General features: G+C 64.3%; 40 protein-coding genes and 1 pseudogene (1 of these 41 only partly in view). 20 read left to right on the plus strand and 21 right to left on the minus strand.

The annotated features are described in order from the left end of the window. The 4 genes from IFT44_RS20060 to IFT44_RS20075 form a co-directional block, all read left to right on the plus strand. Positions 1-211, plus strand: partial view of a TatD family hydrolase gene (locus IFT44_RS20060; protein ID WP_192102478.1) — the final stretch only. Its footprint begins 581 nt before the window's first position; 211 of the gene's 792 nt are visible here — the last part of the coding sequence; its start codon lies off the left edge, out of view; its stop codon occupies positions 209-211. A gap of 334 nt (positions 212-545) precedes the next feature. Next, on the plus strand, positions 546-1193 hold the full coding sequence (locus IFT44_RS20065) for a TetR/AcrR family transcriptional regulator (RefSeq protein ID WP_192102477.1): 648 nt from the start codon (positions 546-548) through the stop codon (positions 1191-1193). Between the two features lie 90 nt (positions 1194-1283). Then, positions 1284-1886 carry a DUF4823 domain-containing protein gene (locus IFT44_RS20070; protein WP_192102476.1) on the plus strand — a complete coding sequence of 201 codons (603 nt, stop codon included), beginning with the start codon at positions 1284-1286 and terminating at the stop codon, positions 1884-1886. A gap of 10 nt (positions 1887-1896) precedes the next feature. Continuing rightward, complete coding sequence (locus IFT44_RS20075; RefSeq protein ID WP_122476477.1) at positions 1897-2448, plus strand: DUF1285 domain-containing protein; 552 nt, start codon at positions 1897-1899, stop codon at positions 2446-2448. A gap of 60 nt (positions 2449-2508) precedes the next feature. Here IFT44_RS20075 and IFT44_RS20080 read toward each other — a convergent pair whose 3' ends face one another. The 3 genes from IFT44_RS20080 to IFT44_RS20090 all read right to left on the minus strand — a co-directional run bounded on the left by IFT44_RS20080 (position 2509) and on the right by IFT44_RS20090 (position 5935). Continuing rightward, positions 2509-4968: a penicillin acylase family protein gene (locus IFT44_RS20080; RefSeq protein WP_192176460.1), complete on the minus strand. Its 2460-nt coding sequence runs from the start codon at positions 4966-4968 to the stop codon at positions 2509-2511. Positions 4969-5152: 184 nt separating this feature from the next. Next, positions 5153-5362 (minus strand): SEC-C metal-binding domain-containing protein, encoded by a 210-nt coding sequence (locus tag IFT44_RS20085; RefSeq protein WP_122476473.1) that lies wholly within the window; start codon positions 5360-5362, stop codon positions 5153-5155. Positions 5363-5449: 87 nt separating this feature from the next. Further along, complete coding sequence (locus IFT44_RS20090) at positions 5450-5935, minus strand: LEA type 2 family protein (RefSeq protein WP_122476471.1); 486 nt, start codon at positions 5933-5935, stop codon at positions 5450-5452. A gap of 168 nt (positions 5936-6103) precedes the next feature. Between IFT44_RS20090 and IFT44_RS20095 the strand changes: the two genes are divergently transcribed. Beyond that, positions 6104-6646 (plus strand): hypothetical protein, encoded by a 543-nt coding sequence (locus IFT44_RS20095; protein WP_122476469.1) that lies wholly within the window; start codon positions 6104-6106, stop codon positions 6644-6646. Here IFT44_RS20095 and IFT44_RS20100 read toward each other — a convergent pair. Together IFT44_RS20100 and IFT44_RS20105 are read right to left on the minus strand one after the other, a co-directional pair. After that, complete coding sequence (locus tag IFT44_RS20100; RefSeq protein WP_192176461.1) at positions 6636-7112, minus strand: YchJ family protein; 477 nt, start codon at positions 7110-7112, stop codon at positions 6636-6638. The two genes, IFT44_RS20095 and IFT44_RS20100, sit on opposite strands and share 11 nt — an antisense overlap. A gap of 1 nt (position 7113) precedes the next feature. Next, positions 7114-7611, minus strand: a complete 498-nt coding sequence (locus tag IFT44_RS20105) for a DUF6231 family protein (protein WP_122476465.1) — start codon at positions 7609-7611, stop codon at positions 7114-7116. A 162-nt stretch (positions 7612-7773) separates the two neighbouring features. Between IFT44_RS20105 and IFT44_RS20110 the strand changes: the two genes are divergently transcribed. From IFT44_RS20110 to IFT44_RS20125, 4 genes are all read left to right on the plus strand, one after another. After that, positions 7774-8484 (plus strand): OmpA family protein, encoded by a 711-nt coding sequence (locus IFT44_RS20110; RefSeq protein WP_192176462.1) that lies wholly within the window; start codon positions 7774-7776, stop codon positions 8482-8484. A gap of 101 nt (positions 8485-8585) precedes the next feature. Next, on the plus strand, positions 8586-9314 hold the full coding sequence (locus IFT44_RS20115) for an OmpA family protein (RefSeq protein ID WP_122476780.1): 729 nt from the start codon (positions 8586-8588) through the stop codon (positions 9312-9314). 92 nt (positions 9315-9406) lie between these two features. Beyond that, the gene (locus IFT44_RS20120) at positions 9407-9685 is read left to right on the plus strand and encodes a DUF1145 domain-containing protein (protein WP_122476462.1); all 279 of its coding nucleotides are present in this window, start codon (positions 9407-9409) and stop codon (positions 9683-9685) included. Then, positions 9678-10436, plus strand: a complete 759-nt coding sequence (locus IFT44_RS20125; RefSeq protein WP_192052890.1) for a collagen-like protein — start codon at positions 9678-9680, stop codon at positions 10434-10436. The genes IFT44_RS20120 and IFT44_RS20125 overlap by 8 nt, the downstream gene beginning before the upstream one ends. A gap of 10 nt (positions 10437-10446) precedes the next feature. On the opposite strand, the gene IFT44_RS20130 is transcribed toward IFT44_RS20125, so the two are convergent. Further along, positions 10447-10908, minus strand: a complete 462-nt coding sequence (locus tag IFT44_RS20130; RefSeq protein ID WP_122476458.1) for a DUF2269 family protein — start codon at positions 10906-10908, stop codon at positions 10447-10449. Between the two features lie 97 nt (positions 10909-11005). Here IFT44_RS20130 and dinG point away from each other — a divergent pair, with 97 nt between their 5' ends. The 5 genes from dinG (at position 11006) to IFT44_RS20155 (ending at position 16817) form a co-directional block, all read left to right on the plus strand. Further along, a complete protein-coding gene (gene dinG / locus IFT44_RS20135; protein ID WP_122476457.1) occupies positions 11006-13150 on the plus strand; it encodes an ATP-dependent DNA helicase DinG in 2145 nt (714 codons plus the stop codon). A gap of 111 nt (positions 13151-13261) precedes the next feature. Then, complete coding sequence (locus tag IFT44_RS20140) at positions 13262-14407, plus strand: serine hydrolase (protein WP_192176463.1); 1146 nt, start codon at positions 13262-13264, stop codon at positions 14405-14407. Positions 14408-14531: 124 nt separating this feature from the next. Further along, positions 14532-15512 (plus strand): OmpA family protein, encoded by a 981-nt coding sequence (locus IFT44_RS20145; RefSeq protein ID WP_192176464.1) that lies wholly within the window; start codon positions 14532-14534, stop codon positions 15510-15512. Between the two features lie 16 nt (positions 15513-15528). Beyond that, the gene (pdxH, locus tag IFT44_RS20150) at positions 15529-16176 is read left to right on the plus strand and encodes a pyridoxamine 5'-phosphate oxidase (RefSeq protein ID WP_192176465.1); all 648 of its coding nucleotides are present in this window, start codon (positions 15529-15531) and stop codon (positions 16174-16176) included. A 176-nt stretch (positions 16177-16352) separates the two neighbouring features. Beyond that, on the plus strand, positions 16353-16817 hold the full coding sequence (locus tag IFT44_RS20155) for a glycine zipper 2TM domain-containing protein (RefSeq protein ID WP_043185261.1): 465 nt from the start codon (positions 16353-16355) through the stop codon (positions 16815-16817). A gap of 106 nt (positions 16818-16923) precedes the next feature. Here IFT44_RS20155 and IFT44_RS20160 read toward each other — a convergent pair whose 3' ends face one another. The 7 genes and pseudogenes from IFT44_RS20160 to IFT44_RS20190 all read right to left on the minus strand — a co-directional run bounded on the left by IFT44_RS20160 (position 16924) and on the right by IFT44_RS20190 (position 24427). Continuing rightward, positions 16924-18534: an NAD(P)/FAD-dependent oxidoreductase gene (locus IFT44_RS20160; RefSeq protein WP_192052898.1), complete on the minus strand. Its 1611-nt coding sequence runs from the start codon at positions 18532-18534 to the stop codon at positions 16924-16926. A 104-nt stretch (positions 18535-18638) separates the two neighbouring features. Next, positions 18639-19316, minus strand: coding sequence for a hypothetical protein (locus IFT44_RS20165; RefSeq protein WP_122476450.1), 678 nt, complete (start codon positions 19314-19316; stop codon positions 18639-18641). Between the two features lie 208 nt (positions 19317-19524). Further along, a pseudogene (locus IFT44_RS20170) lies at positions 19525-20164 on the minus strand (ABC transporter ATP-binding protein); the annotation flags it as partial. Next, positions 20165-20932, minus strand: a complete 768-nt coding sequence (gene livG / locus IFT44_RS20175; RefSeq protein ID WP_122476447.1) for a high-affinity branched-chain amino acid ABC transporter ATP-binding protein LivG — start codon at positions 20930-20932, stop codon at positions 20165-20167. Further along, the gene (locus IFT44_RS20180) at positions 20929-22182 is read right to left on the minus strand and encodes a high-affinity branched-chain amino acid ABC transporter permease LivM (RefSeq protein WP_122476445.1); all 1254 of its coding nucleotides are present in this window, start codon (positions 22180-22182) and stop codon (positions 20929-20931) included. Before IFT44_RS20180 ends, livG begins: the two co-directional genes overlap by 4 nt. Continuing rightward, the gene (gene livH / locus IFT44_RS20185; protein ID WP_122476443.1) at positions 22179-23102 is read right to left on the minus strand and encodes a high-affinity branched-chain amino acid ABC transporter permease LivH; all 924 of its coding nucleotides are present in this window, start codon (positions 23100-23102) and stop codon (positions 22179-22181) included. The genes IFT44_RS20180 and livH overlap by 4 nt, the downstream gene beginning before the upstream one ends. Positions 23103-23311: 209 nt before the next feature. Further along, positions 23312-24427 (minus strand): branched-chain amino acid ABC transporter substrate-binding protein, encoded by a 1116-nt coding sequence (locus IFT44_RS20190; RefSeq protein ID WP_122476442.1) that lies wholly within the window; start codon positions 24425-24427, stop codon positions 23312-23314. A gap of 369 nt (positions 24428-24796) precedes the next feature. Here IFT44_RS20190 and IFT44_RS20195 point away from each other — a divergent pair, with 369 nt between their 5' ends. After that, the gene (locus IFT44_RS20195; protein ID WP_192176466.1) at positions 24797-25102 is read left to right on the plus strand and encodes a DUF2288 domain-containing protein; all 306 of its coding nucleotides are present in this window, start codon (positions 24797-24799) and stop codon (positions 25100-25102) included. A gap of 177 nt (positions 25103-25279) precedes the next feature. Here IFT44_RS20195 and rapA read toward each other — a convergent pair whose 3' ends face one another. Beyond that, positions 25280-28126, minus strand: coding sequence for an RNA polymerase-associated protein RapA (gene rapA, locus IFT44_RS20200; RefSeq protein ID WP_122476438.1), 2847 nt, complete (start codon positions 28124-28126; stop codon positions 25280-25282). A 201-nt stretch (positions 28127-28327) separates the two neighbouring features. Here rapA and apbC point away from each other — a divergent pair, with 201 nt between their 5' ends. Next, on the plus strand, positions 28328-29422 hold the full coding sequence (gene apbC, locus IFT44_RS20205) for an iron-sulfur cluster carrier protein ApbC (RefSeq protein WP_122476437.1): 1095 nt from the start codon (positions 28328-28330) through the stop codon (positions 29420-29422). Between the two features lie 128 nt (positions 29423-29550). Here apbC and IFT44_RS20210 read toward each other — a convergent pair whose 3' ends face one another. Continuing rightward, complete coding sequence (locus tag IFT44_RS20210) at positions 29551-29760, minus strand: cold-shock protein (protein ID WP_049862192.1); 210 nt, start codon at positions 29758-29760, stop codon at positions 29551-29553. A gap of 324 nt (positions 29761-30084) precedes the next feature. Here IFT44_RS20210 and dcd point away from each other — a divergent pair, with 324 nt between their 5' ends. Together dcd and IFT44_RS20220 are read left to right on the plus strand one after the other, a co-directional pair. Continuing rightward, complete coding sequence (gene dcd / locus IFT44_RS20215; RefSeq protein WP_122476435.1) at positions 30085-30651, plus strand: dCTP deaminase; 567 nt, start codon at positions 30085-30087, stop codon at positions 30649-30651. A gap of 113 nt (positions 30652-30764) precedes the next feature. Beyond that, positions 30765-30968 carry a hypothetical protein gene (locus IFT44_RS20220; RefSeq protein ID WP_192057877.1) on the plus strand — a complete coding sequence of 68 codons (204 nt, stop codon included), beginning with the start codon at positions 30765-30767 and terminating at the stop codon, positions 30966-30968. Positions 30969-30971: 3 nt separating this feature from the next. Here IFT44_RS20220 and pdeM read toward each other — a convergent pair whose 3' ends face one another. The 6 genes from pdeM to mnmC form a co-directional block, all read right to left on the minus strand. Continuing rightward, positions 30972-31628 (minus strand): ligase-associated DNA damage response endonuclease PdeM, encoded by a 657-nt coding sequence (gene pdeM, locus IFT44_RS20225; protein ID WP_192176467.1) that lies wholly within the window; start codon positions 31626-31628, stop codon positions 30972-30974. Continuing rightward, positions 31625-34096: a ligase-associated DNA damage response DEXH box helicase gene (locus IFT44_RS20230; protein ID WP_192176468.1), complete on the minus strand. Its 2472-nt coding sequence runs from the start codon at positions 34094-34096 to the stop codon at positions 31625-31627. Before IFT44_RS20230 ends, pdeM begins: the two co-directional genes overlap by 4 nt. An 86-nt stretch (positions 34097-34182) precedes the next feature. Further along, positions 34183-35247, minus strand: a complete 1065-nt coding sequence (locus IFT44_RS20235; RefSeq protein WP_446730966.1) for a lipocalin-like domain-containing protein — start codon at positions 35245-35247, stop codon at positions 34183-34185. A gap of 4 nt (positions 35248-35251) precedes the next feature. Next, entirely contained in the window at positions 35252-37723 is a 2472-nt protein-coding gene (locus tag IFT44_RS20240) for an FtsX-like permease family protein (RefSeq protein WP_192176470.1), read from the minus strand. 1 nt (position 37724) lies between these two features. Next, complete coding sequence (locus IFT44_RS20245) at positions 37725-38393, minus strand: ABC transporter ATP-binding protein (protein ID WP_185794559.1); 669 nt, start codon at positions 38391-38393, stop codon at positions 37725-37727. An 84-nt stretch (positions 38394-38477) separates the two neighbouring features. Continuing rightward, positions 38478-40451 carry a bifunctional tRNA (5-methylaminomethyl-2-thiouridine)(34)-methyltransferase MnmD/FAD-dependent 5-carboxymethylaminomethyl-2-thiouridine(34) oxidoreductase MnmC gene (gene mnmC / locus IFT44_RS20250; protein ID WP_192176471.1) on the minus strand — a complete coding sequence of 658 codons (1974 nt, stop codon included), beginning with the start codon at positions 40449-40451 and terminating at the stop codon, positions 38478-38480. Positions 40452-40631: 180 nt separating this feature from the next. On the opposite strand from mnmC, the gene IFT44_RS20255 reads away from it, so the two are divergent. Further along, positions 40632-44927 carry an NEL-type E3 ubiquitin ligase domain-containing protein gene (locus IFT44_RS20255; protein ID WP_192176472.1) on the plus strand — a complete coding sequence of 1432 codons (4296 nt, stop codon included), beginning with the start codon at positions 40632-40634 and terminating at the stop codon, positions 44925-44927. 21 nt (positions 44928-44948) lie between these two features. Continuing rightward, positions 44949-46442 (plus strand): polyphosphate:AMP phosphotransferase, encoded by a 1494-nt coding sequence (gene pap / locus IFT44_RS20260; RefSeq protein WP_192176473.1) that lies wholly within the window; start codon positions 44949-44951, stop codon positions 46440-46442. Positions 46443-46506: the final 64 nt, after the last annotated feature.

The following is a 46506-nucleotide window of genomic DNA, read 5'->3' on the forward strand; positions in this document are numbered from 1 at the left end:
GGTGCCGGCCGATCGCTTGCTGGTCGAAACCGACTCGCCCTATCTGGCGCCCATTCCCTACCGTGGCAAGTCCAATCTGCCGCAGTACGTCCGCGAAGTGGCACAGTGCATCGCCACGGTCCGCGGCGAGACGTTCGAAAGCCTGGCCGAGCGCACCACCGACAATTTCTGCCGGCTGTTCCCCCTGGCGCGTGTTCGTCGCCAGGCTTGAGCCTGCACGGGCAAAAAAAACCCGGGCTCTGGGGGGAGAATCCCGGGTCAAGACCATTAGGAGTCACAACAGGCGCGTGGTCCATCGACGCCTTGCCGCCGCATCACTTGGGGGAGTATGGCGCGACGACAGTTCAAGTATTGTCGAATGGGTCAGGGGCGCCAGTGCCTGGCAGGGTTTTCTTAAACGTATTTGGAATACGCCCGCTGCTGCTCAGTACAGATTGCAGGGGTGCGTGGCATATGCGCCATAAAGCCAGAGATTTGGGATGATCCGTGCATTTTGACCTCATACAGGCATAATGACTGCCTCCGCTTTCGATCCAGTCCTTCCTATGCAAAAAGAACCTCGTAAGGTCCGTGAATTTCGCCGCCGCGAGCAGGAAATCCTCGACACCGCGCTGGCGCTGTTTCTCGAGCAAGGCGAAGACAGCGTTACAGTCGAGCTGATTGCCGACACCGTGGGTATCGGCAAAGGCACCATCTACAAACACTTCAAGTCCAAGGCCGAGATCTACCTGCGCCTGATGCTCGACTACGAGCGCGACCTGAACTCGCTGCTGCATTCGGCCGACATCGATCGAGACAAGGAAGCCCTGTCCCGCGCCTACTTCGAGTTCCGCATGCGCGATCCGCAGCGCTATCGGCTGTTCGACCGGCTGGAAGAGAAGGTGGTCAAGGGCAACCAGGTGCCCGAGCTCGTCGAGCAGCTGCACAAGATCCGCGCGTCGAATTTCGAACGCCTGACGTTCCTCATCGAGGGGCGAATCAGCGAGGGCAAGCTGGAAGACGTTCCGCCGTACTTCCACTATTGCGCTGCCTGGGCGCTGGTACACGGCGCGGTGGCGCTGTACCACTCGCCGTTCTGGAGCAACGTACTGGAAGATCAGGAAGGTTTTTTCCAGTTCCTCATGGACATCGGCGTGCGCATGGGCAACAAGCGCAAACGCGATCCGGAAATACCCGGCCCCAAAGAAGCCTGACCCTCAAGCCATCCCGAGCCCTGCAAACTGGCGCAGAAGCTGCATCATGTGGCTGATCGCCGGGATCTTGTCGCCGGCTCTGGAGGATGCATGCGTAACCTGGTCGTGCTGCTGGCGCTGTTGGCGTTGGGCGGTTGCATGAAGGTCAGTGATCTGGGCGAAGGCGCTCGCTATCACCTGAGCGATGCGGGTGTGTTGAATCACAGTGAAACTCGCCGGTTCAACAACTTGCGCGTGCAGCCTGATTCGTTCATCTACATTGGTCAGGGCGCGTTCGTGCCTCCCGGCGGCGCCTACCCGCGGCCCAACGTTGTGGCTGAACAGGCGTTCGAAGCGTTCGTCGAGTACTTTCCCCTGGTACGCCGCGCCCCGGCACCGCTGGGCCTGGAACAGGCCTTGGGCGAGGCGCGCAATGCCGGCGCGCATTACCTGCTCTACACCCGTTTTGCACGCGCCGACGACCGCATCGGCAATGCTGACGAATGGGCCGACCAGGAAGCTCTGGACCGGCTCGGCGTCGACAGCAGCGTGATTCAGATCATGCTCATCGAAACCAGCACCCGCTATCTCATCGACACCGCGACCATCCGCAGCCGTGGCGGGCTGTTGACGATGCGCAACAACAAACCGGAAGATTTGCTTGGCCCACCCCTTGAGGACTACGCTCGCAGCTTGTTGGGCGTAAGCCGCTGAGGAGACGAGCATGACGGGCAAGGCCGACGATTTGCTGGCGCACATTCCCACTGCCAAGAAGGGCTTGCCGCCCGTGCATCTGTGGAATCCCGATTTCTGCGGGCACATCGACATGCGTATTGCCCGCGACGGTGCCTGGTTCTACCAGGGCACGCCGATCGGCCGACCGGCGATGGTCAAGTTGTTCGCCGGGATCCTGCGCCGCGATGGCGACGAGTACGTATTGGTGACGCCGGTGGAAAAAGTCGGCATCGTCGTCGATGACGCACCGTTCGTGGCCATCGACATGCAGGTGTCGGGGGAAGGCGAGCAGCAGTCGCTGCGCTTCACCAGCAATGTCGAGGACTGCGTCGACGCCGACGCGCAGCACCCGCTGCGGGTCGACATCGACCCCTGTACCCAGGAGCCTTCACCCTATGTGCTGGTGCGCAACAACCTGGAAGCACGCATTCACCGCAACGTGTTCTATCGGCTGGTCGAGCTGGCCGTGGTGCGTGACGGTTGGCTGGGGGTGTGGAGTGGCGGGGTGTTCTTCCCGATAGGGCAGGATCCAGCGCAGTGATCAAGCCCCCGTTTCGAGTAACGGGGGCTCTCTTGCGTTTTCAGCGGCGAATTCACACGGTCATTTCTGCGGCGTCAACGTCAGTCGCTTGGTCCCGTAGGCCTTGTCGAAATGCTGCGGCTGCATCGGGAAGCTGACGTATTGACCCTTGAGCCACGCGTCGATGCCGTCGGTGTAGTTGGCACTGGCCGGATTACCCGACTGCCCGCTGCTGCCAAGGCCGATCATCGGCTCGGCCTGGGCGAAGTCGACGACGATGCGCAGCGCCGGTATCGACGCGGTGTCGAAGCTGTCGCCCCAGCGGTAGGGCGCAGCGTTCAAGGTGGTGTGATCGCCACCGGTGGCAACCGGGCCGCGTAGCACGGGTGCGCCGGCACCGGGCCCGCCCGTGTCGGTCCAGGTGGTGCGATGCAGACGCCCCCACTGCCAAGTGCTTCGATCACTGCCCAGCTGCGCCTCGCCGGCGCTGACCGCGGCGGCCAGGCTGCGCGCCAGGATGGCCGGCTTGTCCTCCTTCTGCGCGGTGCTCAGATCGTCCCAGAACGGGCTGTCGTCACGCCCCAGCAGATGATCGGCCTGGGCCGAGTAGGAAGTCATGCCCTGGGCCACGAAGGCCTTCCAGCTGGCGCTGTCGAGCGGACCCAGCTCGTCGAGGAAGGTCCGCTGCGCGCTTTGCTGCAGGAACAGTTCGTACAGCGCGGCATCGGCGGATTGCGCGGCAAGGCGGCCATCGAAGGCCATGAGGCGAGTGTACGCTTCGCGGGCCTTGGTTCGATCGCCCTCGGGCAGCGCATCGATGGCACTTTTCAGCGGTTGTGCCATGCCGGGCGCAAGAAACATCTTTTTCAGTTTGGCGGCGAAGGGGGTGGTCTGATCGGACTGCATGGCAATCATGCTGCGTGTGTCGTGCTTGCCGGCACCGGCCAGCTCGGCCAGGCGCTCGCTGCGCTCCGGGTAGTACCAGGCGTTGGACAGCTGGATGCCATAGCCGGGCGGGACGATGCGCTGGTTGGCGGTACCCAGCCAACCCTGCGGCGGGTCCTGGTCGTAGGGGTGAAGCATGGGGTCGGCGAGGCCGTCCCAGTCATGTCGACCGTCCCAGCCGGGCGAGGGCAGCATGCCCTTGCCTTCGAGACGGTTGGGAAAGCGGCCGGTGACCTGCCAGCCAATGCTGCTGGCATCGGCAAACAGCAGATTGGTCGCCACCGCGCGTATCTGCCGGCTGGCATCCGAAGCCTTCTCGACATTGCTGGCGCGCGACAGATCGAACAGCGCATCCAGGCTCTTGTCGTCGGTCAAGTCCGGCAGTTGCAGGGCCAGGCCGTAGCCGCCGCTTGCCGGCATGCCGCTGACGTCGTTGAGCAGCGGGCCGTGACCGGTTTCGTAGACGGCTTCGCGCAGCGGACGCTGCCCCTTGGCCAGGTAGGTCTCCTGACGCACGCGGGCCGGCTGCCATTTGCCGTTGGACTGATACACCACGCGGCCGCCTTCGCTGCGGACCTTCTCCAGAAAAACATCCTGATTGTCGCCCATCACTGCCGCCATGCCCCAGGCGACTTGACCATTGAAGCCGGCCAGCACGCCCGGCAAACCGGCCAGGGCGACACCTGCCGCCTGAAAGCGCGGCGCGCGCAGCTGCACGAAGCTCCACGCCGACGGAACGCTCGTCGATGCGTGGGTATCGTTGGCGAACAGGCTTTTTCCGGCCCGCGTGCGTTGCGGGGCGATGGCCCAGTTGCTGGAGCTTGGCGCGCCAAGTCGCGCGAGTTCGCGATTCATCGTGGCCAGGCCCGCCGGGCTGGTCAGCGAGTTGCCCAGCGACACGCCCTTGAGCTTGTCGGCCTCGCTGAAAGGCAGGCTCTCATCCGGATAGACCGGCAGCAGCCAGGCCAGTCTGTCGGTGCCCACTTTCTGCGCCAGTACCAGCGAACCCAACTCTTCCTGCAGGTTGAGCGATTGGCTGAACGACCACAACGCGAACATCAGCGCCGAGTCTTCGGCCTTCCAGTATTCGGGGGTGTAGCCTGCCAATTGCGCGGGCAGCTTGCCGCGGTAGCGAAACAGGTAGGCGTTGACGCCCCGTGCATAGACATCGAAGAAACGCTTCAATCGGGGTGAGGCCGCGGCATACAACTGGTCGGCGTTCTTCTTGAGGTTGATCCTGCGCAGCAGGCGGTCGCCGTCCAGCGCTTCGACGCCGTCCAGTTCGGCCAGGCGTCCCTGGGCCAGCAGCCGCAGACGGACCATCTGGGTGATGCGGTCGCTGGCGGCCACGTAGCCTTGGGCAAACAGAGCATCGTGGAAGGTATTGCTTTCGATAAGCGGCATGCCCAGCCCGTTACGTCTGACCGAGACATTCTGCGCCAGGCCCTTGAGCGGCTGTACACCCACGCTTGGCGGCAGGTTTTGCTCGGCGGAGCCGCCCAGCCATTGTTGGCAGCCGGTCAGGGTGAGCATGCCGGTGACCACGGCGGCGCAGCCAAACGTGGGCGTGAAGAAGAAACGGGCGGGCGAGGCCATGGCGAAGCTCCTGCGGGGGCTGGCGTAAAAGGCGCTACGTTAGAGAGGGCGGGGGCGACGCGCAAGCGTCAGGCGGGGGATATTTTCTTCGTGCCCGGGCCGCTCGCGGGCACAGCGCATAGCGGTGGGATTGGGGTCAAGGGAGGGGCTGCCAGCACGCAGCACCCTCGGGCATCGTTTCGGCTCAGGCGCCGTGGCACTTCTTGAATTTCTTGTCGCTGCCGCAGGGGCAGGGATCGTTGCGGCCTACATCTTTGAGGGCATTGCGCACCGGTTCCTGTGGGGCGTGGTTGCAGTGCGGGCCATGCACGTGACCGTGGTCGTGCTCATGAGCGTGATCGTGGTCATGGTCGTGATTGCAGTCGGGGCCGTGCACATGGGGTTGCTGGGACATCGAGAATACTCCGCAGGTGAAATTGGCCGGAATTATCTCACCCTGGGTTAGGAATAGCAGCGCTGCGGGAAAAATCTTTGTGACATCTCAGCGACCGGACAAGCCGCGCGCGTCGATTACCCCGGTGTGGTTGAGCACCACGTCGTGGCCGAACAGCACCCCGGTGCGCAATTCGCCGCGCAGCTCGTAGCGGATCGCTCGCTCGGGGTGCTTGAGCAGGCGTGACAGCTCGCGCGCGTGTTGCCAGAGATTGGTGCGCACCGGCAGCTCGTAGTATTCGCCACTGTTGGCGGCCACGCTGAACCAGTCGCTGGCGTCGCCTTCGGTCAGCAGCATGTCTTCCAGGCGCACGCTGTAGCTCATGCCGCGCACTGGCAGGCTGCGGCCGTTGGGGTTGTCGATGCGGAAACGCAGGATCAGGCGCTGTTGCAGCATGTTGGCCTTGACCACCTCGACCTTGACCAAGTGCACCTGAGGATCCTGGTAGTTGCCGGTGAACCAGGTGGCGCAGCCCGTGAGTCCCAGCAGTGACAGCAAGCCGATGCTGCGCAGAACGAGAGTGCAAGCGGACATGGCAGGGACCTCCGGATTTGCCTTGAGTCTAACAAGGCGCGCGGGCATGACAAGGGCGAGCTTGTTGCGCCGAAACATCGTGGTCCATAATCACTGCTACGGTGCTGGCTTTTCGGCATCTGTGCGGACGCCCAGCGCCCGCAACGGTGCCATGCCAGGAGAGTTGCCATGCGTTTCTACGAGATCGTCTTCAGCGGCCAATGCGTGCCCGGCGCGGCGCTGGACCAGGTCAAGAGCAACCTGGCAAAACTGTTCCAGGCCGACGCCCAGCGAATCGAGCTGCTGTTTTCCGGACGCCGATTGGTCCTCAAGAACAACCTCGACGCCCAAGCGGCGGAAAAATACCGCGCGGCGCTGGCACGCGCAGGGGCCGTGGCCAGCATCGACGAAATGGCTCAGGACATCGAAGAAATCATCATGACCGCGCCGGCGGCGGCAGGCGACTTCGGCCAGAAACCCATGGCGGTGGCCCGCCGCGCCGAGGTCGTGCCGCGTGATGCGTACATGGCAGCGTTCGTGGCTGTGGATGCGCCGGACTTCGCCATCGCCGAGGTGGGCGCCGATCTGCAGGATGAAAGGCCCGCACAGCGCTCGGCGCAGCTGAACCTGCAGCAGTTCAGCCTGGCGCCTGCCGGCAGCGACATGGGCCAGTTGCGGCACGAGGAAACCGTCCAGGTGCCGGACACTTCTCATCTGAAAATCATTGGCTGATGTAGCCCGCGCAACACTTCTTGAACTTCAACCCGCTGGCACAGGGGCAGCTGTCGTTGCGGCTGGCCTTGAGCGGGACGGTCGGGTCGATGAAATACCAGCGGCCGTCGTGCTGCACGAACGCCGACCGCTCGCGGTGGCAGTGCTCGCCGGTGCTGTCGTGCCAGCGCGCAGTGAAGGTCACGAACGCGTGTTCCGGCTGGCCGCCGAAGACTTCCGCCGCCACCACCTCCAGGCCCAGCCAGGTGCTCTGCGAACTCCACTGGGCAATGGCCTGGCGGTCCAGGCCGGCCTGCTGGGCGTGCAGGGTGGTGTTCACCAGATAGTCCACCAGGCCCAGCACGTAGGCACTGTAGCGCGAGCGCATCAGGCTCTGCGCATCGGGCGCCGGCTGGCCCTCGTGATAGCGACCACAACAGGCCGGCAGCAGATTGCCACTTGCGCACGGACAGATCGAAACGCTCATATCACCACCAATACTTGCCGAAGTTTTCCGGGTTGGCCCAGAACTTGGCGTTGAGCCAGTCCGGGACTTGTTTGTATTCGCGCACATCATAGGTGTACAGCTTGAGCACCTGCTGGTCGCGGGCGAAGCGTTCGCTGGCCTGCAGGGCCAGGGCGTAGAAGTCGGTGTCGCTCCAGCCGCTGGCGACCGGGTCGGCCAGCACGGCGATGCAGCTCGCGTTGAGGTTGCGGATGCCGGCCAGCAGACGCGTGCCTTCGGCCTTGTTCAGATGCTCCAGGCAATCCACCGCCAGCGCCAGGTCGAAACGCTGGCCGGCCAGGTCTGCGGGCAGGGGGCCGGGCGCGGCTCTGGATATACGGGTTTCGGGGTGCGCTGCCTCGAACGCGGCCAGGGCGGGGAATGCACTCGCGCCGATCAGCAGCAGGCGCTGCGGCGCGTGACGTTCGAGCAAGGCCGCCAGAGCCTGTTGCGGGGTACGGGAAGATACTGCGTCGGTCATTGAAGCTCCTCGGTCGTGGCCACCACATTATAGGGCCCCGACCCGATGGCCCAGCATTGATTGGATGGCGCGCCCTATGGCTTATTGCTGGCGCATATGCCAACCACGGTCTTTACTCCCAGAACGTCGGCCCCTGCTGCCGATTCCCTGAGGAGAAACTAGATGAGCATAGTTCGGACGGCATTACCCTTGATATTGGTCGGCAGCGTGTTGACGGGTTGCGCAGGCTTGCAGAAAACCGACTGGCCGATGTGCGCGGCCGTGGGCGGGGTGACCGGTGCGGCGTTGGGCGCCATCGAAAGCGGGTCGCTGGCAGCCGGTGTTGGCGCGGCGGCTGCCGGTGTCGGCGCAGCCTATTGCTGGGTGCATGGCGATGGCGACGAAGACGGTGATGGCGTACCGGACAGCCGCGACAAGTGCCCCGGCACTCCCAAGGGCACGCCGGTAGACGCCAATGGTTGCCCGCCGCCTGCCCCGGCGCCGATGCCGATGCCAGTCGCTGCCGAGCCGGCACCGATGCCCAAGGAGGAGACGATCGTCATCCGCAACGTGCATTTCGAATTCGACAAGGCCACCCTCACTGCCGCCGACCGGGCGCAGCTCGATACCGTCGCCACCCGCCTGAAGACCGAAGCGACCACGGCGCGCTTGAGCGTCAGCGGTCATACCGACAGTGTCGGCAAGGACGCCTACAATCAACGGTTGTCCGAGCAGCGCGCCAAGGCAGTGACTGACTACCTGGTCAGCAGCGGCGTACCGCGGGCCAGCGTGGTATCGGTCAGGGGCGTGGGCGAGGCCCAGCCGGTTGCCGACAACAACACGGCCGACGGTCGCGCCATGAACCGTCGTACCGAGATTCTCATCCAGCGTTGAACCTTTAGCACCCCCCGCCGGTCCCCTTGTACAACGACCGGCGGCACGCTTTACTTCTCAGTTGCCGGCGCCCGCCGGCGACTCAGGAGCCTTGAATGAAGCTGAAAGATCTATCGCGGACCGTACTTCCCGCTCTGCTGGTCGCCGGTGTGCTGAGCGGCTGTACCACCTCCCCTGAAGGGGCGTCCCCACTCAACTCGCGTACCTGGCCTGTCTGCAGCGTGCTGGGTGGCCTCGCCGGTGGCGGGCTGGGTGCCATTGAAAGTGGTGCGTGGGCCGCTGGCGGTGGCTTGGCCGGCGCGGTGGTGAGCGGTCTGGTCTGCTATGCCCAGGATGGCGACAAGGACGAAGACGGCGTATTCGATCGACGCGATCGTTGCCCCGATACCCCGGCCAATACGCCAGTCAAGCACAACGGCTGCCCATTGCCGGTATACCCCGCCGTGACCAAGGCGCCCGAGCCGCCAGTGGCCGATATCCCCGAAGTGGTCACCTTGAGCGATGCGGGCGACGTACCGTTCGAATTCGGCAGCGCCGAACTGACCTCAAGTGCCCGTACCGAACTGACATCGCTGGCAGCGCGGATGAAGACGGCCCAGGTGGCCATGGTCAAGATCGTCGGTCATACCGACAGCGTCGGCAGCGATGCCTTCAATCAGAAGCTGTCCGAGCAACGTGCCGCCAGTGTCGTCTCGTTTCTTCTGGGCCAAGACGTTGCGGCAGACAAGCTGAGCAGCGAGGGTCGCGGTGAAAGCGAGCCTGTCGACAGCAACGACACCGACGCCGGACGCGCCAAGAACCGTCGCGTGGAAATCCATCTGAGCCATTGATCGATGTGGGTCGGCAGGTTTTTCCTGCCGGCCTCTGGTCACCGCCACCTCCCAGCCGTTAATGTGCGCCTAGCCAATGCCGTGGGGGGCACATGAAAGGATTTCTGATTCTGGGTAAATGTCTGACCTTGCTGTTCTGGTGGGTGGTACTGCTCAACCTGTTCATGCCGATGGTCAAACCGTTTCATGCACTGATCAACCTGGCCGGCGGCACGTTGCTGTTCCTGCACCTGATCGAAGCGATCGCCTTCAACAAGCGCCTGCGCGGGCGCAGCCATCCGTGGCTTGACCGAGTCCAGATCCTGCTGGCCGGGATCTTTCACATCCAATCCATTCCCGCACCGTCCGATACCGAGGCTAGCCATGCGTAAGCTGGGTTTGTTGGCAGTACTGTTTGCGCCGCTGGCATTGGCCGAGTCGGTCAGTGTCGAACCTCATTCGCTGTTGCGCCTGCCGGCCAGCTCCAGCGTGCTGCAGTTGCAGCGCCTGGAGGTAGCGGATTACGGCACGTTGCTGATTCCCGCCAACCTGACCGAACTCAGTGTCGAGCAATTGCGCCTGGGGCATGAGGCGCGGATTGCGATAGTGCCGGGCGAGCAGGAGTTGCGCCTGCGCGCGCAGCATGCAGAGCTTGGCAGCGGCAGCCAGATCCTCGCCCGTGGCGCGCCCGGTACCCATCAGAAGGCGGCTCGCGCAGGGCGCAATCTTGACGTGCAGTTGCAATCGCTGGACGCCCTGGAGGTGAACATCGACGCGCGCGGCGGCGCGGGTGCCGATGGCTATGCGGGTCTGGACGGTGGCAATGGCCAGGCGCCTGGTTGTACCTGGGGCTCGGCGGGACGCGGTGGCAACGGTGACAATGGCGGCGACGGCCTGCCTGGTGCGCCTGGCGCCAATGTCCGCCTGCGCCTGCCGGCGACCTTCGCCAGCGAAGCGATCCAGGTGCGCACCGACGGCGGCCAGGGCGGCGCTGCCGGTGTTCCCGGACGTCCGGGCGCCGGAGGCAAATCCAGGGGCTGCGTGGTGTACCGCGCCGAAGGCGGCAAGTCGGGTCGCGAGGGCTTGCCGGGGAGAGCAGGCGAGGCGGGCACCGAAGGCACGTTGAGCATCCAGCGCTTCTGACCAGGTTGGTTCAGAACTGCCTGGCCATACCCAGCACCACGGTCGCCAGGCCCAGCAGCAGGCCACCCACCGCCAGGCGACGCAGCTGCTTCACGGCGATCGCGCCGTCCGCCCACGCCTGGGCCGCCACGGCCTTGCGCAGCGCGGGCAGTTGCAGGCCCTGCATGCGCAGGAACAAGGCCACCATGACCACGTACAGGCCCATCATGATCTGTACGTCGCGTGGCGCCGTCTCGAAGCCGGTGAAGCGCAGGCGCAGCAGGGCGACGCCGCTGATCGGAAGAATCAGCACGGCGGCCCAGACCCCGCCGAACAGCCGTGGGAAAATATCCACCAGACGCTGCAGGCGCTGAACCCGCGAAGGCACTGCCAGCCCGGCCGGGCGCAGGATCGTCCACGTCGCCAGCATGCCGCCCAGCCACATCAGCACAGCGAGCCCATGCAGGGTTTGAAACACGCTGTCGGCGCTCATGGGTATCTCCAGCCAGCACATCGAAGTCGAGCAGGGTATGATAGCGACCCGATGAGAACCACTGAAAATATATCCAGCCTTTCGCCATGACCAGCCGATGATCAGTAACGAACTCAAAACCACGATCCAGGGCGCCTACACGCGTTTTCTCGAAGCCAAGAGCCTCAAGCCGCGCTATGGCCAGCGCCTGATGATCGCCGAAATCGCCAAGGTATTGGGCGACATCGCGTGCGATGACGAAGGCCGGCGTACGGGCGATCCGGCGGTGGTGGCGGTGGAAGCGGGCACCGGCACCGGCAAGACGGTTGCCTACAGCCTGGCCGCGATTCCGGTGGCCAAGGCGGCCGGCAAGCGCCTGGTGATTGCCACGGCCACGGTCGCGCTGCAGGAACAGATCGTGTTCAAGGATCTGCCCGACCTGATGCGCAACAGCGGGCTGAACTTCACCTTCTCGCTGGCCAAGGGCCGCGGACGCTACCTGTGCCTGTCCAAACTCGACGTGCTGCTGCAGGAAGGACACGCGCAGAGCGCGACCGCGCAGCTGTTCGAAGAGGAAGGTTTCAAGATCGAGGTCGACGAGGCGAGCCAGAAACTGTTCACCAGCATGATCGAGAAACTGGCCGGCAACAAATGGGACGGTGACCGCGACAGCTGGCCGGTGGCCCTGGAAGATCAGCAATGGTCGCGCCTGACCACCGACCACAGCCAGTGCACCGGCCGCCATTGCCCTAACTTTGCCCAGTGCACCTTCTACAAGGCACGCGAAGGCATGGGCAAGGTCGATGTGATCGTCACCAACCATGACATGGTACTGGCCGACCTGGCGTTGGGCGGCGGGGCAGTGCTGCCCGACCCGCGCGACACGTTGTACGTATTCGATGAAGGCCATCACCTGCCTGACAAGGCGATCGGTCATTTCGCGCACTACAGCCGATTGCGCTCCACAGCCGACTGGCTGGAAACCACGGCCAAGAACCTGACCAAGCTGCTCGCCCAGCACCCGCTGCCGGGTGACCTGGGGCGCTTGATCGAGCAGGTGCCGGAGCTGGCCCGTGAGATCAAGACCCAGCAGCAGTTCATGTTCAGCGCCTGCGAGCAACTGGCGGACTTCAAGCCCGGCGAAGACATGGAAGGCCGTGAGCGCCCACGCCATCGCTTCGTCGGCGGGGTGGTGCCCGAGCATATGCGGGAAATGGGCATCGAGCTGAAGAAGGGCTTTTCCAAACTGACCGACCTGTTCACCCGCTTGAGCGAGTTGCTCAAGGAAGGCATGGACGGCGAAAAGAACGTGGGCATTGCCAGCCATCAGGCCGAGGAATGGTACCCGCTGTTCGGCAGCCTGCTGGCTCGCGCCCAGGGCAGTTGGGAATTGTGGACGGCCTTCACCGCCGAAGACCCCGAAGACAGTCCGCCCATGGCGCGCTGGCTGACCCTGGCCGATGGCGGTGCGCTGTACGATATCGAAGTCAATGCCAGCCCGATCCTGGCGGCTGAGATGCTGCGCCGCAACCTGTGGAACGTCGCCTACGGTGCCTTGGTGACATCGGCTACCCTGACCGCATTGGGCAAGTTCGACCGTTTCCGCATGCGCGCCGGGATTCCCAAGGCCTCGGTGACCGCCATCGTGCCCAGCCCCTTTCACCATGAACAGGCCGGGGTGCTGCGCGTCCCTGACCTGCGAGCCGACCCCCGCGATGCGGCGGCGCATACCGCTGCGATCATCCGCGACCTGCCGGACCTGGTCGAAGGCTATCGTGGAACCCTGGTGCTGTTCTCCTCGCGCAAACAGATGCAGGACGTGTTCGACGGCCTGGACCGCGACTGGCGCAAGCAGGTGTTCATCCAGGGCAACCTGTCCAAGCAGGAAACCTTGAACAAGCACAAGGCGCGTGTCGATGGCGGGGACTCCAGCGTGCTGTTCGGTCTCGCCAGCTTCGCCGAAGGCGTCGACTTGCCCGGTGCCTATTGCGAGCATGTGATCATCGCCAAGATCCCCTTCGCAGTGCCTGACGATCCGGTGGAGGCGGCACTGGCCGAATGGATCGAGGCCCGCGGTGGCAACCCGTTCATGGAAATCGCCGTGCCCGATGCTTCGCTGCGCCTGATCCAGGCCTGCGGGCGATTGCTGCGTACCGAGCAGGATCGCGGCACCATCACGCTGCTCGATCGACGCCTGGTCACCCAGCGCTACGGCAAGGCCATCCTCAACGCATTGCCACCGTTCCGTCGGGAGATTTCCTGACGGCCCGCACGGCCCTGGTGCGACGATAATCGAGGGCAGGGCGGTTCACAAAGCGCTGAATCGCTGAAACAATGCGCTTCATTTTTCGCGGCGTGGTCGATGGGAGTCAGGGTGCAGATACAAGGTCACTTCGAGTTGCAGTTCGAAGCCGTGCGTGAAGCGTTCGCGGCACTGTTCGACAACCCTCAGGAGCGCGGCGCCGCGCTGTGCATCCAGGTGGGTGGCGAGACGGTCGTCGATCTCTGGGCCGGTACTGCCGACAAGGACGGTACCCAGGCCTGGCACAGCGACACCATCCTCAACCTGTTCTCCTGCACCAAGACCTTCACCGCCGTGACTGCCCTGCAGTTGGTGGCCGAGGGCAAGCTGGCGCTGGACGCTCCGGTGGCCCGCTACTGGCCGGAATTCGCCGCCGCCGGCAAACAGTCGATCACCTTGCGCCATCTGCTCTGCCATCAGGCCGGCCTGCCGGCCTTGCGTGACATGCTGCCGCCCGAGGCGCTCTACGACTGGCCACGGATGACTGCCGCGCTGGCGGCGGAAACGCCATGGTGGCAACCGGGTGCTGGGCATGGCTATGCGGCCATCACCTACGGCTGGCTGGTCGGCGAACTGCTGCGGCGGGCCGATAACCGCGGGCCGGGCGAGTCCATCGTGGCGCGGGTGGCCAAACCCCTGGGGCTGGATTTCCACGTCGGGCTGGCGGATGAGGAGTTCCACCGCGTCGCGCACATCGCCCGCGGCAAGGGCAATGTCGGCGACGAAGCGGCCCAGCGTCTGTTGCAGGTGACCATGCGCGAACCCGCGGCCATGGCCACGCGCGCCTTCACCAATCCGCCATCGGTGCTGACCAGTACCAACAAGCCAGAGTGGCGACGCATGCAACAGCCTGCGGCGAACGGCCATGGCAATGCCCGCAGCCTGGCCGGTTTCTACGCCGGTTTGCTCGACGGCAGCCTGCTCGAATCCGACATGCTTGCCGAGCTTACCCGGGAGCACAGCCTGGGCCTGGACAAGACGCTCATGACGCCCACGCGATTCGGCCTGGGCTGCATGCTCGACCAGCCACAAGTGGCCAACGCCACCTTCGGCCTGGGTGCGGGCGCCTTCGGTCACCCCGGGGCAGGGGGGTCGGTCGGCTTCGCCGATCCGGAACATGATGTTGCCTTTGGTTTTGCCGTGAACACACTGGGCCCCTATATACTGATGGACCCACGAGCACAGCACCTGGTGCGCGTTCTGCGCAGTTGTCTCTGAAGCGATTGATCACAAATCGACCAGCGGTCGCCCATTGGGCTATGACTGCTCTACTCTATCAATCAATAATTTAGGCCGGTTTGTTAAACCGGTTTGTATTTACCAACACCTTGTGGAATGCACCATGTCACCGAATAAATCCATCGCGTTTGCCTTGTGCCTGGCCGCTACCGGTTGTGCTCAAACTCCCCAGGATTCCTCGGCCCAGGGCGGGCATGCCTGGTGGCCATTTGGCCGTGACGCAGTCGCCAGCAAGGCGGCTGACAAGGAAGTCGAGCAGGCCATCACCGACAAGGTGGCCAAGGCCGATTCCAAGTCCGACAGCGAAAGCCGTTGGTGGTGGCCGTTCGGCGCCAGCAGCACCCCTGCCCAGGCCAAGGTTGCCGACGTGCCGAAGGTCGACCCCAAGGTCACCCAGGCCTGGCTCGACGCCTACGAGCCGAAGCTGCGCGAAGCCATCAAGGACAGCAAGTTCGAACTCGAGCGTCGCGAAGACCTGCTGGTGATCACCGCACCGGTCGACTCCTCGTTCAACCCGGACCGGCCTTCGATGCTGCTGCCGATCAGCCTCGGCCCGATCACCCGCGTGGCCAAGGCCATCGACGCCGATCACAAGACAGCTGTGCTGGTCCTGGGCCATGCCGACACCAGCGGCCCCGGGCCGTTGAACCAGAAACTGAGCCAGGAGCGTGCGCAGTCGATCGCCTCGATCTTCCGCCTCAGCGGTCTGCAGCGTGACCGCCTGATGCTGCGTGGCATGGGTTCGGTCATGCCCCGTGCCGCCAACGACAGTGTCGAAGGTCGTTCGCTCAATCGTCGCGTGGAAATTCTCCTGACCCCGCAGAACACCATGCTGGCCCTGCTGGCCAAGTACAACCAGCCGACCTTCACTGCCGCTGAAATGCTTGCCACCCAGGACGTCAAGGCCGTGCCTGCACCGGTTGCCAAACCTGCCGCCAAGGCGCCGGCCAAGGCTGCAACCGCGAAGAAAACCGCAGCCAAGCCAGCCGTGGCCAAGAAAGCCGCCCCGGCTGCCAAGAAAACCGAGGCCAAGAAAGCCGTCGCCAAGCAAGCCGTGAGCAACGACCAGGCCAAGGCGCACTGATGCAAGGATTGCTGCCATGACGCAAGCCCTGGCCGACATGCGCCGTAGTTACACCCGTGATGGGCTGGACGAGGCACAGGCACCGTCCGAGCCCTTCGCGCTGTTTCGCCAGTGGTTCGGCGAGGCAGTCCAGACCGAGCAGGCGCCGGTGGAAGCCAACGCGATGACGCTGGCCACCGTCGATGCCGAAGGTCGTCCCCATTGTCGCGTGTTGCTGCTCAAGGGCCTGGATGATCAGGGTTTCACCTTCTTCAGCAACTACGACAGTGCCAAGGGCCAGCAGCTGGCAGATCGGCCGTTTGCGGCCATGACCTTCTTCTGGCCTACCCTCGAGCGACAAGTGCGAATAGAAGGGCGGGTGAGCAAGGTCAGCGCGGCCGAGTCCGATGCCTACTATCGGGTCCGTCCCCTTGGCAGTCGCCTCGGTGCCTGGGCCTCGCCGCAAAGCCAGGTCATTGCCGATCGCAGCGAGCTGCAAGCGCTGCTGCAGGCAACCGAGCAGCGCTTCAGCGCTGTCGAGCCCGAGTGCCCCGCGCACTGGGGTGGTTATCGCCTGGTGGCTGATCGAATCGAGTTCTGGCAGGGGCGTCCCAGTCGCCTGCACGACCGCCTCAACTATCGCTTGCAAGCCGGTTCGTGGGTTCGCGAACGTCTGGCTCCGTGACCCTGCCTTGACCTTTTGCCACTGCCCGTTGTCCAGACGTTCAGTGGCTCGTCGAGCATCCAGGCCCGCGTCTGCGCCCTTTGACGCACCTTTGACGTAAATTTTTATAGACCGTGTCGTGACAGCCGTTGGCCTGCGGCGTCTAATGCACACATGCCCCATGGAGTCCTGCCAAAATGCGCAAGTCAGTTCTGCTAGTTGCCTGCTTCACCACGATGTCCCTGCTGCTGGGCGGATGTGCCTCCAACCTGTCGGGCGACTCCTACTCGCGCGACGAGGCGCGCCGTGTGCAAACCGTGCGCATGGGCACCATCGAGTCGCTGCGTCCGGTCAAGATCGAAGGCACCAAGACACCGATCGGCGGTGGCGCGGGTGCCGTGGTCGGTGGTGTTGCCGGCAGTGCAGTCGGTGGCGGTCGCGGCAGCATCGTCGCTGCCGTGATCGGCGCCGTGGCTGGCGGTCTGCTGGGCTCGGCCACCGAAGAAGGATTCACCCGCACCCAGGGCGTGGAAATCACCGTGCGTGAGGACGACGGCAGCATGCGTGCCTACGTTCAGGCCGTACAGGAGAACGAAGTGTTCCGTGTCGGCGAGCGTGTACGCATCATGACGGTAGACGGCACCAGCCGCGTTTCGCACTAAGCGAACTCGTCGACGAAAAAACCGGCCTAGGCCGGTTTTTTTGCGCCCGCTTGAGGCGTGAGCGGCATGCGTTTTCCAGGCAATGCCAATACGCAGTGGCGAAGGGTCAGTGCAGACCCAGAATATCCCTCGCTACGGCTTCGGCGATACGTACGCCGTCCACGCCGGCGGAGAGGATCCCGCCCGCATAGCCAGCACCTTCACCGGCCGGGAACAGACCCTTGAGGTTCAGGCTCTGGTAGTCGGCACCACGGGTGATGCGCAGGGGCGAGGACGTGCGTGTCTCGATGCCGGTCAGCACGGCGTCATGCATCGAGAAGCCTTTGATCTGGCGTTCGAATGCCGGCAGGGCCTCGCGGATCGCTTCGATGGCGAAAGCCGGCAGCGACAGTGCCAGGTCGCCCAGCGTGACCCCCGGTTTGTACGAAGGCTCGACGCTGCCCAGTGCTGTGGAGGGCTTGCCGGCAACGAAGTCGCCCAGCAATTGCGCCGGCGCCTGATAGTTGCTGCCACCCAGCAGGTAAGCCGTGGACTCGAGCTGTTCCTGCAGTTCGATGCCGGCCAGCGGGCCGCCGGGATAGTCCTGTTCCGGGGTAATGCCGACGACGATGCCTGAGTTGGCATTGCGCTCGTTGCGCGAATACTGGCTCATGCCGTTGGTGACCACGCGACCCGGTTCGGACGTGGCCGCGACCACGGTACCGCCGGGGCACATGCAGAAGCTGTACACCGAGCGGCCATTCTTGGCGTGGTGGACCAGTTTGTAGTCAGCGGCACCCAGCTTCGGGTGGCCGGCGTACTTGCCCAGCCGGGCGCGGTCGATGATGCCCTGCGGGTGCTCCACGCGAAAACCGATGGAGAAGGGCTTGGCTTCCATGAACACATTGCGCGCGTGCAGCATGCGAAAGGTATCCCGGGCGCTATGTCCCAGGGCCATGACCACATGGTTGGAGAGCAACTGCTCGCCGCTTTCCAGAACCACTCCCTGCAGCCGCTCGCCATCGACCAGCAGGTCGGTGACTTTCTGCTCGAAGCGGATCTCGCCGCCCAGCGCGATGATCTGCTGGCGCATGTTCTCGACCATGCCGGTCAGGCGGAACGTGCCGATGTGTGGCTTGCTGACGTAGAGGATTTCCTCGGGCGCTCCAGCCTTGACGAACTCGTGCAGAACCTTGCGCCCATGGTGCTGTGGGTCCTTGATCTGGCTGTAGAGCTTGCCATCGGAAAAGGTGCCGGCACCGCCCTCGCCGAATTGCACGTTGGACTCGGCGTTCAGCACGTTCTTGCGCCACAGGCCCCAGGTGTCCTTGGTGCGCTGGCGCACCTCCTTGCCACGCTCGAGCACGATGGGCTTGAAGCCCATCTGCGCCAGCAGCAGGGCGGCGAAGATCCCGCAGGGGCCGAAACCCACGACCAGAGGGCGCTGGGCATAGTCCCCTGGCGCATGCCCGACTACCTTGTAGCTGACATCCGGGGCCACGTTGACGTTGTGGTCATCGGCGAAACGCTCGAGCACCGCGGCTTCGTCGCGCACTTGCAGATCGACGGTGTAGATGAACTGCAGTTCGCTGTTCTTCTTGCGCGCATCGTAGCTGCGTTTGAATAGAGTGAAGTCCAGCAGGTCGGCGTCGGCGATGCCCAGGCGCTGCACGATGGCAGGTTGCAGGGCGTCGTCGGAGTGGTCCAGGGGCAACTTGAGTTCGGTGATTCGTAGCATGACAGGTCCAAAAATCCGGGCGCGCCCCGGGGGCATAACAGAACCCGGCATTATAAACGCGATGCGCTGCCCGTCGTCAGGTAAAAAACGCTGGACGGTGCAGCTTACTGATTGCGTGCGCCGCCGAAGGTCGCGCAGCCACGCTGCACGTCGCCGTTGACGCGCAGTTCGGCAGCGAGGAATTGCACACCCTGATTGCGCGTATCGACGCAGCGTTGCGGTGCCACCCACAGCTCGATGCGCTGGCCGTTGGCCTCGGTGGACAGGTTGAAGCGGCCATCGCCGACCTGTTCCTCGACATAGGGCAAGGCCAGGGGAGCCTGACCTTCGCGATCCACGATCATGCCCTGGCCGGTCACCCTGACCTGCCAGCGCGGGGACTCGCCAGCGGCGCTCAGGCTGGACAGCTTGAAGTCCGGGTCCTTGCACGCGGCCAGCGAGCGATCGAGTCGATAGAGCTGCTGCAGGCGCAGTTGGCCATCGGTGCTGCCGTTGGTGCTGGCGTCGAAACGTCCGCGCAGGTCGGCATACACCACAGGGCGATTGCCGGCCAGTTGCGAGGCCTCCTGCAACACCCCGGTGCCATTGCTGTCGGTTACCGCATAGCGGCGCGGGTCACCACAGGGCTGAAAGAACAGCCGGCCGTTGTCGCCCTGCAGGGCGCCTTGCATGCGGGTCAGGCCTGCAGTGGAAGGGGCATCCGCAGCGCGGTTGAAGATGGACTGGCAGCTGGCGAGCAGTGGCAGCAGGGCGAGCATGGCGAGGGAGCGGGGCAGGTGCATCGTGGGTCTCCTGAACGATGAGGAGCACGGTAGCACAGGGCCCGTGAAAAGCGTGTTCGCAGGGACGACGGGACTACGTCGTCCGCTCCGCCTCACGGTCTGCCGTAGGAGCGGGCCGCGGCCGCGAAGGACTTACCGCGGTCTGTCAGTCGAGCCGCGGTAAGTCCTTCGCGGCCGCGGACCGCTCCTACAGGTAGCGGGGCGCACNGCATGACCACCCGGCCGTTTTCCAGCACGTAGGCACGGTCGGCGATCTTCAGGGCCTGGTTGGCGTTCTGTTCGACCAGGAACACCGTGACCCCATCACGGCGCAACTGCTCGATGATGTCGAAGATCTGCTGGATGATGATCGGTGCCAGCCCCAGGGAGGGTTCATCGAGCAACAGCAGCTTGGGCTTGCTCATCAGCGCGCGGCCGATGGCGAGCATCTGCTGTTCACCGCCCGACATGGTGCCCCCGCGCTGGCTGAAGCGTTCCTTGAGCCGCGGGAACAAGGCCAGGACCTTGTCCATCTGCTCCTCGTAGTCGCCCTTGTCGGTGAAGAACCCACCCATGGCCAGGTTTTCCTCGACGGTCAGGCGCGCGAACACCCGGCGACCTTCGGGCACCACGGCAATGCTCTTGCGCATGATCTCCGCTGACTCCTTGCCCACCAGTTCCTCGCCCATGTAGCGAATGCTCCCCGAGTGCGCCCGCGGCGCGCCGCACAGGGTCATCAGCAGGGTTGACTTGCCCGCGCCGTTGGCCCCGATCAGGGTGACGATCTCGCCCTGGCGAACCTCCACATTGACCCCGTGCAGCGCCTGGATCTTGCCGTAGAAGGTAGAAACGTTTTCGAACTGCAGCATTTACGCTTCCCCCAGGTAGGCTTTGATGACGTCAGGATTGTCGCGGATCTGTTCCGGCGTGCCATCGGCCAAGGGTGTGCCCTGATTGATCACAACGATGTGGTCGGAAATGCTCATGACCAGTTTCATGTCGTGTTCGATCAGCAGCACGGTTGCGTTGTGCTCTTCACGCAGCAACCCGATCAGCGCCTTGAGGTCGTCGGTTTCGCGCGGGTTGAGGCCGGCCGCCGGTTCGTCGAGCATCAGCATGCGCGGCCGGGTCATCATGCAGCGGGCAATCTCCAGGCGGCGCTGCTGCCCGTAGGCGAGCGTCCCTGCGGTGCGATTGGCGAACTCCTTGAGGTTGACCTTTTCCAGCCAGTACTCGGCGTACTCCATGGCATCCCTTTCGCTCTTGCGAAAGTTGGGCGTCTTGAACAGGCCGGCGAAAAAATTGGTGTTCAAGTGCCGATGCTGGGCGATCAGCAGGTTTTCCAGTGCGGTCATTTCCTTGAACAGCCGCACGTTCTGGAAGGTGCGCACCACGCCCTTGCGAGCGATCTGATGGCCAGGCAGGCCCTGGATCGGCTGGCCATCGAGCAGGATGGTCCCGCCGCTGGGCTTGTAGAAGCCGGTCAGGCAGTTGAACACCGTGGTCTTGCCGGCGCCGTTGGGGCCGATGAGGGCCACCACCTGCTTTTCCTTCACGCTCAGGGCCACGCCGTTGACCGCCAGCAGGCCGCCGAAGCGCATGCTCAGGTCGGTGACTTGCAGAATGTTCTGGCTCATTTGCGCAGCTCCAGGTGGGGACGCTGCATCGGAAGCAAGCCTTGCGGACGCCAGATCATCATCAGCACCATCAGGGCGCCGAACATCAACATGCGGTAGTCACTGAACTCACGCATCAATTCAGGCAGCAGGATCATCACGATGGCGGCGAGGATCACCCCCAGTTGCGAGCCCATGCCCCCCAGCACAACGATGGCAAGAATGATCGCCGACTCGATGAAGGTGAACGATTCCGGGGTGACCAGGCCTTGCCGTGCTGCGAAGAAACTCCCTGCGAAGCCTGCGAATGCCGCGCCCAGGGTGAACGCGGAGAGCTTGATCACGGTCGGGTTGAGGCCCAGCGCGCGGCAGGCAATCTCGTCCTCACGCAGCGCTTCCCAGGCTCGTCCGATGGGCATGCGCAGCAAGCGGTTGATGACGAACAGCGCCGCCAGGGCCATCAGCAGGGCGATCAGGTAGAGAAAGATGACCTTGCCGATCGGGCTGTATTCCAGGCCGAAGAACTGGTAGAAGGTCTGGCTGCCTTCGGCGGCGCGGCGCTCGAACGAGAGGCCGAAGAACGTCGGCTTTTCGATGTTGCTGATGCCGTTCGGGCCGCCGGTGATGTCGGTGAGGTTGCGCAGGAATATCCGGATGATTTCCCCGAAGCCCAGGGTCACGATGGCCAGGTAATCACCACGCAGGCGCAGCACCGGGAAGCCCAGGAGGAAACCGAAGGTTGCCGCCAGCAGACCGGCCAGTGGCAGGCACTCCCAGAAACTCAGGCCGAAATAATGCGAGAGCAGGGCATAGCCGTAGGCGCCGACCGCATAGAAACCCACGTAACCCAGGTCGAGCAGGCCAGCCAGGCCGACCACGATGTTCAGGCCCAGGCCGAGCATGACGTAGATCAGGATCAGGGTTGCGATGTCGACCGCGCCACGCGAACCGAAGAACGGCCAGATGAACGCCAGCACCACCAGGGCCAGGATGAACCAGCGCTGAGTGCTGGGCAGGGTGAGGAAGTTCGAGGCCTTGGCCGGTATCAGCGGCCTGCTCGAATCGCGGCGCAGGCCACCGATGCGCTCGGCGAACAGCACCCGCAGGAACATCAGCAGCGAACAGCCGGCAATGGTCAGCAGGGTGCCGGTGCTGGCGTTCTGCACAACCAGGGTAACGCCGGAGAAGGCCAGTTTCAGGCCCAGTACCGGATAGGCCACGGCCCATACCAATGCCGCGCTGAAAAGCGCGGATCTAAGAGACTTGCTCATACTTTCTCAACCTCCGGACGGCCCAGGATGCCGGTCGGACGGAACAATAGAACCAGGACCAGCAGGCCGAACGACACGACATCCTTGTACTGGTCACCAAAGATATCCGCGCCGAACGCTTCGGCTACGCCCAGCACCAGGCCGCCCAGCATGGCTCCTGGGATGCTGCCGATACCGCCCAGCACCGCTGCGGTGAAGGCCTTGAGCCCGACCAGGAAGCCGGCGCTGGGGTTGATCACGCCATACTGCATGCTCAACAGCACGGCCGCGACTGCGGCCAGTGCCGCGCCTATCACGAAGGTGAGGGCGATGATCGCGTTGGTGTTGATGCCCAGCAGGTTGGCCATTTTCATGTCCTCGGCGCAGGCGCGGCAGGCACGCCCCATGCGCGAGCGGGAAATGAACAGGGTCAGGCCGTACATCGCTCCCAGCGTGACCAGGAATACCAGAATCTGCATGTAGGAAATCTGTACTTCCTCGGCACCACCGGGGCCGAAGGTCAGGCTGCCGGGGAGCAGATTGGGAATGGCGAAGTTGCCGGAACCCTGGGACAGCTGCACCGAATTCTGCAGGAAGATCGACATGCCGATCGCCGAGATCAACGGGATCAACCGGTTGCTGTTGCGCAGCGGTCGATAGGCGACACGTTCGATGCTGTAGCCATAGGCACTGGTGACCAGGATGGCGGCGGCGAAGCCGGCGATCATCAGTACCGGAAGACTGTGGATGCCCAGCATGGCCAGGCCAGCCAGAACGATGAAGGTGACATACGAACCGATCATGTACACCTCGCCATGGGCGAAGTTGATCATGCCGATGATGCCGTACACCATCGTGTAGCCGATGGCGATCAATGCATAGGTGCTGCCGATGGTCAGGCCATTCACCAACTGCTGCATGTAATGGAATAATTCAGGCATTTACCGCGCTCCTAAAAACCTGTTCGCATTTCTCCGGCCATGTCCCGAGCGCTCTCCTTGGCGCAGTGTTGCCGGGCAGGGCAGGTGAACCGCTGGTCACGGTTTCAAGATTTTCAGGGGGCCGGCCGGTGGTTCGCACCGGCCGTACCCGTCACTCGTAAAACAAAGCCCACTGCGATGCAGTGGGCTTTGTGGGGGTGTTGCCAGGCTTACTGGGCGGCTTCGGTCTTGGGTTTGCCGAAATGCCACTCGTAGACCACGAACTGGAAGTTCTTCAGGTCGCCCTTGGCGTCATAGCTCAGATCGCCCATGGGCGTCTTGAAGGTACCGGCGTGGATGGCCTCGGCCACTTTGTCGGTGTCTTCGCTCTTGGCGGCGGTGATGCCGTCGGCAATCACTTGCACGGCCGAGTACGACGGGTAAACGAACGGACCGCTCGGGTCTTGCTTCTTGTCCTGGAATGCCTTGGTCAGCGCGATGTTTTCAGGATCCTTGTCGAAAGACTTGGGCAAGGTCACCAGCAGGCCTTCGGAGGCTTCGCCTGCGATCTGCGAGATGGAATCGTTGCCCACGCCTTCAGGGCCCATGAACTTGGCGTTCAGGCCTTTCTCCTTGGACTGGCGCAGGATCTGGCCCAGCTCGGGGTGGTAGCCGCCGTAGTAGACGAAGTCGACGTTGGCCTGCTTGAGCTTGGCGATCAGCGATGAAAAATCCTTGTCGCCGGCGTTGATGCCTTCGAACACGGCAACTTTCACGCCCTTGCCTTCAAGCGTGGTCTTGACCGCCGTGGCAATACCTTCGCCGTACTGCTGCTTGTCGTGGACGACGGCAACGATCTTGGGTTTGACCACATCGGCGATGTAGTTGCCGGCGGCAGGGCCCTGGGCGCTGTCCAGGCCGATGGTACGGAATACCAGCTTCTTGCCCTTGGCGGTAATGTCGGGGCTGGTGGCCGCCGGGGTCACCATGATGATGCCTTCGTCTTCGTAGACATCGGATGCCGGCTGGGCGGAACTGGAGCACAGGTGACCAACGACGAACTTGACGCCGTCATTGACCACCTTGTTGGCCACCGCAACGGCCTGCTTGGGATCGCAGGCATCATCGTATTCGACGGCTACGAGCTGCTTGCCGTCGACGCCGCCCTTGGCGTTGATCTGCTCGATGGCCATCTTCGCGCCGTTGAACTGCATGACGCCGTATTCGGCAACCGGGCCGGTCTTGGGCCCGGCGATGCCGATCTTGATGGTGTCGGCTGCCATCGAGTGGCTGGCGACGCCGGCCAGAACCAGAGCGGCAAACAGTTTGGAAATCTGCTTATTCATTAGTGCTCCATTTTTGCGTTGTAGTTTTTATAGTCCTGGCCGAACAGGCGGCGGACCGAATCTTGGCCACACTCACCGCTTTACCCCTTCGGCGAGCCATGGCAGACGACATCCGAATCTGCACCCGACAACTGTACCGGTACAGTGTAGAGCGCCGGTTTGCCGGTTGGAAAGCTGGCGTTTGCAGCGAAAGCGATCGGTTGTCGCTAAATCGACATAAAGTTATAGATTCAAGTACATGCCGGCGTCCGGCCAGACGAATAAAGCCGGTTTGTCGGGGCAAAACTCGAACCTATATATTGCAACCGGGTTTTTCCAGACAACTCGGACCGCTATCATGGCGCCGATTTTTTCCTGACGGTGAAACCCATGACTGAAGACGCTAGCACCCTCTATGCCAAATTGCTTGGCGAGACCGCAATTATCGAATGGCAGGCATTGCAGCCCTTCTTTGCCAGGGGTGCCCTGTTGTGGGTCGAGCCTGGCCTGGATTTGATCACCGTAGGGCAGGCGTTGGCCGAAGACAAGCACGCTGAGGTCGCCCAATGGCTGGCCGATGGAAAGGTCGAGAAGCTGTCTGCGCCGCGGGCCTTGGATTTTTGCGAACGCGATCCGGTGCTGTGGGCGGTGGTGGTGTCACCGTGGGTGGTGATCCAGGAAAGGGCAGGGGAATAATACATGCACCACGACGGTGCGTGGTCGAGGTCAAACGCGCCGGTCTTCGCAACTGCTGATCGTGCACATCGGCAACCACCCGCGTGCCAGCGAACGCTGGCGACACGGCCAGTAACAGTCGGGGTGATTCCGTAACGCCTTCCCGCGCAGGCTCACGCCCGCGCGGGAAGGCAGCGGTCAGCCGGCTACCAGCACGCGAATGGCTTCCAGGCGCAGGGCAGCCTTGTCGAGCATGGCCAGGCCGTCTTCACGCTGTTTGCGCAGGGCAACCAGTTCGCTGTCCCGGACGGTCGGATTGACCGCCTGCAACGCCGTCAAGCGTGCCAGTTCCTCTTCCGTTTCGGCAGCCAGGCGGTGCTGCGCCTGTGCGACGCGTTCGGCATGCCGCGGCGCGATCTTGCTTTCGCCGGCGGTGATGCGCGGTGCGAGCACATCGCGCTGCGCCTGGATGAACTTGTTGGCGCTGGCCTTGGGGACGCTTTCGAGCTGATCGTTGAGGGTTTCGAACGACACTCGCGATGCCAGGTCGTTGCCATTGGTGTCGAGCAGGCAGCGCAGCGCCGCAGGCGGCAAGTAGCGGCCCAGCTGCAGCGAGCGCGGCGCGACCACTTCGCTGACGTAAAGCAGTTCCAGCAGCACGGTGCCTGGCTTGAGCGCCTTGTTCTTGATCAGCGCCACGGCGGTGTTGCCCATCGAGCCCGCCAGTACCAGGTCCATGCCGCCCTGCACCATGGGGTGCTCCCAGGTGATGAACTGCATGTCCTCGCGCGACAACGCCTGCTCGCGGTCGTAGGTGATGGTCACGCCTTCGTCGTCGCCGAGCGGAAAGCTGGCATCGAGCATCTTCTCGCTGGGGCGCAGGATCAACGCGTTGTCGGAATGGTCTTCGCTGTCGATGCCGAAGGCATCGAAGAGGGTTTCCATGTAGATCGGCAGGGCGAATTGATCGTCCTGCTCTTCGATGGCAGCCACCAGAGCCTGGCCTTCGCCGTCGCCGCCGGAGTTGAGCTCCAGCAGTCGGTCGCGCCCGGTGTGCAGCTCGCTTTCCAGCGACTCACGACGGCTGCGCGCCTCGTCGATCAGCGCTTGCCATTCGCCGTCGTCGGCGTTTTCCAGCATCGGCAGCAGGCGCGGACCGAACTGGTGCTGCAGCGCGTTACCCGTAGGACAGGTGTTGAGAAAGGCGTTGAGCGCGCTGTGGTACCACTGGAACAGGCGTTCCTGCGGGCTGTTTTCCAGGTACGGCACATGCAGCTCGATGATGTGTTTCTGGCCGATTCGGTCGAGACGGCCGATGCGCTGCTCGAGCAGGTCGGGGTGCGCAGGCAGGTCGAACAGCACCAGATGGTGGGCGAACTGGAAGTTGCGGCCCTCGCTGCCGATTTCCGAACAGATCAGCACCTGCGCGCCAAATTCTTCATCGGCGAAGTAGGCCGCGGCGCGGTCCCGCTCCAGAATGCTCATGCCTTCGTGGAACACCGTGGCCAGGGTGCCGGAGCGCACGCGCAGGGCGTCTTCCAGGTCCATCGCGGTTTCGGCGTGAGCGCAGATGACCAGCACCTTGGTGCGCTTGAGCATCTTGAGCGTATCGATCAGCCATTCCACCCGCGGATCGAAGCGCCACCAGCGTTCGGCGTCGCTGTCCTCGGCCTGGGCCTGGAAGCCGACTTCCGGGTACAGCTCGGCGTGTTCGCCCAGCGGCAGCTCCAGGTAGGCGTCCGGGCACGGCAGTGGGTAGGGGTGCAGCTTGCGTTCGGGGAAGCCCTGCACGGCGGCGCGGGTGTTGCGGAACAATACGCGCCCGGTGCCGTGGCGATCGAGCAGCTCGCGGATCAGCCGTGGGCCGGCTTCCTCGTCGCCCGCATTGACCGCGGCGACCAGTGTGTCGCCCTGGGCGCCAAGCAGCCCATGGATGGTCTGTTGCGCGGTGCTCGACAAGCTGCCCTTGTCGAGCAGTTCCTGCACGGCTTCGGCGACCGGACGATAGTTTTCGCTTTCGGCACGAAAGGCCGCCAGGTCATGGAAGCGGTTCGGATCGAGCAGGCGCAGGCGTGCGAAGTGGCTGTCCTGGCCCAGTTGCTCCGGGGTGGCGGTGAGCAGCAGAACGCCGGGGATGACTTCGGCCAGTTGCTCGACCAGCGAGTACTGCGGGCTGGCCTTTTCCTCGTGCCAGACCAGGTGATGGGCCTCGTCGACCACCAGCAGGTCCCAGCCGGCGGCGAACAACGCATCCTGGGCCTTTTCATCTTCGGTCAGCCATTCCAGCGAGACCAGCGCCAGTTGCGCGTCCTCGAAGGGGTTGCTGGCATCGCTTTCGATGAAGCGCTCGGCATCGAACAGGGCCACCTGCAGGTTGAAGCGCCGGCGCATTTCCACCAGCCATTGGTGCTGCAGGTTTTCCGGGACCAGGATCAGCACGCGGCTGGCTCGCCCGGACAGCAGCTGGCGATGAATCACCAGGCCGGCTTCGATGGTCTTGCCGAGGCCCACTTCGTCGGCCAGCAATACGCGCGGGGCGATGCGGTCGGCGACTTCGCGGGCAATGTGCAACTGGTGCGCGATGGGTTGCGCACGCACGCCGCCCAGGCCCCAGAGCGAGGACTGCAACTGCTTGCTGGTGTGTTCCAGGGTGTTGTAGCGCAGCGAAAACCACGGCAGTGGGTCGATCTGGCCGGCGAACAGGCGGTCGCTGGCCAGGCGGAACTGGATGAAATTGGACAGCTGGGTTTCAGGCAGCGTGCGTTGCTCGTTCTGCGCATTGAGGCCGTGGTAGACCAACAGGCCGTCGGCATCGTCGACCTCGCGGACGGTCAGTTTCCAGCCTTCGAAGTGGGTGATCACATCGCCCGGAGAAAAGCGCACGCGCGTCAACGGAGCATTGCGCAATGCGTACTGGCGGGTTTCGCCGGTGGCCGGGTAGAGCACGGTGAGCAAGCGACCGTCCTGGGCCAGGACGGTGCCCAGGCCGAGTTCCGCTTCGCTGTCGCTGATCCAGCGTTGCCCCGGTTGATACTGCTGCGCCATGCTGCCTGTCTCCCGCTTTTGAAAAGGCGCTGATTCTAACGGATTGGGGGGCGCAGGGCCAAAGGTATGCTGAATAATCTGGGCGCCGCGCGCCGATGCCGCAGACCGGCCCCGGCGGGCGCGCAAATCCAATCTGCCGGTGTCCGGGCAGACGCGTTAGGATAGCCGCCTGTTTTGCTCAGTCTTTGATCGGGAGTAGCCATGAGCACCGTGAATCGCGCAGCGGTGGAAGCCGTCCTTCGCCAGTACACCGACCCCTATATGAACCAGGACCCGGTCAGTGCCGGGTGCGTGCAGGCCATCGATATCGATGGCGCGCAGGTGCAGGTGCGCTTGCAGCTGGGGTATGCCGCCGGCCTGTTCAAGAATGGCTGGGCCCAGGTACTGCAGACGGCCATCGAAAACCTGGACGGGGTCGACCGCGCTCGCGTGCAGATCGATTGCGTGGTGCAGGCGCACAAGGCGCAGGCGCAGATTCCCGGGCTGGCCAACGTCAAGAACGTGGTGGCCGTGGCATCGGGCAAGGGTGGAGTCGGCAAGTCGACCACGGCCGCCAACCTGGCCCTGGCCCTGGCCCGCGAAGGCGCCCGGGTGGGCATTCTCGATGCCGACATCTATGGCCCCAGCCAAGGCGTGATGTTCGGCATCGCCGAGGGCACTCGGCCCAAGGTCAAGGACCAGAAATGGTTCGTGCCCATCCAGGCGCATGGCGTGGAGGTGATGTCGATGGCCTTCCTCACCGACGACAACACCCCGATGGTCTGGCGTGGTCCGATGGTGTCGGGCGCGCTGTTGCAATTGGTCACCCAGACTGCCTGGGACGACCTCGACTACCTGGTCATCGACATGCCGCCGGGTACTGGCGACATTCAGCTGACCCTGGCGCAGAAGGTGCCGGTGGCGGGTGCGGTGATCGTCACCACGCCTCAGGACCTGGCGCTGCTGGACGCCCGCAAGGGTGTCGAGATGTTCCGCAAGGTGCACATTCCCGTGCTCGGTGTGGTCGAGAACATGGCCGTGCACATCTGCTCCAACTGCGGTCATGCCGAACATCTCTTCGGCGAAGGCGGCGGCGAGAAGCTGGCATCGCAATACGGCGTGGAGCTGCTGGCGTCGCTGCCATTGTCGATGCTGATTCGCGAACAGGCCGACGGTGGCAAACCGACGGCGGCGGCCGAGCCGGAGAGCCAGATCGCCATGGTCTACCAGGAGCTGGCGCGGCATGTCGGTGCGCGGATCGTGTTGCAGGAAGCCAGCGCGCAGGCAATGCCCAGCATTACCGTCAGCGACGACTGAACTGCCCAGCCCAGTGAGTGACGGCGCGCCTGGCGCCCGCCGTCACCTGTAGCTGAAAAGATCAAACTGCGGGCATAAAAAAACCCCGCCGGTGAGGGCGGGGTTCTTCAGAAGCTGTTCAGCTCAAGTTATACGACTTGAACTTCTTCAGCTTGCATGCCTTTCTGACCGCGGGTAGCGATGAAAGAGACCTGCTGGCCTTCTTTCAGGCTTTTGAAGCCGTCAGCCTGAATGGCTTTGAAGTGTACGAACAGGTCGTCACCGGATTGTGGAGTGATGAAGCCGAAGCCTTTTTCATCGTTGAACCACTTGACGGTACCGGTTTGGCGATTGGACATGGTGTATCTCCTTGAACAAAGTTAACTGCGGTTCGGGAAAAGCCCTGGCCGAGACTGAGTGCAAAGAGCAGGAAAATTCATGAAGATGTTGGACATCGGGTAGAGATTCTCAGTGACACAAGCAACACAGTGGCGCCACCTTAACCCTTTTTCAGGAACGTGCCAATGGTCTTTGCAGGGTTTCTTGCAAATAGTGCTCGGCGGCCATGCGCAGCCTGGTGGCAGGTTCGCCGCGCCATGGGCGAGGCAGTCTTTGAACCGCAGCGCGAGGCCCGGTAAGATGCGCTTCGGACTTTATTCACCTCGTTATTCAGGACACCCGCCATGAGCATCAAATCGGACAAGTGGATTCGCCGCATGGCGCAGGAACACGGCATGATCGAACCCTACGTCGAGCGTCAGGTGCGCGGCGAAGGCGCCCAGCGGGTGATTTCCTTCGGGGTGTCCAGCTACGGCTACGACGTGCGCTGCGCCGACGAATTCAAGGTGTTCACCAACATCAACTCGGCCACGGTAGATCCGAAGAACTTCGACGAAAAGAGCTTCGTCGACATCAAGAGCGACGTCTGCATCATCCCACCCAACTCCTTTGCCCTGGCGCGCACGGTCGAGTACTTCCGCATTCCACGCAACGTGTTGACCATCTGCCTGGGCAAGAGCACCTACGCGCGCTGCGGCATCATCGTCAACGTCACGCCGCTGGAGCCGGAATGGGAAGGGCATGTGACCCTGGAGTTCTCCAATACCACCACGCTGCCGGCCAAGATCTATGCGAACGAAGGGGTGGCGCAGATGCTGTTCCTGGAGTCCGACGAAGAATGCGAGGTGTCCTACAAGGATCGTGGCGGGAAATATCAGGGCCAGCGCGGCGTGACCCTGCCACGCACCTGATGCTGCCAGACGCGTGAAAACGCTCCAGGCGAACTAGTTATCGTTTTACCACTCCATATGAGTGACTTGCCCGGTTTACCCACCGTATTCCGGGCCATTGCTCAGGAGTGTCTATGAAAATCGACCCGACTATCAGTGCTCAACTGGCTCAGCTGCAGCCTAACCAGATTGGCCTACTCGCCTGGTCGCTTCTGGCCGATTCCTACGGCCATATGGCTGGCGGCGTACCTGGCCAACCCGATTCTGATACCCCGCAACCACCGGAGCCAGGCGGCCCGACCATTCCGGATGAGCCGCCCCCCGCACCGGTGGTCTGACGCTCAAGCGACCCGCCAGACGCCGCCGTCGCCGACCACGTACACACGCTGGTCGGCGGCGCTGTCCATGTTGTATCCCCCCGTGAAAGCGCCGAATGCCGGCAGCAGGCTGACCTTGCCTCTGAGCAGGTAGCACGGCAGGCACAGGCTTTGGCGGCCACGTCCGTGCAGCCGATAGACCGGGTGAATGTGTCCAGCCAGGACGTGCAGCTCTGGGTGTGGATCGGGTTCGTGCTGCAATGCGAACGGGCCCATTTCCAGAGGCTCGGTAACCACTTCGAAACGCAGTTCCGCCGGTGGGTCGCCCGCGCGTTTGTCATGATTGCCTCGAATCAGCGTGATGCGTAAATCTGCGACATCCGTTCGCCACGCTGCCAAGGCACCCAGCGTTCCGGCCGAATGCGATCCCGGTGCATGAAGAAAATCGCCGAGGAATATCAGGTGTTCGGTGGGATACTTCTCCAGGATCCGGTCAATCACTTGAAGGTTGCTGGCCGTGGTGCCGTGAGGCACCGGCTGGCCCAGCTTGCGGTAGGCCGCTGCCTTGCCAAAGTGCGCATCGGCTATCAACAGGGCCTTGTGCTCGGGCCAGTAGACCGCTTTCTCGGCCAGCAGCCATAGCTCGGCGCCTGCCAGTTGTACGTTGCAATACTCACTCATCCTGCGGCTTTCTCCAAGTCGCCGACCATGCGACGTATGCGGTCGGCGAGCTTCTCCGAACTCAGGCTTTCACGGAAACGCTCGACCAGCAGCGGAAAGCCCAGCGGCGTCGGACGCTTGACCGCGTGCATATCCAGACGCCGACTGGCGATCTGTTGCAGTACATGCTCCAGCCGCTGCACTTCCAGCTCCTGCTTCAAGACTTCTTCCTGCGCCTGGGTCAGCAGCAGGTTGCTGGCGTCGTACTGCTTGAATACCTGAAAGAACAGGCCGCTGGAAGCCTGAACCTGGCGGGTGCTTTTCTGCGAGCCGGGGTAACCGCCAAACACTAGCCCGGAGATCCGCGCAATCTCGCGAAAGCGCCGCAGCGCCAGTTCGCCAGCGTTCAGGCTGGCCAGTACATCGCTCAACAGGTTGTGCGCGCTGAGCAGTGCAGGGTCCAGTTGGGCGGCCCAGTCCACCTCGGTGGCACTGAGCAGTTCCAGCCCATAGTCGTTCACCGCAATGGAGAATGTCAGGGGCTGGCGCTGCGCCAGGCGCCAGGCCAGCAGGCTGCCCAGTCCCAGATGCACCTGGCGACCGCCGAAGGGGTAGATGAACAGGTGCCAGCCTTCGCGCGACTTCAGCGTTTCCGCCAGTAACGTGGTTTCGCTGGGTAGCGCCGACCACTGTTGCTGTACTTCCAGCAGCGGGCGCACGGCACGCATCTCGGGGCTGTCGTACTCACCGCGGGCGGCGGCGCCCAGCTTCGCCACCAGGGCGTCGGCCAGCTCGCCGGACAGCGGCATGCGCCCGCCATTCCAGCGCGGCACGGCGGCTTTCTTGGCGGTGCTGCGCTTGACGTAGGCGGTCATGTCCTCGACCCGCACCAGCTCCAGCTGGCGCCCGGCGAACAGAAAGCCGTCACCCGGTTTGAGACGGGCGATGAACCCCTCTTCGACACTGCCCAGCGAGCGACCGCCACCGCCCTTGCTCCAGTACTTCAACTGCAGGCTGGCATCGCTGACAATGGTGCCGATGCCCATGCGATGACGACGCGCCAGGCGTGCGTCGGGGACGCGCCACAGGCCATGCTCGTCAGGCTCGACTCGACGGTAATCGGGGTAGGCAGTGAGGGAGTGGCCGCCATAGCGCACGAACGCCAGGGCCCACTGCCATTCATCCTCGGTCAGGTTGCGGTAAGCCCAGGTGGTACGCACTTCGACCAGCAATGCGTCGGGCAGGAAACCGCCGCCCAGCGCCATGCTCACCAGGTGCTGGACCAACACATCCAATGGCTTGTCGGGTGATTCGCGTGGCTCGATGCGTCGCTGCGCGACGGCATCGTGCGCTGCCGCAGCTTCGACCAGTTCCATGCTGTGGGTCGGTACCAGGGTGACCCGCGATGCCCGACCCGGTGCATGGCCGGAGCGACCGGCACGCTGCATCAAGCGCGCGATACCCTTCGCCGAGCCGATTTGCAGCACCCGTTCCACCGGCAGGAAGTCCACCCCCAAATCCAGGCTCGACGTACACACCACCGCCTTGAGCTGGCCTTGCTTGAGGGCCCGTTCGACCCACTCGCGCACTTCCCGCGACAGCGAGCTGTGATGCAGGGCGATGATGCCCGCCCAGTCCGGGCGCGCATCGAGGATGGCCTGGAACCAGATTTCGGACTGTGCACGGGTGTTGGTGAATATCAGGCAACTGTTGCTGCTTTCGACCTCGGCGACCACCTGGTCGAGCATGCGCAGACCCATGTGCCCACCCCAGGGAAACCGTTCGATGGCCGCCGGCAACAGCGTGTCGACCTCGATCGTCTTGGCCTGCGCGCCTTGCACGCTGACACTCGGCTGGCCGGGTAGCAGCACTTCCTGTGCATGCGCCTGGTTACCCAGGGTGGCGGAGATGCCCCAGACGATGAGCTGCGGGTTCCACTGCCGCAACCGCGCCAATGCCAGCTGCAACTGCACGCCGCGTTTGTTGCCGATCAGCTCGTGCCACTCATCGACGACGACCATGGCGACGCTGCTCAACTCCTCGCAAGCCTTGTCGCGGGCCAGCAGCAGCGTCAGGCTTTCCGGGGTGGTTACCAGCGCCGAGGGCAGGCGGCGCGTTTGCTTGGCGCGATCACTGCTGCTGGTGTCGCCAGTGCGCAGGCCCAGGCTCCAGCCGATCTGCAACTCATCCACCGGTACCTGCAGGGCGCGCAGGGTATCGGCGGCCAGCGCGCGCATGGGCGTGATCCATAGCACGGTCAGCGGCGCCATGACCGGCTTGCGCTTGCCCTTGGGAATGACGGGCCCGGCCTTGGCGAAGCGTTGCAGGGCGGCGAACCAGACGGCGTAGGTCTTGCCCGCGCCAGTGCTCGCGTGGAGCATGCCCGATTCGCCGCGTTTGACGGCGGCCCAGACATCCTTCTGGAACGCGAAGGGCTTCCATTGACGGCTGGCGAACCAGTGTTTGGCAAAAGCGCTGGAGGTCGGCATGCCGTGACGGAGCGTCCTTAGGTATTTCTAAAAGGACCGCGACGACCCAGGTTGGTTTGATATTTGTACAAAAACCCGTGCGTGTATCAGTATCCGGTCATTTCCAGATAGCCCTCGCCAGCGTGGCTGCCCGCCAGGGTCACCGGGCCTTCCCAGTAGGGCGTGCCCACCGCCATCCAGGCGTTCGGGTTCAACGCGGTGGTTTGCACATGCAGGCCGTGGCTGGGGATGTCGATGGCCCAGCGCGTGGGTACCTGCCGACCGGCCACGCGGGTGTCCTGCAACGGGCGCAGGGTGATGCTGCCCGGGGCCAGCGGTGTGCTGCGTCCCTGGGCGTCGATCCAGTTACCGCTGAGAAAGTCTTGCCCGCCCGCGCCGCGCAGGCGAAACACCATCAACTGCTGGCCGTCGTCCAGGTGCAGCGAAAACCAGTCCCAGCCGGACTGATCGGCTGCCAGTGGCTGGCTGCTCCATTCCCGGTCAAGCCACGCGCGGCCCTTGACCTTATAGCGCTTGCCGTCGATCTGCAGCTGGCCGGCTGCGCTGAAGAACGGCTGGCTGTAATAATACGAGGCCTGTCCCGCATCGGACTTGCGGCTATAGCCTTGCTCGCCCTGCAGTACCAGAGGGCGCTCGCTGGTCAGGGCCAGTTGGTAGGCAAACCGTTCGCCAGTGGCCTGTACGTCCATTGCGGCGAGCGTGTGCTCGACGCCAGGCTGGCTGCGCAGGTGCCAGTCATCGATCCAGGCGTTGAACGGCATGATGCTCACACCGGCCTGGCCGATGCCTCCGCGGGCCAGGGTCTGTGCGCTGTAGTGGTCCGTTGCGGAAGTGAGTCCGGCGTGGCCGATCCACAGGTTGCGGTTACCCCAGCCCGGTTCGGTGCTGCCTGGTGCCAGGGCGCTGCGGAACAGGGTCCACTGCACGCCGAAGCGTTGCCCCTGGTCGTCTTCGAGGTTGGCGGTCAGGTACCACCACTCGATGCGGAAGTCGGGGTGAGCGCCATGGTCGGCGGGAAACTGGAAGACCTTGCCGGGGGTGACCTGGGCGAAGTCACCGGCCTGGCCGCCAAGCCCGGCAAAACCGGCAGGGGGTGGGGTTGGCTCGCAGCCGCTGGCTGCCAGCAGCAGGGCCAGCACCAGGATTCGGATCAGCTTAACGCTCACTGGCCATCACTCGCAGCAGGTCGGTGGGTTGGCTGCGTTGCAGGCGCAGCATGGGCCAGGCCGAGGCCAGCATCGCCGCAATCAGCGCCAGGCCGCACAGCTGCAGGATCTGCCATGGGAACACCTGCAGGGGCAGGCGCCAGCCGAACGCCTGCACGTTGATCACCGCCACCAGGCACCATGCCAGCAGAATCCCCAGCGGGACCGCCAGCACCAGGGTCAGCAGAGCCAGGATCAAGGTCTGCGCCACACTGAGCAGGATCAGTTGGCGCCGTTGCACGCCCATTGCCCACAGCGGCGCGAGCTGACCCAGGCGACTCTGGCTCTGGGTCAGCAGGCCGATGAACAGGGCCACGCCGGCCACCCCCAGGGTCAGTGCATTCAGGGCAGCCGTGGCACTGAACGTGCGTTCGAAAACCTGCGAGGCCCAGCGCTTGAGTTGCCGTTGTTCCACCACATGGCTGTCGTCCAGGCCAAACGCTTGCTGCACTCGGCTTTTCAGGGCAGCGGTGTCGGCCCCGGCCATGCGCAGGGCAAAGCGGGCAGGTGGGGTCCCGGGCCAGTGTTGCTGGAACTGCGCGGCGCTGACCAGAATATGGCCCTTGGGGTTGCCGTAGTCGGCATAGATGCCCACCACGGTCGGGTTCCAGCGCCCTTGGGCGGCGGGCAATGCAAGGCGCGCCCCGATGCCTACGCCCAGGCGCCGCGCCAGTTGCTCGCTGAGCATCAGGCTGTCACTGGAAAACAAGGTGTCCCATGGATTGCCGGCGGCCTGTTCGAGCAGCGGCCAATGCTCGCGGTACAGCGGCGCGTCGATCACGGCAGTCAGTTCGGTTGGCCAGCCTTGTTGACGAATCTGCATCTCCCAGCCGGGCAGCACCTGCTCGATCCCGTTCTGGCCTTGCAACCATCGTTGCAGCGCCTGGGCCTGCTCGGCGTGCTGTGGCCGCAGGTACAACTCGGCGCTCAAGCGCTGTTCCAGCCAGCCATTGAAGGTCTGTCGAAACCCCTCGGTCATGCTTGCAGCGCCGATGTTGGCGGCCAGTGCCAGCAGCAATGCCATGAGGGCCAGGCTCAGTCCCGGCAATTGCTGGCGGCAGTCGGCCAGGAACCACTGGCCCAGCACGCCCCAGCAGCGCCGGGCGAGCAGGGCGAGGACGCTGCTGAGCAGCACCGGCAAGGCCAACGCTGCCGCCAGCAACAGGCTGCCCATCAGCGCAAAGCCCGTGGCCAGGCCGTTGCCCCATACTGCCAACAGCAGGGCCAGCACGGCTGCACAGGCCGCCACCACGCCTTGTCGCTGCAGCCATTGGCGGTGGGCCTGATGCCAGGCTTCGCCACCGGACAATGCCAGCAGTGGCAGGCGTGCAGCACGCCAGAGACTGTCGCCGCCGGCCAGCAACACGCCGCCCAGGCTCAGTGCCAGGCCGCCCAGCCACCAGGCCGGGCTCAGGTTCAGCTGCCCGGCGACTTCTGCGCCGTACAGGCCACGCAGGCTGGCCGCCACATCGGGCAGCAGCAGACTGGCCAGCCAGTAGCCGCTGACGATACCGGCCAGGCCGCCGAGCAGCGCCAGCAGGCCCAGCTCCAGGGCCAGGGCCAGCACCAGCAGGGCGGCACTCACGCCGCAGGCACGTAAGGTGCGCAGCAGGGCACGACGCTGTTCCAGTGCCAGGCCAATGGCAGCGTGGACGATGAACAGGCCGACCACGAACGCCAGCAGGCCCAGCGCGGTCAGGTTCAGGTGAAAGCTGTCGGTCAGCCGCGCCAGGTCGCCGTCGGCATCGCTGCGGTTGATCTGCAGGTGATCGGTGTAGGCGTCGGGCAGGGCCTCTTCGAACGTTCGTGGCAGCAGCAGGCGGGTCAGTCGTTCAGGCGTCTGCAGCACCGTCTGGGCCGCGCCGATATCCATCAGCAGCACACCGGGTGCCATCTGTGCCCGGGCCTGCAGGGGAGGAAGGGTTGCGCCAGTGCCGGCGGGCAACCGTGCACCTTCCTCCACGCCAAGCTCGCGCAAGGTCTGGGGCGCCACCCAGGTACGGCCGGGTGCGCCGATGAACGCGCTCAGGTCATCGCTGCTCGGCACCTCGCCGGCCACGGGGCTGCCTGCTGGCAGAGTCAACGGCTCGATACCCATCACTTGCAGGCGCAGTTGCGGATGCGAGGGGAGGGTGATCCGGCCCTCGAGCACCGGAGAGACTGGCCAGCCCTGCAGGCGCAGTGCGATGAAGGTCGATTGCGCAAGGTCGGCGCCGTCACGGGCAACGATGCTGGCCTGGGCCTGACCACCGACCATCTGGCTGGCCAGGGCATAGCTCTGTCGTGCCTGGCTGTTCAAGGCGAGTACGCCGGTGAACAACGCGGTGGCCAGCCACAGGCCAGTGATCAGCGCCACGCCCTGTACCGGATGCCGCCGCCAATGGCTGAGCAGGCTGCGCAGGGTCCAGTACAGCACCGCCACGTCAGCGATCCGTCCCGGCAACGATGCGACCGGCCTGCAGCACCACGCGTCGCTCCAGGCGGGCTGCCACCAGCGGGCTGTGAGTGACCATCAGTAGCGTGCTGCCACTGGCCCGCAGCAACTCGAGCATCAGGTCCAGCGCATGCTCGCTGGTGGCTTCGTCGAGGTTGCCGGTAGGTTCGTCGGCCAGCAGCAGGGGCGGCCGCGAGGCCAATGCACGGCCCAGGGCCACGCGCTGTTGTTGCCCGCCGGACAGTTGCTCCGGATACCGCTGCAGGAGTGCCGACAAGCCCAGGCGTTCAGCCAGTTCGCGCTGCCAGGCTGGGTCCAGGCGGCCGGCCAGGCGGGCCTGAAAGGCCAGGTTGTCGGCCACGCTGAGACTGCTGATCAGGTTGAACTGCTGGAAGATCAAGCCGATGTCGCAGCGCCGCCAGCGCGCCAGCTGGCGCTCGTTCATCTGCGTGAGCACCTGCCCGGCCGCTTCGATACGACCGCTGTCGGCCATGTCCAGCCCCGCGACCAGATGCAAAAGGGTGCTCTTGCCACTGCCCGATTCACCCATCAGCGCCAGGCTGGCGCCACGCTCCAGTTGCAGGTCGATGCCCTGCAGCACCGGCAGTGGGCCTTGCGGTGTGGCGTAGGTCTTGTGCAGACCCTGGATATGCAACATGGGCAGGTTCTTCATGACGGTGATGCTGCGGCCCTCGGGCAACGGCGAGGGGCTGTGACTGTGAGTCCGGCCCCCCATGCAGGTTCAAGCTTTGTTGCGTATCAGCCGCCGCAGCGCGAAGCGATTCGGATGGCAGGCCCAGGCCACTTCCTGAGGCAGCGGCAGCGGTTCGTCGTCCAGCCAGGCGGCAATCAGTTCACCCGACAGCGGTGCGGTGATCAGCCCGCGCGAGCCATGGCCGCTGTTGACGTACAGCCCCGGCAGCCAGGGGCAGGGCTGTTCAGGCACCTGGCGGGCATCCTTGGCCAGGATCGCAAAGCGCTCGGCGAATGCCTGCGCGTCGGCGACCGGCCCGATGATCGGCAGGTAGTCCGGGCTGGTGCAGCGAAATCCGGCCCGGCCCTGCAAGCGTTCGGCGGGCAGCAGCGCAGCGCCCAGACGCACGGCAAGGTCAGGGGAAATCGCTTCGAGCAGGGCCAGGTTGTCGAGGTTGTCCGCGTGGCTGGGCGTGAGGTCTTCACTGTGGAAGTCGAAACTGGCGCCCAGCGTGTGTTCGCCCGAGCGGGCGGGAGCGATGTAGCCCTCTGCGCAGACCACCGTCGACAGCGCCGCACTGCGCGGTGTCTCCGACAGGCGAGTGATTTGCCCGCGGATGCGCTTGAGTGGCAAGGCGCAGGTCTGGGCGAAGGCATTGGCCTGGGCGGCGCACGCCAGCACGGCTACTGGGGCGCAGGCCAGAAGGGTGTTGTCGGCGAACGCGTGCCATTGGCCGTCGAGGTGGCGCAGGTCTGCCACGTGGTGATGGCGCAGCAGGGTGATGCGTGGGTGACGCGCCAGGTGCTGGCACAGGGCAGGCGGGTGGACCCAGCCACCGTCGGGATAGAACAGGCCGCCGCTGGGCAAGTCGACGCCTGCCTGCGCCTGGGCCGCTGAACGGTCCAGCAGGTGCAGCAGTTCGGGTTGGAATGCGTCGGCCAGTTGCCCCTGGCGCTGCGCTTCCTTGTCGTCGAAGGCCAGCTGCAGAACGCCACAGGCGTCCCAGTCGCGACCGCGCTGCAGTTGCGCAAGCAGCCTGCGCGTGTGGCAGAAGCCCGCCAGAATCAACTGCGAAAGGGCCGTACCGTGGGCCGAAAGTTTCAGGTACAGCACGCCCTGCGGATTTCCCGAGGCTTCCCGAGCCACTTCGGCATGACGCTCGAGCAGCGACACCCGCCAACCGCGCGCGGCCAGGCTGGCGGCGGTGGCGCATCCTGCCAGGCCGGCACCGATGACCAGCGCGTGGCGTTCGCCGGTTACCGGCTCGGGGCGGGCGAACCAGGGCTTGACGGCGGGTGTTGCCACTGCGGCGTCGGCCGCGAACACGCCTCTGGATACATGCCATTTGTTGCCGATGCCCGGCACTCGTTTCATCTTGAAGCCGACGGCCGCCAGGCCACGACGAACCCAGCCGGTGCTGGTGAACGTGGCCAGCGTTGCGCCGGGCGCCGCCAGCCGCGCCAGTTCGGCGAACAGCTGGGGTGTCCACATGGCCGGGTTGCACGCCGGAGCGAAACCATCCAGGAACCAGGCATCGACCTTCCCGTCCAGGCACGGCAGCTGTTCCAGCGCATCGCCTATGAGCAACGTCAAGGTCACCCGGCCGCCGTCGAACACCAGGCGCTGGAAGCCTTCATGCACCGCCACGTACTGCGCCAGCAACGCCTCGCTGCAGGCCGAAAGCTCTGGCCACAGCGCCAGGGCTCGGGTCAGGTCCGCAGCGCTCAGCGGGTACTTTTCCACGCTGATGAAGTGCAGGCGCGCAGTCGGTGCAGCCGAGGCGGCGAAGCACTGCCACGCACAGAGAAAATTCAGCCCGGTGCCGAAGCCGGTTTCGCCGATCACCAGGCGTTCGCCGTCGGCGAGGGCGGCGAAGCGTTCTGCCAAGCGGTTCTGCTCGATGAACACATGGCGGCTTTCGGCCAGGCCGTCGGCGGCGAAATAGACGTCGCCGAAGGCGCGCGATCGAGGATGACCGGTGTCGGTCCAGTCCAGCTGGGCGAGGGTGCTCGGGGTTTTCATGACGGCTTCGGCAATAGGCGAGCAGGCATTGTAGCGCGCAGGCTCTGCTTCGCCAGCGCCAGGCCGCTGCGATGGCTGCGCGGCGGCGGCCACTGCGGTCTGCAGGTGGTTATTAATGCAGCCTCTGGCGGCTGTGGCGCGGGCTACCGTGCGCGCTCCCCTTTCGGCAAGGAGCCGATCATGCACGCGATCTACCCCCCAATGAGCCAGGGCGGCACCGCCCGGGACCGCCGCCATGCGCGCATCGTCGCGCAGCGGTTGCCGACCTGGCTGAGCCAGGCCAGCCCGGCGATGCGCGAGGCGTTGAGCGCCAGTCAGAATGAAAGCCACGCCGCCAAGCGCGCCCTCGCCCCTGTACTGGCCGGGCTGCGCGACGTCACCGAGTTCTGTGCCGACCTGGTCGGGCAGGAGATCCGCAGGCAGTGCCAGCTCGACATTGATCCGCGCGGCTATGTGCTGGTGCGCGCCATGCACAACGTCGGCATGGGCTTCAGTCATCGCTGGGCGATTGAACAGAACCTGCTGGTTGCCTCTATGCAGAATTTCGAAGCGAACCTGAGCTTTGCGCCGGGTTCGATGGTGCTGCCAAGCGGCGGTGTCGAATACTTCACTGCCGGCAAAGACATCGACTTTCGCGCCCGCCAGGAAAAACCGGCAATCGCCCTCGACCCCCAGCGATTCGCCACTGCCTGCCGGCGCCTGGACCTGGGCCAGCGCTACCAGGCTCACCTGGACACAGTGTTCAAGCCCGACGACCAACCCGAGCGGGTGGCGGCGCTGTTCAAACGCAATGACCAGGCCCATCTCGCAGTGCTGGCCCACATTGCCCGCTTGCGCGGCGATGTCGAGGAAGACGGCTATCGTCTGCTGCTGCAGGTTGCCCAAGCGGCTCCCCCGACCTGGGCGGGCAGCGCGGTGCGCTATCACTGGCTGCGCCTGCTGGGCAGCGCCGATTTCGCTGCCGTGGCGTTGTACGGCGTGCAACTGATCGAATCGACCGTCGACGGTCGCTGTGTGGTGCTGATGCCCGGCGAACCCGACCACCCGATCAAGCAATACCCTTCGTTCCAGGCCTTCGCCGAACGCCTGGGAGAAAAACTCCAGCGGCCCGATTTCCAGCGATATGTCTGCTCGTTGGTGGGCGAGAAGTTCGCTGCGCCGTTCGACCGGCGTCTGCAGCAGCGGCTTGCCGGCTCCGGTGGCGCTTGGCTGAAGCGATTGAACCTGGAAAAGCGTGCGGTGGTCGGTGACCTGTTCGACCTGCAACATAATGATCGCTTGCTCAAGACCTACCAGAATGCTCGAGTGATGGCGGTGCCGACCGCCGACGAAGACGCCATCATCCGGGAGCGTGAACGCCGGCGTTATCTGGACGCCGGAACGACCCTGCTCAATATCGCCGGCCTGCTGGTCCCGGCGTTGGGTGCGGCCATGCTGACCTGCGCTGCGGCCCAGCTGTTGCAGGAAGTGTTCAGTGGCGTCGACGATTGGCGCCAGGGCGATGATCATGCCGCCTTCGGCCATGCCATGAGCGTGGTCGAAAATCTGGCGACCATGGCGGTGTTCGCCGGCGCGGTGCAGGCGGGCCGCAGCTGGATCGCGCCCAGAGTGCCTGCCATTGCCGCCGATACCCAGCTGGCGGAACTGCTCCCGGTGACGCTCGCCGATGGCCGCGAGCACCTGTGGCGTCCCAACCTCGACGACTACGTTGCTGCCCAGGGCCTGCCTGCCGACCTGCTGCCCGATACCGATCGGCTCTATCACGACGAAGCACGTGACAGCGTGGTCATCGACGGGCGCGTGCATGACCTTCGCTTCGACGATCGGTACCAGCGGTGGCGCATTACCCATCCGCGCGACGCGAATGCCTACCTGCCACTGATCGAGGAAACGGGTGCCGGTTGGCGGCTGGCCGCCGAGCAGCAACCCGAGGTGACCGGCACCACCCTGCGTGACCGCCTGGGCTGGCGGCTGTCGGGCATGGAGTCACAGGATATCCATCGGGCGCTGGCCAGCACCGGGTTGCCGCCCACCTTGCTGGACGCGGTCTATGCCCAGGCCGACAAACCCACTGCCTTGCTGGTCGATGCCCTGCAACGTTTTGCCCTGCACCGCCAAGTGCAACGCGCCGGGCTTGCGGACACTGCCGCGCAGGTACGTTTCGAACAGCTCTACGACGCCACGCATTTTGGCAGCGGTCCGGCCACCCAGCTCATTTGCAGGGATTTTCCCGCCTTGAGCGTCGCCGCAGCCGAGGAGGTATTGCTCGGCGTGGCGCCTGGCGAACAGGCGCGAATGCTGGTCAATCGACGCATTCCCCTGAAGTCGAGTGAGCGCGCGCGTGCCTATCAGCAGTGCCAACGGCTCAATCGCGCCTTCGAAGGCCTATGCTTCGGCACCGCGCAGTCGCTGGACAGCCTCGAGCTGGAACGGGCCATCAAGCAGGTGCTGGGCGACACCGCGTCGGCCGATGCGGTGCGTGACTACGCCTTCGCTCACCGCGATGCCTGTGCACGCTGGCTGGGCCAGACCCCTTTGCCGGAAAGCTTCCGGGCACCGATGCGCGACGGCTACGGGCGCGTGGGTTACCCCATGAGCGGAAGGCGAGAGGTGGCCCTGTCGCGACGGGTGCTGGTGGCACGCATTCGCGGCCTCTATCCGGGCACCAGCGAGCCCGGCGCCCGCGAACTGCTGGGACTGTACGAACAAGTCGGCATGAGCCGCGCCGACATCATGCTGGGGCTGGACAACCTGGCCTCCGAGCGTTCGCAGATGCACGCTCAGCTGCAAGCGTGGGCGCACCGACCGGCCCCGGCCAACCTGCCGGCCCGCTACAACGCCAGCAGAGGCGACCTGATGCATTACCGTGCCGACGTCACGGCGCGTCTGGACATCGCCTGGCGCCGTCAGCTGCCTTCCGAACGTGCGGCCAACGGACACCACTATCATCTGAACCTGACCTACGCGCCGCTGCTGGATTTTCCCGGCCTGAACGCCGATCTGCGCTTCGTCACGCACCTGAACCTGACCGGCAGCACGGTGGACGCGCCGGCACTGACCAACTTGCTGGCCAGCTTTTCGCAGTTGCGCAGCCTGACCTTGCGTGAGTGCAACCTGGGCCAGTTGCCCGAAGCGGTCGATCGTCTGACGCAACTGACCGAACTGGACCTGACGCTTTGCAACCTGACCCTGGACCAGGCGCTGCTCGACCGCCTGGGACGTCTGCCGGACCTGACCCTGTTGAGCCTGAGCGGCAATCTTCCGGGGCCGATAGCCACTTCCAGCGGTTTCTCCAGGCTGCAGCAACTCAATCTCGCCGGTCTGGTGCTGCCCAGCTGGCCACAGTGGGCTTCGCGGCTGCCCGCGCTGCGCACCCTGAACCTGTACCGCACCCGGCTGCGCCATATTCCCGACTCGGTGTTCACCGAGATGAGCCAAGGGCAGGGTGTGGACGTTTTCATGGATCGCAACAGGCTGGATGACTTCAGCTTGAGGCAGCTGGATAGCCCCAGGCCACACCGGCGTTTTCAGTTCTTCGCCCATCGGACCAACGATGTGCACTCGGCAAGGGCCGGCCGCCCGCTGGTCGATGTGTGGCTGCAGGGTGCCAGCGAGGTGGAGCGACGCCATCGCGCACAGTTGTGGCAGGGGCTGGTCGATGAAGACGGCTCCGAGGCCTTCACCCGCTTGATCGACAATCTGCGTCACACACCGGATTACACCCGCAATCCAACCGAACTGACCCGGCGCGTCTGGAATGTCGTTGCCGGCGCATCGGCCAGTCGCCAGTTGCGTCAACGCCTGTACACCATGGCCCAGGGGTTGGACACTTGCGTGGATGGGGAGCGGTTGATGTTCAGTGATATGGAAGTGCATGTGCTCCAGCATTACGCCTTGCAGGGCGCAACCTGGGCCCAGCGTGGCGAACGCCTGTACGAGCTGGCCCGTGGACTGTTCCGGCTCGACCGGCTGGAGGTCATTGCCCGGCGCATCATTGCCGAGCGTCGGCGCCTGGGTGTGAGCGTCGACGAGGCAGAAGTGCGCATGGCGCTGCGGACCTATCTGGCCCGTCGCCTGGCCTTGCCCGGCCAGCCGCAGAGCATGGCCTATGCCGCCACGGCCGGTATCGGCGTCGACATCTACGACGCCGCACAGGCCGAGGTGCTGCAGGCCGAAGCCGCACCGGACTTCGCCGCGTTCATGATCCGCCAGGCATTCTGGACCGACTACCTGCGTGAACGCCATGCGAGCACACTGGAACGAGGTCTGGCGTCGTTCGCCGAGGAATTGAGCGTCCTCGACGAACGCCAGGAACCCGGCAGCAGCGGCGATTACCTGCGGCGCGCCAATGACATCGCCCGACGTCGCCAGGGTGCCGAGAACGCCTTGCTGGCCGAACTAACCCTGCTCGAGCGGGTCGGCTTCAGTAGCGATACGCAAAGCACCACCTCGCCCAGCGAGGCTCGCTCAAGCTAACCGAAGAGGAATGCCTGCCCCATGTTCGAATCCGCCGAAATTGGTCACGCCATCGACAAGGACACTTACGAGGCTCGTCTGCCTGCCCTGCGCGAAGCGCTGCTGGAAGCCCAGTACGAGCTCAAGGAACAGGCGCGTTTTCCGGTGATCGTGTTGATCAACGGCGTCGAAGGGGCGGGCAAGGGCGAGACGGTCAAGTTGCTCAACGAGTGGATGGACCCGCGCCTGATCGAGGTGCGCACCTTCGATGAAAAGACCGACGAGGAACTGGCGCGACCACCAGCCTGGCGCTACTGGCGCCAATTGCCGGCCAAGGGCCGCATGGGGGTGTTCTTCGGCAACTGGTACAGCCAGATGATTCAGGATCGGGTGCATGGCGACATCAAGGATGGCCGTCTGGAGCAGGCCATCAACGGCGCGCAGCGTTTGGAGCGCATGCTCTGCGACGAAGGTGCGCTGATCTTCAAGTTCTGGTTTCACCTGTCCAAGCAGCAGATGAAGGCGCGGCTCAAGTCATTGCGTGACGATCCGTTGCACAGCTGGCGGATCAGCCCGCTGGACTGGCAGCAGTCCAGGACCTATGACCGCTTCGTGCGCTTCGGCGAACGCGTGGTGCGGCGCACCAGTCGCGACTACGCGCCGTGGCACGTGATCGAAGGTGTGGATGCCAACTACCGCAGCCTGGCGGTCGGGCAGATTCTGCTCGAAGGATTGCAGGCAGCGCTGAAGGCGCCCACCGAGCCAGTGCGCAAGGCCGTGGCGAACATCGGTGAAAGCATCGACAAACGCAGCCTGATCGGCAGCCTGGATTTGAGCCGGCATCTGGAAAAGGACGATTACGAACGCCAGCTGATTGCCGAGCAGGCTCGCCTGGCAGGCCTGATGCGCGACAAGCGCATGCGCCGCCACGCCCTGGTGGCGGTGTTCGAAGGCAACGATGCGGCGGGCAAGGGAGGAGCGATCAAGCGTGTCGCCGCTGCGCTCGACCCGCGTCAATACCACATCGTGCCGATTGCCGCGCCAACCCAGGACGAACTCGCCCAGCCCTATCTGTGGCGCTTTTGGCGGCAATTGCCGGCGCGGGGCAAGTTCACCGTGTTCGACCGCTCCTGGTACGGTCGCGTGTTGGTCGAGCGGATCGAAGGCTTTTGCAGTCCGGCCGACTGGATGCGCGCCTATGGCGAGATCAACGACTTCGAAGAGCAACTGACCGATGCCGGTGTGGTGCTGGTCAAGTTCTGGCTGGCGATCGATGAACAGACCCAGCTGGAACGGTTCAAAGAGCGCGAGCAGATTCCGTTCAAGCGTTTCAAGATCACCGAAGACGACTGGCGCAACCGCGAAAAGTGGGGTGCCTATCGCGACGCGGTGGGCGATATGGTCGATCGCACCAGCAGCGAAGTGGCACCGTGGACCTTGGTCGAGGCCAACGACAAGCGCTGGGCGCGAGTCAAGGTACTGCGCACCATCAACGATGCGCTGGAAGCCGCCTTCAAGAAAGACAAGAAGGACTGAGCCATCGCGGCCGCTCCTACGCAGGTTACGAGGTTGTCCGTAGGAGCGGTCCGTGGCCGCGAAG

Origin of the sequence: Pseudomonas sp. CFBP 13710 (genome assembly GCF_014842235.1) — a bacterium.
GTDB lineage: Bacteria > Pseudomonadota > Gammaproteobacteria > Pseudomonadales > Pseudomonadaceae > Aquipseudomonas > Aquipseudomonas baltica.

Coding starts and splice junctions, on each gene's coding strand:
- IFT44_RS20100 (WP_192176461.1), bottom strand. CDS start 7,112: ATGAGCGTTTCGATCTGTCCGTGCGCAAGTGGCAATCTGCTGCCGGCC.
- IFT44_RS20155 (WP_043185261.1), top strand. CDS start 16,353: ATGCGCAAGTCAGTTCTGCTAGTTGCCTGCTTCACCACGATGTCCCTG.
- livH (WP_122476443.1), bottom strand. CDS start 23,102: ATGCCTGAATTATTCCATTACATGCAGCAGTTGGTGAATGGCCTGACC.
- IFT44_RS20085 (WP_122476473.1), bottom strand. CDS start 5,362: ATGTCCCAGCAACCCCATGTGCACGGCCCCGACTGCAATCACGACCAT.
- IFT44_RS20110 (WP_192176462.1), top strand. CDS start 7,774: ATGAGCATAGTTCGGACGGCATTACCCTTGATATTGGTCGGCAGCGTG.
- IFT44_RS20195 (WP_192176466.1), top strand. CDS start 24,797: ATGACTGAAGACGCTAGCACCCTCTATGCCAAATTGCTTGGCGAGACC.
- IFT44_RS20120 (WP_122476462.1), top strand. CDS start 9,407: ATGAAAGGATTTCTGATTCTGGGTAAATGTCTGACCTTGCTGTTCTGG.
- IFT44_RS20095 (WP_122476469.1), top strand. CDS start 6,104: ATGCGTTTCTACGAGATCGTCTTCAGCGGCCAATGCGTGCCCGGCGCG.
- IFT44_RS20075 (WP_122476477.1), top strand. CDS start 1,897: ATGACGGGCAAGGCCGACGATTTGCTGGCGCACATTCCCACTGCCAAG.
- IFT44_RS20160 (WP_192052898.1), bottom strand. CDS start 18,534: ATGCTACGAATCACCGAACTCAAGTTGCCCCTGGACCACTCCGACGAC.
- IFT44_RS20165 (WP_122476450.1), bottom strand. CDS start 19,316: ATGCACCTGCCCCGCTCCCTCGCCATGCTCGCCCTGCTGCCACTGCTC.
- apbC (WP_122476437.1), top strand. CDS start 28,328: ATGAGCACCGTGAATCGCGCAGCGGTGGAAGCCGTCCTTCGCCAGTAC.
- IFT44_RS20210 (WP_049862192.1), bottom strand. CDS start 29,760: ATGTCCAATCGCCAAACCGGTACCGTCAAGTGGTTCAACGATGAAAAA.
- IFT44_RS20220 (WP_192057877.1), top strand. CDS start 30,765: ATGAAAATCGACCCGACTATCAGTGCTCAACTGGCTCAGCTGCAGCCT.
- IFT44_RS20230 (WP_192176468.1), bottom strand. CDS start 34,096: ATGCCGACCTCCAGCGCTTTTGCCAAACACTGGTTCGCCAGCCGTCAA.
- pdxH (WP_192176465.1), top strand. CDS start 15,529: ATGACGCAAGCCCTGGCCGACATGCGCCGTAGTTACACCCGTGATGGG.
- dinG (WP_122476457.1), top strand. CDS start 11,006: ATGATCAGTAACGAACTCAAAACCACGATCCAGGGCGCCTACACGCGT.
- IFT44_RS20125 (WP_192052890.1), top strand. CDS start 9,678: ATGCGTAAGCTGGGTTTGTTGGCAGTACTGTTTGCGCCGCTGGCATTG.
- livG (WP_122476447.1), bottom strand. CDS start 20,932: ATGAGCCAGAACATTCTGCAAGTCACCGACCTGAGCATGCGCTTCGGC.
- pdeM (WP_192176467.1), bottom strand. CDS start 31,628: ATGAGTGAGTATTGCAACGTACAACTGGCAGGCGCCGAGCTATGGCTG.
- rapA (WP_122476438.1), bottom strand. CDS start 28,126: ATGGCGCAGCAGTATCAACCGGGGCAACGCTGGATCAGCGACAGCGAA.
- IFT44_RS20190 (WP_122476442.1), bottom strand. CDS start 24,427: ATGAATAAGCAGATTTCCAAACTGTTTGCCGCTCTGGTTCTGGCCGGC.
- IFT44_RS20145 (WP_192176464.1), top strand. CDS start 14,532: ATGTCACCGAATAAATCCATCGCGTTTGCCTTGTGCCTGGCCGCTACC.
- dcd (WP_122476435.1), top strand. CDS start 30,085: ATGAGCATCAAATCGGACAAGTGGATTCGCCGCATGGCGCAGGAACAC.
- IFT44_RS20090 (WP_122476471.1), bottom strand. CDS start 5,935: ATGTCCGCTTGCACTCTCGTTCTGCGCAGCATCGGCTTGCTGTCACTG.
- IFT44_RS20070 (WP_192102476.1), top strand. CDS start 1,284: ATGCGTAACCTGGTCGTGCTGCTGGCGCTGTTGGCGTTGGGCGGTTGC.
- IFT44_RS20130 (WP_122476458.1), bottom strand. CDS start 10,908: ATGAGCGCCGACAGCGTGTTTCAAACCCTGCATGGGCTCGCTGTGCTG.
- IFT44_RS20255 (WP_192176472.1), top strand. CDS start 40,632: ATGCACGCGATCTACCCCCCAATGAGCCAGGGCGGCACCGCCCGGGAC.
- IFT44_RS20105 (WP_122476465.1), bottom strand. CDS start 7,611: ATGACCGACGCAGTATCTTCCCGTACCCCGCAACAGGCTCTGGCGGCC.
- IFT44_RS20180 (WP_122476445.1), bottom strand. CDS start 22,182: ATGAGCAAGTCTCTTAGATCCGCGCTTTTCAGCGCGGCATTGGTATGG.
- mnmC (WP_192176471.1), bottom strand. CDS start 40,451: ATGAAAACCCCGAGCACCCTCGCCCAGCTGGACTGGACCGACACCGGT.
- IFT44_RS20080 (WP_192176460.1), bottom strand. CDS start 4,968: ATGGCCTCGCCCGCCCGTTTCTTCTTCACGCCCACGTTTGGCTGCGCC.
- IFT44_RS20065 (WP_192102477.1), top strand. CDS start 546: ATGCAAAAAGAACCTCGTAAGGTCCGTGAATTTCGCCGCCGCGAGCAG.
- pap (WP_192176473.1), top strand. CDS start 44,949: ATGTTCGAATCCGCCGAAATTGGTCACGCCATCGACAAGGACACTTAC.
- IFT44_RS20245 (WP_185794559.1), bottom strand. CDS start 38,393: ATGTTGCATATCCAGGGTCTGCACAAGACCTACGCCACACCGCAAGGC.